Genomic DNA, 47197 nt, shown 5'->3' with positions numbered 1-47197 from the left:
CAAGCAAAAAATGGACAATGCCTATCCAAAATTGGAAATCTGCTATGAACCGCTTTAGTATCATGTTTGAAGAGCGTGTAACCAAGTATTTTTAAAACTGTATTTACACAGAATTATTTACACCCTCGTTTTGACAGCTGCATGATGGAAGGTTTTGATGAGCCTTTGGTGAATAAAATTTTAGGTTTAAATAGTCAGCAATATCCTGTGATGGTGATTGGCGCAGGTGAACGTGCTGTAGATGGTGTGTTCTTCCCGCAATATCGTTTTGACCGTGATTTATTTATTCAGAAGGTTTAATTCAAACTATATTTACGTTTAGCAGTAATATGAGACGCGGAAATGTCATCAGCAGCTGTACGAGGCAGGACTCGATTCAATAATTATCGTTTTTGCGATGTTATTCATCACATGACGGAATATAACGAGTTCTGCTGATGACAATGGTTTTGCCTACTTTTCCCGAAAGAAAAGTAGGTCGAACCGAAGGTTATTCCCAAAAGTAAAATGTCTAATAGCAAGACACCGCTACAACCTTATTCTTTTAGAACGTTATATCCACCATTTGAATAAACTCAAAAGCTGGCTCTTCATAAGGATGACTTACCTTTAAAACCCTTGCTACCGCACTTGCCTTTTCTTCAGGCACTATCGTTTCCACTCGCCATTCTGGAATTTGCTCCAAAGCGTCCAGCTCACCTATAAACGGATTTGCACCTTTTACTGGCTTAAATTGCCCTGTACCTAGCACTTGCCAAGCACAGTGTTCATAATTGCCTATACCGCCTGCCCCTGCTTCAAATACGGCAAATTTGGTAGATTCAAGATGTGATTCTGGGACGTAGTAGATCAGTTTAAGCATTATCAGTTTCTAATTTATCAAGTTTGACTTTTATAGCATATAGCTTTGAATATGCCTCTAACCCACCCATAATTTCACTTTTTTTAGTATCAAAGTCTACAACTGGTGTTTGATTACCTTTATATAATTTAATTACTTCATCATTTAATGCAATATACAAAAAATGTGGTTTATCACTATTACTAAAATCATCACCTACTTTTTTTGGTTCTTTATGAATAATGCATAATTCATTATATTGTCCAACCATTATTATATTTAGAGCTCTTGAAAGATCACTTTTTAAATCATCAATAACATCAAACTTCTCTACATCATTAACTAAATTCAAAAAATGATCAACTCTCTCATCTACTGCATTATTACTTCCGAATCCACCAGAATTGTTAATACTCTTTTCAACTAAAATTCTAAATAATACTGTTCTCGCTTCTTTCAACTCTTCTATAGTTTTCTCAGCTTCCGATCTTAATTCTTTTAATTTGACTCCATTTCCTGCAATCGAAAACTCCTGCACCTCTGCAGCGAAAGCGATAATCAGTCCAATTACAGCAAATCCAAAGCTAAAAGCAACAAATTCAGCCCCCGATATTTTCTCTAGAAAAATTAAAAGCCATAAGCCACAGGCTATTCCGAGCAAACCGACAACAAAGCCAAATACTGTATTTCCTTTTAATCTGTTATTTTTTGTTTTCAATGTTTAACTCATAAATTTTATATTTAATACATGATAACAAAAGAAAAAAAATAATTACTAATATTTAATCACATGGCTAGCGACATGAATGTCGCCTTAGACAGCGGGATAGGATGTCCCATCAGTCTAACAAAAGGGTTTTGTTACTTTTGGCCTGTCAAAATAAAAAGAATCTCAAAATAAAAAAACCGCCTCGTGGCAGTTTATATTTTAAACAATCGCTTTAGTGAAAAGCATAACCCAAAACTAAAAACACTAACTGCAAACATATAACTGCACCAAAAAGCTTCCAGCCCTTTTTACGCAGTGCAGACTTATCAACTGCCGAATAATCTACTATTTTAATCATGTCATCACCTCATCATGAGTGTTGATACTGAACTCGTTTAGTTATCCATCTTTCTTTTATTTTGCATAGTTATTGTGCATAAATTACACACTAGCATGTTTCCACAAATATAAAAGCAAAATCTAAACCAAGTTCAGCATGGGAGACTGCAAAAGTTGCAGACACAAAAAACCACCAAATAGGTGGCATAATAATGAGGCATCTTAACCAATGTTTTAATATTTTTCCATAAGGTAAAATTAAGACATTATTTTACAATATTATTTATTACATAAATTACTATTAGCCAATGTCATTACAGTTCCATCCAAAGCCTGACTAAATGCTAAATGCGCTTTAAAACGTATTTTGGTATTCATAGTAATTGCACTGATATCTTTAACAACCGTCATTGCTCTAGGTAATTCATCTGCTGGAAAACGTTCATAGATGCACCCTATCGCACGTGATTTCTCAAATGAAATATGTTTAACCTGCGCTAGGTTCTGTTTATCTACTAATAGGCTATTTTGTAATTGCACCGCATATTGGCTAACTGCCCTTTGCTGCTCTATCTGTTTAAAATTTTGAGCGATATAAAGATCAATATCATCACGGATACCATTCAGATCTGCATCCACTCCCATTAAATTGTGATCAATATCCAGCTGAAGTTGTCCACCTCTTTTTTCCACTTCATGGAGCTGTACAACATTCTGTCGCCACATATACGCGTCACAGCCATTCAGAAAAATAATACTCAGAATAACAATCAGAGGAATTTTTACTAATTTTTGTAGATTCATAAGTAATGTATTTTTTATTTTAGCAACTCATCTTAAACGAAAAGCTGAACCATTTAAAACGCTGAAGGATGATTATCCCATTGCCATAAAAAAAGCCCCTTTCGGGGCTTTTTCAAATTGTTGATTAAATCAATTAACCAATAAATTTACGGGCATTACGGAACATACGTAACCATGCACCATCTTGATCCCAATCTTCTGGTTTCCAAGAGTGCTGAATCGCACGGAAGTTACGTTCAGGGTGTGGCATCATAATCGTTGCACGGCCGTCTTTAGACGTTACACCTGAAATCGCTTCTGGCGAACCGTTCGGGTTCATTGGGTAATGCTGCGTTGGGTTGCCTTGGCTATCTACATAACGCAAGATCACTTGATCACCAGCATTCAATGCTGCAATGTTTTCTGCGCTTGTAACCACACGACCTTCACCATGTGCTACAGCGATAGGAAGAATCGAACCTTCCATACCTTCTAACAATACAGAATTTGATTTTTCAACGCGTACGTTTACAACACGCGCTTCAAACATCTCTGAAGTATTGCGGTGGAAACGTGGCCAAGCTTCTGCACCCGGAATTAATGGTGCAAGCTGAGACAGCATTTGACAGCCGTTACAAATGCCTAGAGAGAAAGTTTCATCACGGTTGAAGAATTTCTCAAATTGGTCACGAAGTTTTGGATTGAACAATACAGATTTAGCCCAACCGCCGCCTGCGCCCAATACGTCACCGTAAGAGAAACCGCCACATGCTACTAAACCTTCAAAGTCATCAAGACTGATACGGCCAGCAAGCAAGTCGCTCATGTGTACGTCTACAGTGTTGAAGCCGACTTTATCGAATGCAGCAGCCATCTCTACATGACCGTTAACACCCTGCTCACGCAGAATCACCATGTTTGGACGGCGTTCATTGATGTACGGTGCTTCGATTGGCTCGTTCAAATCAAATGTTGGTTTTGCAATTAAACCTGCATGTGATTTGTCCGCGATTAATGCATATTCTTGATCCGCAGTTTCTACGTTGTCACGCAGACGTTGGATTTGATGTGACACTTCAGTCCATGCTTGCTGTAATTCAGCACGGTCTAAGCTCAAACCATTTACAGTTAAAGTATCTGTATCGTTTACAGTACCTACAACTGCAATTGCATCTTTAAGGCTAGACGCTGCAACTTCAGCTTCTAAGGTAGCCCAATCCGCTTTGCTGATTTGTAGCACTGCACCAATTTCTTCTGCAAACAAGCTTGCAGTAGATTGATCTTCAAGCGCTGCACCTAGGCGTGAAGCGAACATCATTTCTGCAACAGTTGCCAATAGACCGCCATCACCGATGTCATGGTAAGCCTTGATTAGACCACGGTTGTTCCAGTCTTGAACCAATGCAAAGAATGCTTTGAAGTCATCGAAGCTGTCTACGTCAGGTGTTACAGAACCGATTGCTTTATAAACCTGAGCAAGGATCGAACCGCCAAGACGGAATTGACCTTTAGAAAGATCGATACGTACAAGTACAGACTCGATATTTTTAAGTTCAGGTGTCAATGTTTTACGAACATCAGTCACAGGTGCAAATGCTGTGATCACGCCTGACATTGGAGAAGTTACAGATTTATCTTCGCCTTCGTCATTCCACGTTGTACGCATAGACAATGAGTCTTTACCCACTGGAATTGCAATACCTAGTGCAGGACACATTTCCATACCGATGGCTTTAACACCTTCGAATAGCGCTTGGTCTTCACCTTGTTGACCTGCAGCAGCCATCCAGTTTGCAGACAATTTAATGTCGCTGATCTGGTCGATTTTTGCAGACATGATGTTTGAGATTGACTCTGCTACAGATAAACGTGCAGAAGCAGCAGGATTCAACAATGCAACTGGCGGACGCTCACCCATTGCCATTGCTTCACCTGTATAACCTACAAGGCTTGTCGTTGTTACTGCAGCATCTGCTACAGGCACTTGCCACTTACCGACGAACTGATCACGTGCAACCATACCTGTAATCGAACGGTCACCAATCGTGATTAAGAACGACTTAGATGCAACTGTAGGATTCTTAAGAACGCGGTAAATCGCATCTTTCAAATCTGTTACTGTTTCAGCAGTAAAGTCATCGCCTTTACGTTCAATCGTTTCGTATGAACGGCTCATACGCGGTGTACCGCCAAGCATCACTTGCATTGGCATATCCACAGCTTTGTTTTCAAACAATGGATCGTTCACAGTCAATTGACGCGCTTCAGTTGCTTCACCAAGTACGGCGAATGGGCAGCGTTCACGTGCGCACAGTGATTCAAATAATTCTAATGAGCTTGGACGGATGGCCAATACATAACGCTCTTGCGCTTCGTTCGACCAGAGCTCCATTGGAGACATGCCTTTTTCCAATGATGGAATTTTACGAAGATCAAGGATTGCACCTAACTCATGATCGTTCACAAGTTCAGGCATTGCATTTGAGATACCACCCGCACCCACGTCATGTACAGACACGATTGGGTTATGGTCTTCCATGCGCCAGCAAGCATCAATCACTTCTTGGCAACGACGTTCCATTTCTGGGTTTTCACGCTGTACAGATGCGAAGTCTAAGTTTTCACCTAACTTACCGCTGTCTACAGAAGATGCAGCACCGCCGCCTAGACCGATCAGCATGGCAGGACCGCCAAGTACGATTAAAAGATCACCCGGTTGGATTGCATCTTTTTCAACATGGTCAGGACGGATGTTACCGTAACCGCCAGCAATCATAATTGGCTTATGGAAACCTTTTACGTCGCCATTTACATTTTGTTCAAAGGTACGGAAGTAACCATTTAAAGCAGGACGGCCGAATTCGTTGTTAAACGCAGCGCCACCCAATGGGCCTTCAATCATAATTTGAAGCGGAGATGCCATACGAGACGGCTTGCCGTAGTTTTCTTCCCAAGGCTGTTCAAAGCCAGGAATGTTCAAGTTAGAAACAGTGAAACCTGTTAAACCTGCTTTTGGCTTACCGCCACGGCCTGTAGCGCCTTCATCACGGATTTCACCGCCTGAACCAGTCGCTGCGCCTGCAAAAGGTGCAATCGCTGTCGGATGGTTATGCGTTTCCACCTTCATTAAGATGTGAGCAGCTTGGCTCTTATATTTGTAAACGTGCTGACCTGTTTCTTCGTCTTTTTTCGGATAGAAACGTTGAGTGTCAAAGCCCACGATCACTGATGCGTTGTCTTTATATGCAGACAAAACGTCATCTGGAGATTCTTTATAGGTGTTCTTAATCATTTGGAACAATGACAATGGCTGAACTTCGCCATCAATTGTCCATTCTGAACCAAAGATTTTATGACGGCAGTGCTCAGAGTTTGCTTGAGCAAACATCATCAATTCGATGTCATGCGGGTTACGGCCAAGCTTGTTAAACGCTGCAACTAAATAATCAATTTCTTCGTCAGATAGTGCAAAACCAAACTCAGAGTTTGCTTTCACTAAAGCGTCTTTGCCTTGACCTAAAATATCAATTGCATTTAATGGCTTTGGTTCCGTTTCAGAGAACAGCGCAGTCGCTTCTTCAATTTGATTGAACACGCTTTCTGTCATGCGGTCATGCAATGCCAGTTTTACTTCATCAGAAACAGCATTTACGCCCTTCAAAGTAAATAAAACACCGCGTTCAAGGCGATGAACCGGTGTATTACAGTTTGCAAAAATATCCGTTGCTTTCGATGACCACGGAGAGATTGTCCCAACGCGTGGCGTCACTAATATTTGGACTTCATCACTTGCTGGCTGGCGCAATTCAAAAGATTGACCATCATTAAGCAGCTGTAAAGCAGATTGCTGTTGCTGTTCGCTTAGCGCTTGGTCAAATAGATAGACCAATTGGCTTTCAATTTCTTGAACAGAACTAATCGAAGATAGACGTGTTAATAGTTGCGTTTTCTTAAAAGAAGAGTGTGCTGGTGCACCGGCCACGATAAACATGCTGATTTTGGCTCCACGGGCTGGTCTTTTGAACCAAGCCGCAATGTGACTTGAAGAGAGCGCATATTCTACTGTGAATTAGTTAAATCAGCTAGATGCCAAAAGCAGTTTCTATCCGAGAATGACACAAGATTTTTTAAATTTTGTTTTTATATTCAGTAAGCAATATTGAATCTAGTCGCACAGATTACCATAGTTTTAATTGTAAAAATTATTAATTCTAAATAATTCTCTATCTGATGAATTTTTCAGCATATAAGCGTCTTACCGCATACAATTTACCCTAGCGCAAAGCGCTATGAATACTGACGCTTTTGATTCAAAATTCACTCAATATTCACAGCAATTAATACCAGCCTTATTCTTTCTCAGGCTTACTTCAAGTTTTGACTATCTACATAATGCAGCAAATTTAAAACCGCTTCCGAAGCCAGCTGCAATGATGCAGGATCAATCAAGTCAATGGTGTCACAAGCCTGATGATAACAAGGTGCAAACTCCAAAACGTCACCCTGCATCTGCTCATTAAATAAAATGATTGAGGCCACTGGAACTTTTCCGAGGAACGGCGCAGTATCACTCGCTGTTAAAGTCGAAATATCTTTTTTAACCGCAGCTCCTTTTTGCTTAAAAAATTTGCTTAAGACCTGCTCCAATGCTGCATCTCCTTCATGCACGGGTACGGCGCGCAGCCCATCCAGCAGCGGTTTGAATTCTGCATCTTTCATACCGCGCTCTTTCAGCATTTTCTCCATTTCATCTACAGAAGATTTCGTCGCATCTGCAATCATAATGTCTGGATTTTTTGTTCCTACCATATCAACATTAATATAAGCCAATGTGTGCTGCAGCTGAGATGGCGTCAAGTTTTTAACAAAGGCCTGTGAACCGCCTATGCCTTCTTCTTCAGAATCCCAAAAAGCAAGATAAACGGTATTGTTCGGTTTATTTTGCGGTTTTGCATAATGGTGAATCAACTCCAGCAGCAGCGCAGTGCCTGAACCATTATCGTTAATCCCTGGACCTGTTTTCACAGAATCATAATGTGCACCCACAATGACCGCGTCATCTATATTTTTACCTTTGATTTCGACAATAATATTTTGACCAACCACCTTTGCTCTATTTTCAAAGGCAATCATCTGCGCTTGGAATCCTGCTTCTTTGGCTTCATTCATAATGTATTTTGCACTTGCCAGCCCACCCGCAGTTCCTACCGCACGGTTGCCTGCATGTTTTACAGCAATATCCTGTAAAGCCTGCAAATGCTCCATCATTTTCGTGCTGCTGAGTGTAACTGCAGCGTAATGAACTTCTGCTGGCGAAATACCTGGTGTTTGAACTGAAGCGCAGCCAAATAATGAAATACTGCAGCCAATGAGCAATAACGGCGCTAAAAAATTAAATTTCATTCAATTCCCCTCATCTTTATATGCATCAATATTTAGAGAATTCTAATTCAGCATATATATGAGGATATAGGCGCTTTAAGTAAGTCACTGCCTCTTCATTTTAAATATAAAAATGGAGCAATATCTATATGCTCCATTTTTCAAAAATAGTTAAGCTGATTTATTTAAAGTAAAGCCGGCAGTAGCAAATTCAATCACGCCATTTTCTTTGACATAAACTTTCCAGTCTTCCAGAAGCTCATGCAGTTTTTCTGGATACCGCTCTGCCAAATCATCAATCTCACCAGCATCTACTGCCAAGTTATACAGCTGCCACTGATTTGGGCCATTTGGCGCAGGGATAAATAAGGCTTTCCAATCCCCTTTACGCAATGCTTTTTGCCCGAACAGCTCCCAGCCTGTAATGTGGTCTACATCATGAATATGATCTTGCTGCTGGTTTAAGTACGGCAGAATACTTTTACCGCGCAGCGGCACTAAATCACGGCCTTTATATTGTGTACCCGGATGCTGTACATCCAAAACATTTAAGAGTGTCGGCAGCCAGTCCATCACGGTAAGAAACTCGTGGCTGATTCCTTGCTGACGCCCAAAACCTGAATGTTTAATAAAAGCTGGTGTACGGATGCCGCCTTCACTGGTATGCGCCTTATACAGACGCGCTGGCGCAGTGGCTGCCTGCGCCCAATGTTCGCCATACCACACATAGGAATTGCCATTGCCGATATTGTCTAAAGCATTGTCATAATATTTGGCAATCACCGTCGAAATGTCTGGGCCAAATACAGGCAATGCTTCCAGCTGCGCGCCTTCTGCGCCATTATCAGACAGGAATATAATAACCGTATTGTCGTATTGCCCTGTTTTCTTTAAATGATCAATCACACGGCCAACGTTTTGATCCAGCCTATCCACCATCGCAGCATAAACTTCCATGGTGCGCGCAGATTGCTTCCTATCTGCATCTGACAATTCATCCCAAAATTTAGTTTTCGCCAGTACTGGATGAATGGTTGCATCCGCGCCGACCAAACCCAGTTCGCGGACACGATCCAAACGTTTTTGACGTAAGACTTCAGGGCCTGCATCATATACACCCTGATATTTTGCAATATCATCACGATGAGCTTGCAGCGGCCAATGCGGCGCCGAAAATGGCAGGTAGGCAAAGAATGGACGGCCTTGGCGCTGTGTATCATCTTGCAAATAGTCCAGCAATTTATCCGTAAAATAGTCTGACGAGTAAAAATCTTCGGGCAGTGAAGTCACATATTCGTCATTTTCCGCATATAAACCGCGGGTCACTTTTAACAAACCCGGCACTTCTTCTTCAGGTATATCCGCTTCAAAGGCATAATGATTGGCCGCCCCTGGCAATAAGGTAAAAGACTTTTCAAAACCGCGTTTTGCTGGAAAACGATCCGCTGTTAATCCCAAATGCCATTTCCCAGACATCACAGTGTAATAGCCAGCATCTTGCAGCAGCTCTGGCAAGGCTGCCACCTGATCATTCAAATAGCCTTCATAGCCCGGCTGGCCCTTTTGTTCAGGACGGATCGCTTCCGCCATCGACCCTAGTCCAGCCAAATGGTGATCTGTGCCTGACAGCAGCATCGAGCGGGTTGGCGAACAAGTTGAAGCTGTATGAAAATTAGTAAATCTTAAACCTTCAACTGCAATCGCATCTAAATTCGGTGTTTGTATTTCCCCACCAAAGGCACCCAGGTCAGTAAAACCCAAATCATCTGCGACAATGAGTAAAATATTTGGCTGCTGTTGTGACATCTGTTTTTATCTGCGTTTTTATAAAAAAACTACAGTGCCTGAAAACAGGACTGAAACCCTGTCAAAGATTTGACAATCTCTAGCTAAATTTCCGCAAAGCTATGCACTGAATAGCGTAGGAAAAGTGTCAAACTATAACGCGTTGCTCTAGTGCATTTCCTGTAATTTTGGCATGATGCATACAGTAAATAACTGAATAATGATAAATGACTCACATGCGTTGGCTTGAACTGCTCTCCACAGTTCGTATCGGCAGTAAAAAACAAAGTTCTGAACAGGCGCGCAGCCCTTTTCATAAAGACTATGACCGTATTATTTTTTCGCAAAGCTTTCGCCAGCTCAACCGCAAAACCCAAGTCCATCCGCTGACACAGCATGACGGCATTCATACGCGTTTAACACACTCGCTCGAAGTGTCTTGTATCGGCCGCTCACTTGGCATGCTGGCTGCTGAAAAAATTAAAGATCAGCTTCCGGTTTGGATTTCCCCTGCAGATGTCGGCGCAATCATTCAAGCTGCCTGTCTGGCACATGACATTGGCAACCCGCCATTTGGCCATGCTGGTGAATATGCCATCCGTGAGTGGTTTGATGACGCATCACATACCGATTTTTTAAAAGACTTAAGCCCTGAGCAAGAAGCCGATGTACGCCAATTCGAAGGCAATGCACAAGGCCTGCGCTTACTGACTAAAATTGATTATCACCCCAATGACGGCGGGATGCGCTTAACTTACGCAACCTTAGGGGCTTACTTAAAGTATCCATGGCTGTCCAAAACCATTGCGTCACAAGGCAACACGCCAGCCAGTAAACGCGCAAAGTTTGGCTGCTACCAATCTGAAAAAGAAATATTGCAGCAAATTGCTGAACAGCTCGGCCTGATCCAGCTCGGTGATTTCCACTATTGCCGTCACCCGCTGACCTACTTGCTCGAAGCTGCCGATGACATGTGCTATGCCCTAATTGATTTGGAAGACGGTATTATTCTCAACATGCTGAGCTATGAAGAAGTTGAGCCTATTTTTCTGAATTTGATTGGCGACTATGGTATTCCATCTGAGCTTTCAATGAATACCACGTGGCAGCAGAAAATTGCCGCGCTGCGCGGGCGCGTCATGAAACGCCTAGTAGATGAAGTGACGACCGCTTTTGCCAAACATCATTTTGAAATTCTTTCAGGCCAGCTGCAAGGCAGTCTACTGGACTATTGCCCAAATGATATTGGTCAAGGCATTAATCGTGCTAAGGATTTAGCACGGGATAAAATTTTTGAACATCCGCAAAAAGCTGGTTTAGAAATTATTGCGCATCAAAGCTTACAAAATATTTTAGATGCGTTCATTCCGCTAACCACGCCAAATAAAACGCTGAGCTTTAAAGAGCAGCGCCTAATGTCTATTTTACAGCGTTCAGGCACACAATTTGGTGAAGATCACTATGAAAACATCATGAGGGTATTAGATATTATCTCTAAATTTTCAGACCATCAGGCCTATAATTTGTCGCAAGAACTACAAGGCAATAAAGTTGGTTTTTTTTAAACCTATTCATTAAAATTTTTTTGTAGAACAGTGAATTAGAATATAATCTTTCGATGTTAAAAATGTAAATATCATAATTAGGAGAATAACTAAATGCTTAACTGGAATGATGATAAAACTATAAATGAAATCTTATACACCTCACTAACTCTCGCCACTGCTAAAACAGACCAATCATTAATCGGCGAAGCAGATCAGGCTGCACGTAATGCAATTCATTTTTGCCAACAAACTCCCCCTGTATCAGGATCTTTTACGCAAATTAAAAATGCTTATATTTTTAAAAATGTCAAACATGATAATTTTGGTGGGGTGAATGCAGCGATCGATGGCATTGTCAAAATCACACCTTCAAATCCAATTATTCGGGAAGATCTAGAAATAACGCTTACGACCATTGAAATGAACTTAACTATTGAATATTTAGAAGGTAATGAGTTTATTCAAGGTGATAAAAATACTTGGCTCGGACGAATTACAACAACGACGGTCAAACCGCACACACAAAGTCGACTCATTAATGCACAACAAGCGAGTAAAATTAGATTGGTTAATAAATCAGATCAACTTGTTGTTTACTCCCAAACAAAAAAAAATCGCTTTGCTATGACTACATACACTTTAACTGATTTTGAATCTGCACAATATTCAACATTGGATCAAAATGAGAATAAAATTAATTGGTTATCAACCAAAGCAAAATTACATGTAAAAAATAGTCCCATTGGCACCTATGAAGTTAGCTTCGATAATCAAGAACAACCCTTTATGATGGATATCCATTTTCCTATTTCGGGACATCTTGAAATCAAAGATCAAAACTCTTCTAACCTCATTCTTATAAGTGCAGATGAAAACGCCAAAAGATTTAATTATCAAGTTTTCCATCAAGGTAAGCCTCAGGATAAAATAACTAAAGATTGGGAAAATTTCTTAGGTTGGGAATCTGAAATTTATTCATTTTTATAAAGATAATTTTTATATTCTATTTTATAAGCTGATATTCATTCGAATGAGCTTAAACAAACATTTAATTTGAGTTTGTTATTTAGGGCCAAACAAATTGTTTATAACAATGAGCAATATTATGCATAATACTGCTCACTCAATTTACACTTTTCGTTTAAGAAGATAACTACATGATCGGATGCCTGATTGGTGAAGTGCTGGCGCTTGAAGCCCCAACTGTACTTTTAAATGTAAATGGCGTTGGCTACGAAGTTGACACCCCGCTTTCAACATTTTGCCAATTGCAAAAAGGACAAAAAGTCACTTTATGGACTCACTTGGCTGTACGCGAAGATGCTCAGCTTCTTTATGGCTTTGCCAATGCGCAAGAAAAAATCATTTTCCGCACACTGATTAAAGTGAATGGTGTCGGCCCTAAAATGGCACTTGGCATACTATCTACCTTAAGTGTCGAAATGCTGATTCATACCGTTGAAAATGGCGATGTGAAAACACTTGTGAAAGTACCAGGTGTAGGCGCCAAAACAGCTGAACGTTTGATGATTGAACTGCGTGACCGTTTTAAAGCCATGTCAGCTGTATCTGTTCCAAGTAACTCGACCAGCCCGCAAATTCAATTTACGGGCAACTCCGCTGTGGCTGAGGCAGAAGCTGCTTTACAATCTTTAGGCTATAAACCTGCCGAAGCACAAAAATTAGTGAATGCGACTAAAGGTGATTTCACTGAAGCCAGCGATATTATTCGAGCGGCATTAAAGTCGATGAATAAATAACTCATTAAAAAACATATCCCGACCTATCATTTGATATGTGCTGGCGACATGGATGTCGCCGTTAAACTGTGCTACAAGAATGTAGCATCAGTTTAACAAATGGGTTTTGTCACTTTTGCCCAGTCAAAAGTGAAAATCGCCTATACAATAGGTATAAATAGTCCAAAAGTTATTTAAGGCAGTGCTCACATTGACCTTGAGTTTTAGAGATTAATTACATCAATATGCAAGACCGTCTCATCAGTGGCTCCGAAAAACCCGAAGACCACTTCGACCGCGCCATTCGCCCAACGTCCCTCGAAGACTACATCGGACAACCCGTCGTACGCGAACAAATGGAAATCTTCATCGGGGCTGCCCGTGGTCGTGCTGAAGCACTTGATCACACATTAATTTTTGGCCCACCTGGTTTAGGTAAAACCACACTGGCCAATATTATTGCCAGAGAAATGGGTGGTAACCTAAAATCGACCTCTGGGCCAGTATTAGAACGTGCAGGCGACTTAGCGGCGATGCTGACCAACCTCGAAGAAGGCGATGTACTGTTTATTGATGAAATTCACCGCCTTTCACCAGTCATTGAAGAAATTTTGTATCCTGCAATGGAAGACTACCAGCTGGATATTATGATTGGCGAAGGCCCTGCTGCCCGCTCCATCAAACTAGATTTACCTCCATTTACGCTGGTGGCGGCAACCACTCGTGCAGGCTTGCTCACCTCGCCACTGCGTGACCGTTTTGGTATTGTGCAACGCTTAGAGTTTTACTCTGTCGAAGACTTAACACATATTGTTAGCCGTTCAGCCAATCTCATGGATGTGCCCATGACCGCTGAAGGCGCTCAAGAAATTGCCCGCCGTTCACGAGGCACACCACGTATTGCCAACCGCCTATTGCGTCGTGTACGTGATTATGCACAGGTCAAAGGCACTGGCGAAGTCACTCAAGATATGGCACAGCGCGCATTGGATATGCTCAAAGTTGATAAAGATGGATTAGATACACTGGACCGTCGCTATTTATCTATGCTTCTAGAGCGTTTTGACGGTGGGCCTGCTGGCGTTGAAGCACTCGCCGCCGCTATGGCTGAAGACTCTGGCACACTTGAAGATGTCATTGAGCCATACTTAATTCAGCAAGGCTATGTGATGCGTACAGCACGCGGTCGCATCGCAACCAATATGGCTTATTTACAATTTGGAATGACTCCACCAGAACCCAAAGATAAATAAGGCCTAGACCACAAGATAAAAAGCAACTTCGGTTGCTTTTTTATCTTTCAATTGAGTGAATAATGCAGTGAAAACCTAAAAAAACACCTTCAAATTTGGGTAGAGATAAACATCCTTACAGCTCATAACATGCCATATAAATATGAGCGCTTAGTTAAAAAAGATACTTGGTTTTTTATTTTTAAAATCATAATCATAATTTATACAAATGAATAAAATCGTCTTTCTCAGTCGCAGAAATCACACTCCAACTACATTTTAAACAATAAAACAACAATTCATTCATCAAAAGATCTTGTTTAAAACATAATGCTCAGTTAATTTTATAAATGTGATTCATTTAACACTATTTTTGTAAAATGTAAGTTGAACAATAAAACAGCGGAACATAAAAATAAAATCTAAACCCGTATAGCCAGATCAAAAGAAGTACAAAAGTTTTATTGCTGTTCTATGTCAGCGTACATAGACAGCAATAAAACACTTAAATTACTTAATACTAAAGGGAAACGGTCATGAAAAATTTTATTTTATTTGCGTGCGCATCTTGCATAGCAACAGTTGCTTTAGCAGATTCGTCTTGGCAATGTGCCAATTCAATTGCTGAAATATCTTGTGCTAAACAAGGATATTGTCAAATTCCTCAAAACCTAAACAATACATTTAGCATTACCATTAAAAATAACAACCAAATTGCCGTATGTGCGCAAAATAACTGTTGGCGTGGTTCTAGCCAAGCCGTACAAAATGGCAACCAAACCACCTATGCCATTAAGCAATTTAGTTGGACTACCCTTGATCAACCCAATAGTGAATACCTACTCGCAGTAGATCAAAATACACAGCACTTATCACTACAAGGTGCAGGTAAAAAATATAATCTACAATGTGTAAATGCCTAATCCAATATATCTATCGAAATTAGAAGGAAATTATATGCACCACATCAGGCTGTGAGCGCTAGCACATCGAACAAAAAAAATACCTTGTGCTAGCGATCTTCCAGTTTCTCATGTGACTTTTATTGAACAACCAAAAAACCAACGAAGATATAAAAATTTCATGCGTGTCTATGTTATATGTGTCGCGAGCCTTTCCGACGTTTAAAACAGCAAATATCCTTATAGAAAGTTAAGTACTGATCAAATAAACCACAGCCTCATAGGCCAGTCTAGATTTGAAATCTTGTGCCATTGGACTAAGCAGTCATAGTGCTAAAATTTTCGCTCACACCGCTTGACCTTTAGCTAAGTAAAAGTCAATTTAAAGACCTCAATCTTATGCTAAATCACAGCAATCATTTTAAAATAGATCCAAAAACGGAATAAACACATGGCGAATAAATTCGAGTTCAATATTCGTGTCTATATTGAAGATACTGATGCTGGTGGCATCGTCTACCACGCCAATCATATTCGCTTTATGGAACGCACTCGCACCGAATGGCTTCGCGCATCAGGCATTAGTCATTATTGGCATCAAAAAGACTATAATTTTGTCGTACATAAAATTAGTGTGAAATATGCACGCCCTATTCTTATGGATGACTTAATTACCGTAACTGCTTCTGTGGTTTCATGTAAAGCTACGTCATTTGTATTGCAACAAAATATTTATCGTGGTGAAATTATGCTTGCATCGGGTGAGGTCGAATTGGCATGTATTAATGCAGATATGCGACCAACCCGACTTCCTGAAGAAATTCGTGATCTAATTCTAAAAGAATTGGAACAAGATTAAAAAAATTACTTGGCTTAATGTAACTATGGCAACACAACTAGAATCTTCTCTGCACGTCACTGATCTAATTTTACAGGCGAGCCCTGTTGTACAGCTGGTGATGCTTCTCCTTCTATTCGCATCACTGTATAGCTGGTATCTGATTGCCAAATTGCATTTAAGCTATAAAAAAGCCCAGACCGATGATGAACATTTCCAAAAAATCTTTTGGTCTGGTGCTGAACTAAATACGCTATATAACAATGCCCAACTCAACTCTAAGCGTGTTGGCCTCGAAGACATTTTCTATCAAGGTTTAGGCGAGTTTTTAAAACTTAAAAAGCGTCAAGCAAGTTTGCCACAAAGCATTGAAAGCACCGAACGTATTTTGCGTGTTGGTTTAAGCCGTGATCAAAGCTATTTAGAACAAGGCCTTGGTGCTTTAGCCAGCATTGGTTCTGTTGCGCCTTATGTGGGTTTATTTGGTACTGTTTGGGGCATTATGAATGCATTCATTGGTCTTGCAGATGTTGACCAAGTGACTTTGGCAACGGTTGCGCCAGGTATTGCAGAAGCCTTAATTGCAACAGCCATCGGTTTATTTGCCGCAATTCCTGCTGTACTTGCATTCAACCATTTTACTGCTAAAGGTGAAGCAATTTATTCAGATCGTGCCTTATTTTCTGAAGAAATGGTGGCTTTATTACAACGCCAATCTTTGGGTTCTGATCAGGAACAAAAATAAATGGCTATTCAACGTTCTGGACGCTTTGAGCGTATTAAAAAGCCCCTAAAAAGTGATATGAATGTGGTTCCCTACATTGATGTCATGTTGGTGCTTTTGGTTATTTTCATGGTCACTGCACCCATGATTACCACCGGTGTAAAAGTCGACTTACCACAGGCCAATAGCAGTCCTATTCAATCTGAAGACCGCCCTGCCATTGTGACTTTAGAAGCTGACGGCACAATTAAACTTGAAGATAAAACCCATAAAAATGATGTACTCAGTTTGGCTGAGCTGACTGTGGCATTAACAGATGCTCAAAGTCAGGCAAAAGCTGAGCAAAAGCAATTGAGCGTACTCATAAATGGTAGCGAATCTCGCCCTTATGGCGAAGTCATTAAACTTATGTCCGCATTACAAGATGCAGGATTATCTCAAGTTGGATTACTGACCGAGCCATTAAAATAATTTATGAAAGATTTTAAGAAGCCTCCGTTTAAGCAAAAAAAAATTGCCATTGGTTTTACGCTCGGCGTACATATAGTGGCAGTTGTTGGTTTGCTTTATCTCGGCATGAGTAAACCACCTGAACCCCCTAAACAAATTAAAACGGTTCTGATCAAACCAGAAGATTTAAAGCCTGTTACACGTGAAGAAACAGCCTTTGATGAAACTGCACATGAAAATATTGCACCTGAGATCACACAAACTGCTGAGCCGAGTCAAGAGCCTGCACCGGTTGTTCCAACAGCCCCACCACCACAAACAATACCAACACCTGTACCAACGCCTGCAGTAGACACTAAAAAGCTAGATGCTCAAAAAGCGGCGCAGCAAGCTAAGTTAGCCGAAGAAGCTGAACGCAAAGCGGCAGATGATGCGAAACGTGCAGAACAAAAACGTTTAGCTCAAGAAGCGAATCAGCAAAAAGCGAAAGCCGAGGCTAAGGCAAAAGCTGAAGCTCAAGCACAAGCCGAAGCAGATATTAAACGCAAAGCTGAATTAGAAAAGGCAGCGCAAGATGCCAAACGCCAAGCGGATTTGAATGCTAAACGTCAAGCTGAAAATGCAAAATTAAAAGCAGATGAGGCAAAACGTAAAGCTGAAGCAGACGCGAAGGCTAAAGCTAACGCGAAAGCCAAGGCAGATGCCGACGCCAGAGCGAAAGCAAATGCAGAAGCGAATAAACGTAAAGCAGATGCTGATGCCAAAGCAAGAGCCGATGCAAAAGCTAAGGCAGATGCAGACGCCAAAGCGAAAGCAAATGCGGAAGCCAATAAACGTAAAGCTGACGCGGATGCGAAAGCAAGAGCCGACGCTAAGGCCAAAGCAGATGCAGATGCCAAAGCGAAAGCAAATGCGGAGGCCAACAAGCGTAAAGCAGAAGCTGATGCGAAGGCTAAAGCCGATGCAAAAGCTAAGGCAGATGCAAAAGCCAAAGCAGATGCAGAAGCGCGTGAACGTGCTGCCGAAGAAGCCAAAGCCTCGTCTGCACGTAAAGCTGCTGAAGAAGCTGCTGAGAAAAAAGCGGAAGCGAAAAAAATTGCATCGTCTGCAAAACGTGATTTTGAAAATAAAATCCGTCGCGTATGGGACACACCTTCTGGTTCAGCAGGTAAAACTGCAACTGCACGAATTAGCTTAACCGAAAGTGGTTCAGTTCGTTCCGTGGTTGTCACAGCCAGCGATCCTGATATGAAAGCGAGTATTGAAGCTGCAGTTCGTGCCGCTGCTCCCTATCCAATGCCATCAGATCCTGATGCAAGACGCGAAGCCATGACTTTAACGTCTACGTTTAGGTCTGCAAATTAAATACAAGCTATTCAACATCTTTAAAATCCCTGCACATCTGTCAGGGATTTTTTGCAAGTGCTTCAAATAAATCACTAGACTAATATGCTCAATAAAATGCAATTAATAACCCTAAAAATTCAAAATAATTCCACATTCCGCAGTTAATTTATATGCATGGAAAATACTGTCATAAAAAATTCACTGCCTAATGAACACTGCAACACAACAAGCTGATAATATTTGGACAGTTTTTCACACTCCAATAACAGATTAATCATAATGTGATGCTTTTAATATTTTTAAAACATGCCATTATGTGACACATTCACAGTAACAAAAATTTATAGATTTAGAGTATTCAGCGAATGATGGAAATGACGCGTAAACATCTGCTTTGCTTAGCCGTTTTGACTGCATTTAGTCCTGTTTTAATCACTCAATCCCATGCACAGTTGCATTTGGAAATTACCAAAGCACCTGAAGAAGCCCCAAAGATTGCCATTATTCCTTTTGCCAATGATCAAAACATTTATCCAATTGTCGAAAATGATTTAAATCGTTCAGGCAAATTTAGCAGTGCATCAAAGAATCTTCCTGCAACAGCGGCATTAAATGCACCCAATGCAGAAGCTTGGCAAGCAGCGGGTATTCCGTATGTTGTGACAGGTAACCTAAAACAAACTGCGGACGGTTCATACGAGATTCAATATCAGCTCTATGATGTTGAAAAAAAACAGTACCTACTCAATGAACTTTTGAATGTGCCTGCTTCTCGTACACGCCAAGCAGCACACATGATTAGTGATGCAATTTACGAAGCACTCACTGGCATTAAAGGTGATTTTACTGGCCGTATTGCTTATGTATTACGTAATCCTGCTACACCAGAACAGCGTTATACCCTACAAATTGCAGATACAGATGGCGAACAACCACGTACCGTATTAACCTCGCGTGATCCTATCTTATCGCCTGCTTGGACACCAAACGCTAAAAAAATCGCTTACGTTTCATTTGAAACCAAACGACCTGCAATTTACATTCAAGATTTAGCGACTGGCAGTCGCGAAAAAATTGCAAGTTTCCGCGGTTTAAATGGAGCACCAAGTTTCTCACCTGATGGTAAAAGCATGTTGTTTACAGCATCTATGCACGGCAACCCAGAAATTTATCAAATGGACTTGGAAACCCGCCAACTACAGCGTATGACCAATGACAGTGCAATTGATACTGAAGCACGCTATGCCTCAGACGGAAAATCTTTTATTTTTACCTCTGACCGCGGCGGCTCACCGCAGATTTATCGTTATAGCTTTGCCGATGGCAGCAGTAAGCGATTAACTTTCCGTGGTGCATTTAACGCTCGTGGCACCCTGAGTGCTGATGGTAAAAAACTGGCATTGGTACATCGTCCAAGTGGTAGTAACTACAAAGTTGCAGTACAAAATATTGACTCGGGTGTAACCAATATCTTAACGCCGACCAGCTTAGATGAATCACCAAGTTTTTCTCCAAATGGACAAATGGTGGTCTACGCAACACGTGAAGCGAATCGTGGCCTTCTATCAATCATGTCACTTGATGGTCGTTTCCGTATGAACTTACCAAGTGAACAAGGTGAAGTTCGTGAACCCGCATGGGCACCAAAATAATATTTACTTTTAAAAACTTTATGGAGATATAAATATGCAAGCAATTAAACTTTTTGTTTTACCTTTATTGGCTACCGCTATTGTGATGACTGGCTGTGCAAGTCGAAAACCAGTGAATGTTGCTGAAGCAGGTCAAAATCCATCAACTTCTACAACTGTAAACACTGAAGGTCTTAGCGAAGACGCAGCTTTAAATGCGCAGAACCTTGCTGGTGCATCTTCAAAAGGTGTCACGGCTGCCAACAAAGCATTTTTAGCAAAACGCGTTGTGCACTTTGATTACGATAGCAGCGAATTAAGTAACGATGATATCCAAACATTACAAGCACATGCGCAATTTTTAATGGCCAATGCAAACTCACGTGTTGCTTTAACAGGCCATACAGATGAACGTGGTACGCGTGAATACAATATGGCACTTGGTGAACGTCGTGCAAAAGCAGTCGAAAGCTTCCTTGTAACAACAGGCGTAAATGCCAACCAACTCGAAGCAGTAAGCTACGGTAAGGAAATGCCGATTAATGCGGGCCATGATGAAAATGCATGGAAAGAAAACCGTCGCGTAGAAATCAACTACGAAGCTGTTCCTCCATTACTTAAATAAGTCGCACATTTGCTCAAGTAAATCATTTTACTCAAGCAATAAAAAAAGCCCTCCATGAATGAGGGCTTTTTTTATTGCTTAATGTTTGAAGGAGATGCTACCAGAATATGTTATTCAGCTGATTCAGCAGGCTCTTCTGAACTTTGCATAGACTCAATAAGATCATGCTTATTAAATTTTTTATATTCAGGCTTAGCGTCGTAACCACTCCAAGCTTCCTTAACCTTTTCTGCAGAAATTTCATCCAATGAAATTCCTTCTGTAGGTGATGGAGTCGCATCAAATTTTTGAATCGTCATTGTTGTGCTCCTATGTATTAAAAATCAATCCCCATTCCTTCAACATAGCATGTTCTTCTAGACTTGCAAGCGCAAAATCACGGCAAATAGTCGAGTTTAATTGTTCTTTTAACTCATTCTCATCTAAAATACGCACATATTCAATTCCGATCATTTTGACCGCTTTATTTTGGAGCCATCCAGTTATGTCACGTTTAAGCTTATCCCAATTTTTACAACAACAAAGTGGAAATTTAACGCCTGCTTTAGCTCAAGTTATTGAAACTATTGGTAATACGTGCAAAGACATCGACGTACTCCTTCAAAAAGGTGCTTTAGCTGGTGTATTAGGCAGTGCTCAACACGAAAACGTGCAAGGCGAAGAGCAAAAGAAACTCGACGTTATTTCAAATGACTATCTTATCGATGCTTTAAAAGTTCATCCACATGTTGGCGGCTTAGCTTCTGAAGAACTTGATGAGTTTACACCAGCACAAGAAAATGGTGATTACCTTGTGTTATTTGACCCACTTGATGGTTCAAGCAACATCGATATCAATATGTGTGTAGGTACAATTTTTTCAATTTTGCCAGCTAAAAATGCGGTAACGCAAGCTGAAGACTTTATGCAAGCAGGCCGTGAGCAAGCAGCTGCAGGTTATGTCCTCTATGGTCCATCGACCATGATGGCATTAACAGTCGGCGCTGGTGTTGTATTCTTTACTTTTGATCCAGAAACTAAAGAATTTTTATTAACTGCTGATGCAATTCAAGTAGCCGCAGATACCAAAGAATATGCAATCAATGCATCAAATGCACGTCATTGGGAAGCACCTGTACAACGTTATATCGATGAACTACTTGCAGGTAAAACTGGCCCACGTGAAAAAGACTTCAACATGCGTTGGGTTGCATGCATGGTTGGTGATATTCACCGCATCTTATGCCGTAGCGGTATCTTCATGTACCCATACGACTTAAAAGATCCGAAAAAAGCTGGTCGTTTACGTTTAATGTATGAAGCGAACCCAATGAGCATGCTTATGGAGCAAGCTGGTGGCGCATCAACTACAGGTCGCGTACGTATTCTTGATATTCAACCGACTGAATTACACCAACGTGTTCCTGTCATTATCGGTTCTAAAAACGAAGTTGATTTAGTCACAAGCTACCACAACTAAAACCTTATTTTTCTATAGACCCATAGTACCTTGTACTATGGGTTTTGAGTCTCCCCAATATGTCTATTGTATTTTTAGAATCTAAAGATAATGCCAAAATTAAACACTTACGTGGTTTAATTGAGCAAAGTAGCTACCGAAAAAAACAAGGTCAAACCGTACTTGAAGGTACACATCTTGGTTTAGCGTGGGTTGAACAAAAACGTCGTATCAACTCGATTTTCACCACAGAAAAGTACCTCGAACATCCAGATATCTGCGATATTTTAGATGAATATGATGGCTCAGTTTTTGTCATTGCTGAAAGCTTGTATCGAGACCTCAGCACTTTAGGTACAACATTGCCCTTCTTAGCGATTGTTGACCTGCCAAGTTCTAGCCAAGCATTACAATTTGATTTAGACACGCTTATTTTAGAAAACGTACAAGATCCTGGTAATGTTGGCACCTTGTTACGTTCAGCTGCTGCTGCGGGTATTCAACAAGTTGTATGTACTAAAGGTTCAGCATCACTTTGGTCGCCTCGCGTGCTCCGTGCAGGCATGGGTGCTCATTTTTCAATTAAAACCTTTGAAAACATTCAACTCGAAGATATTTTAGAACGCTTTGAAATTCCAGTTTATGTGACCAGCTCACACCGCTCAACCAGTTTATATGATCAAGACTTAAAACAGCCTAGCGTTTGGGTTTTAGGCAATGAAGGTCAAGGCGTAAGCGAATATGCACTTGCGCATGCAAAAGCTGTAAGCATCCCACAACCAGGTGGTCAAGAATCATTAAATGTTGCAATCGCAGGTTCTGTTTGCTTCTTTGAAATGGTTCGCCAACGTATTTAATCGTTATTTTATTTTAAATCGGCTAGCCGATTTAAAAAAATAGATTACACTAGAAAAATAACAAGTATTTTTGTCAACCAAACCATTATTTTCAACGTTATATGTAGTATGAATTTGGAAATAATGGTGGGTATCCAATGACAGGATTTTCCATCTCTATGGATTTAGCGCCTAAACAGTCAGACAGTACACCAGCTAGTGTTCTTAAGAGCACGGCTGAGTCTCGTCTAAAAAACTTCATGCATGAAGTGACTGGTCGCGCCCTTGTCATGATCGAAAGTGCAACACAAGGTCAACAAGGTATTGCAATGGACTTGGTTCAAGAAGCCTTTATTTCATTACATAAGTCCTATGCAGAAAAATCCACAGAAGAATGGTATCCATTGTTCTACACCATTTTAAATAACAAATTACAGGATTGGCGTCGTAAAGAAGCGCGTCGTGCACAGCCCTTCTCTTTTTTCAGAAAAGTTTCATTAGATGATGACGAATTTGAAGTACAAGATGTGGTTGACGAATCGACCCCAAATCCCTCTGATTTTTTAACTCAAGCAGTGACTGCAGAAGAAATTCAAGAAGCCATTGCTCAATTGCCTGTGCGTCAACAACAAGCATTTATGCTCCGCGCATGGGAAGGCTTTGACACGCATACCACTGCAGAAATTATGAATTGCACCGAAGGCAGTGTTAAAACGCATTATCACCGTGCAATTCAGGGCCTTCGCGCCTCATTAGCACATTTAAATCCCAATTTGGGAGGGTCATCCGAATGAAGCAAGATGATTTTGTAAAAAACGTGAGCCAAAAGCTTGATCGGCTTGCACAGCAACATCAACATAAAGCACAAGTGATGAATAACGTGCTTGACCAAATCCATGAGAGAGAAACATCTCGTTATGGCTTATGGAAAATGTCTAGCTTTGCACTCGCCGCAGCTATTGCTGGTTTTATTGTATTACCTAATTCAGTCACTTTGAATGAAAAACCTGATACTCAAGTTATTTCTACACCTAAACTTTCACCTCAAATGGTTGAAGATTTAGAAATGTTAATGGTTTTGGGTGAGGATAAATCTTCTCATGGTAGCTAAAAAGTTAGCATTGGCATTTTGTGCATTCAGTTTTCTGCAAACTAGCTTTGCGGGCTTTGAACGTTTTTGGATTTTTTCAAAAGATGCCAATACTCAAGTCAGTGATACCTGGGACTCTTTGTCTGATGCTGAACAACTGGCACTGATTAAACGTTATCAGTCATTGAAAGAAATTCCATCTGAGCAAAGTACCAACTTACAACAACGTATGGATTGGTTTAATCAGCTGCCTGATGCAGATAAGCAACGTATGCGCGAAACTTGGCAAAAAATGAGTACTCAAGAACGTAAAGACTTGGCTCACCGCTTACAACGTGCTGCACCTGATGATCGTGCTAGTATTCGAGAAGAATACATCAATAAATATTTAAAGGTTGAAAATCTTAGCCATTAATGATGCATGACAAGCTTAAAAAGCTCATTAAGATGCCAGCATAATCGCTGGCATTTTTGCATAAATTGCAACATTAAATCCGTAAGTACAAACTACTTTTAAATAATGCGATAAAACTTCAACATAACTACTCTGTCAAATAGGTACAAAAAAGCCAGTACATGAGTACTGGCTTTTTATATAAAGGGCTAGCCATAAAATAATACATAGCTAACCAAGACTACAGATTATGCTTTTGATTTACGACGGAATACTGCTAAGCCCATTAACGCAAATACACCCAATACTCCCATAGAGCCTCCACCACCACTCGATGAAGTATTGGTGTTTTTAGCTGCATTTTTAAGTGTAATGGTAGCTTGATTTGATTCCGTACCTTCAGAATCAAATACTGAATATTTCACAGGATAATCAAACTGACTGAGATTATTTTTCACAGAAAATTCAATATTGCCACCATAGCATGTCTCACGTGCATAAGCTTCAGGACATGGCCCACTAAATTCAGCTTTAAAGTTTAAACCTGCAGGAATCGTGTCAAATTTAATTGCTGTGTTCTGACCTAACGCATTTTGGAACCAGATTTTTTTACCAGCAGGTACTGTATTTTCTGGCCCATCTCCGTGATCGTGATCATTTTCCAACGGATTAACGCTTACCGTTAAATTATTATTACTACTAATGCTGTATTCATCAGATACAGCCACTGGCGCAATGTTGTTAAATGTAGACTTTAAAATGCCTGAAGATGTAACTGTTGGATTTTCTTTATCCGTTAGCGTATATGTGCAATAACCAATTACACCTGGAGCGCTCACCGCACCACTAGTACGATACAATACTACCTGTTTTAAACTTGAATTCCACTCACAGACTAAATCAGAATCAGCCCCAGTATTCACTACAGTTGGTATACCGCTGTTAATCACCAAATCTGTACCTAAGCCAAGTGTTTTCACACTGACGTTATAGTGATCTGCATCCAAGCGTTTAACAATTTGATTCCCAGAAGCATCCGTTGTTTTTTCACTCGCCAATGCTAACTTGAATGGATCGAAATAAATCGCACGATATTTCAAATTCGCTTTTAAGCTATTTAAATATGGCTCCATTTCAGATAAATCATCTTGGTTCGCAATTTTGTATTGTTTAAAGTTTGGATCTTCAATGTCTTTTTTCAGTTGATCAACAATTTTTTCATAGCTATCAACCAAGGTCACCAAAGATGTATTTTTTAAGTCTTGTACATCTGCAGCGGTTAAGTTCATTACTTCAACTGAACCAATTTCACACAGGTTACGTTGATCCGGTGTTAACAATAACGTCGCATCAATGACACGCTGAATCCCTCGTTGATCCGCTGAAACGGTACTAAAGGTATTACAGTTAATAGAAGAGACATCAAATAAGTCATAGCCCGTTGAATATCGCTTAGGATAATACAATGGTAAGAAAACGTTATATGCAGATGCTGGCATTAAATTCGACAAGATATTCGACATCACTGTATTACTGACATCGACATTTTTATAGTCATCTACTGCTTCATCTAATGCAGACTTTGGTAAATCACATTTTGATGCGCTCAGTTCTAAAGCATTGTTAAAAGCAATGAAGCTTAATTCATCATCAGGTTTTGCATTATTTATAAAACGACATGATTTAGAGTTTGCAATATTTTTACCATTATATGCAAAGACATTAAAGCCTAATTGCTTAGTACCATTTTTGTCATAATACAGACCCGTATATGCATCATTTTCTACAATAGTATTATTCGCAAGAACGATATTTGAGTACTGACTTAATAAGTTATTTCCTTCTGATATCGCCTTAATCACGCTACCATTGTTTGGATTTGCAATATTTTGCGCAATGGTATTAGTCGATATCGTAGCAGAGACATTTCCACAAAAGTCTAAAATACTTTGGTTATCCGTCGCGCCATTTTTAATAATACTGCTTTGCAATAAGCTAAGAACAGGCTTGCTATCACTCATATTGCTGACGCAATCCATGGCTAATACGCTACCTTTCGTAGCTTTATTGCCTTGTAATAATGTACTGTTAATCGTTAAAGTTCTTTCACCATTTTGTGCCAAAGCATAGATTGCACCACCAGCCTGTACGGCAGTTGAATCTAGAATTGCACTTCGGTTTAAAGACAAATTACCGCCAGAAAAAATTGCACCGCCCAAATCAGCTTTACCATTTTTCAATGCGACATCGGTCAAGTCTAAATTGGCAAAAGTTTGCGCTGTATTAAAGATACGATGTATTCCATCTCCAACAATAAAGGTTTTTAAATCCTCATAAGCAGGATAAGCATCTGTAAGCACATTGCGTTGATCGTAGTTATAGCGTGTCGCACCTCGAATATCGACTGCTGACTCTGGCTTTAATTCGCCACGAGTCAACTTGTATGTACCTTCCTTCAACTGAATAATATCAGCTTGTGTAGAATTGGTATCACCTGCGCTACAACCACCAAACGCGGCATTTTTATGCGCCGCAAAAATGGCTTCACGTAAAGAACAGTTATCTAAGTTTTCACCATTCTCATCTTCAAATGTGTTGACTTCAATGGTTTTTTCTTCTGCTGCCATCAATGACATCGCAGAAAGAACCATGAGCGCTAACAATCCTTTTTTATAATTTTTCATGGCAATTCCCTTCTTATTTTTTTAGACGGCGTAAACCAATCAATCCAAACAAGCCCATTAATCCATAAAGGCCAAATGCGCCACCGGAGGTTTTTACAGACTTACTATCAATATCGTTGTCTGGTTCTTGATAAATACGGACTTCCGCAGAAATATACTTATTTGCTGGGTTATAACGTGTTGAAGACGTTACGACTTGAAGCTCAAAAATATCAGCGCCATGCCAAGCACCATTTGGAATATATTCTAAATCGCCATTCAAATTGAGCGTTGTTTTTCCTTTAGATACCGTTTGAGTCTGTTTGATGACTAAGCATCCATCTTGCCAAGCTGCACCTGTTGGGTTTTTACCAACAACAGCATCACATTGTTCTTTTGGAATTAAATCGCTATCCCCCAAGTATTGAAGGATATTAAATTTAGCGGTTTGGCCTGGTTTAATGTCATCACCAATACGTGGAATACTGGTTGGAACAATAATTTCAATTGCACCACGGTCGCACCACAAATTATTTGTTTCACGACTCTTATCACGCTGGTCCGTACTTTCACACGCTACGAATTGCTTATTTCCATTCGCTTCAGTTTGGCCTTTATTCAAGATAGGGCCAGAAAAAATATCGGCAAAGCTCACTAAAATACGTGGACGCAAATAACCCAAAAATGCATTGTTAGGAACGCTATATGGACACAATAATGAAGTTGTATCATCATTTAGATTCTTACAAACACCTTCGTCTTCACCCGCAATTAAATCATTTTTTGCCCATACCGTATTATTATTTTCAACAGCCGCCGTTGGACATTCAGCAGTCAGTAAGTTGTTATAAATAACGCTTTTATCGGTACTTTGATCTACAACTTTACAGTTCATTGAGCCACTGGCAGTACCATTGCCCAACAAGATACTATTTGCAAGATATCCCTGTCCGTCTTGAACATCTAGCAAAACACCACCACCATTTTTAATAATAGTGAGGTTATTTAAACCAATGCCATCTTTAAGATTCAGTGCAAAACCTGAATTTTTAAAAAATGTTGAATTGGTAATTAAATGATCACGTGCTGGAAAAACTAATGAACTTGCATTCGCCAATGGATTTTCGGTATAAATCGTCACATCGCCCGTATTTCCTTTAAATACAGAAGAAGCGATCCAGAAATTTGGCGCAACACTATAAATCGCCGCTCCGTTATTGGCTTGGTTATTTTCGAAGAGCACATTATAAGTTTGAACGACGCTGCCTAAAGAGGCACTTTCACTTGAAAAACCAACATTATAAATAGCACCGCCTTTATCTGCACGGCCACCTTTTAATGCACTACTTTGCAGTGTTAATTTCTCATTATTATAAATAATACCGCCTAAACTTGCACAAGCACTGTTTCCACAACCTTGAAAAGAAACTTCTTGGAAGTTGACTGTAATCAAAGCTTTATTGCCATCATCAATATGGAAAATTTGATCTTGGCCATCCATTTGAATCGTGGCATTGTTTAAGCCAACCGCGACTGATTGATTTTCAGTACTATCATAGGTGGTTTTAAGGGTCAAACCTGCTTTTATATCAATACGGCTTTTTAATTTATATGTTGCTTGTTTTTCAAGCAAAATAATTGAGACGGCACTCTCGCCACCACAGCCGTGATAGCCTTCTTTTGGCATGCCTGCATTAATATATTGAATTGCTTCACGTAGAGAACAAACACTATCATCTACATCATTATCATCAGTCGTTGTTACTGCAATTTCAGCACTATAGGCGTGCCCTGCAAAACACAGTAAACCCATGACTATGCTCCGTTTGAGCATCACATTCTCCTTGATTTTTTTTTATCTTTTTATATTTCGCTGTTCGTTCCTGACAGCTACATACTATTTTTGTGTACTTTGTCACAGCTAGAGCAATTACTCAAGTTTTTTATCGATTAACGGTATTCATCAATCAGTGCATAAATTTGACGTAAATTTGCATGGCTAATTTTCAGCTTTTCACCTTTAAGTAGTTGAATTAACTGCTCAAGCGTTTGTAATAATACCGAGGTTTGATGCGGGCCATGTAAAAGTAAATAATCTATGATTTGCGGATCAATATGTATGCCTCGACGGTTCAACACTGAAGTGACCAAAGCCTGTCGATCTGCATATAAACTACCATTTGGCACCTTTACACTCACCGCTTGTGTTAAACGTGACTGTAAATCAGGTAATTCTAGTTTGAGCTCAATGGGTGCAAAGCGGGATGAAAACACCAACTGCCCACCGCCTTCATTATTATAATTGATTAAATGAAATACTGCTTTTTGCCAATGTGGTACACCGCTAATCGCTTCAATGTCATCTAGTGCCACCAGATCATAACGATCGAGTGATGTAATCGCTTCTGTCGGGGCATCTAAAAGTTCTAACAACGAAACTTGTATCGCGGTTTTACCAATTTCCAGATATGAATCGCAAATCGCCGAGAGTAAATGACTCTTTCCAGACCCTGCTCCCCCATAAACATAAAAGCGATTCATGAGACCTGCATGTAGCTGTCGAACCGCATCAATGACATGCCCCCAGCTCGGCCCTGAAAAATCACTGATTCGGGCATCAAGTTGGGGTTCTATATCTAATTGCAATTGACGCATTTATTAAGCAGGCCTTATCTATCTTTATTTTCTGGTTTTTCAATCTTACTCGAATTTTCAGCGTCTTGCAGTGTATTTAGCGCGCTGTCTTTCAATTCAATATCAATATTGGCTTGTTCGGTTTCAATGCTAATTGAACCTGCACCATGAGTATTCACATGTGCGTTTGCACCAACATATATTGTACTACGTTCATAAGTCTCACGCGCATGGCGCAATAACACCACAATAACCGCAGCAACAGGTAATGCAATCAACATGCCCAAGAAACCAGCCAACTGTGCACCAGCCAAAACAGCAAAAACTACGGCAACAGGTGATAAGCCAATTTTATCGCCTAAAAGGAAAGGTTGTAGAATATAGCCTTCTACAGCCTGACCAATTAAAAATACAACCAGCACCAGTACCAACTGCATCCAATCCATACCAAATTGGAAGAAAGTTGCAATGACAGCAGCAATAATACCTACCGCAAAACCTAAGTAAGGAATAATACTGGCTAGGCCTGCAATCATGCCGATAATTAAACCGACTTCCAAACCAATAACTTGTAGCCCGACTGCATATACCACGCCAAGCAAAAACATCACCAAGAACTGACCTTTTACAAATGCACCTAATACACTGTGACATTCACCTACAATTGTCATGGTGCTAGCTTCATATTGGCGAGGAATTAAACGACGCATACGCTCAAGCATCGGCTCCCAATCCAGTAAAAAATAAAAAGCAATCACTGGAATAAGTACAACCGTACCGCCAATTTGGATAAAGTTCAGACCAGACTGTGCAACCTTCATCAACATCGCTTGAATGCTGTCTGCACTATAATTTGTTTGGATATATTCCATGATTGCCGCAGACATCTGCTCGGTGTCAATTTCCATTGGCACAAGATTAAATGTATGAGACAGCCATGGCAGAAAGGTATAATTAATCCAATGAATATTTGCAGGAATATTTGTTTTTGCATACATTAATTGTTGCCAAATGAGAGGTACCAAGTACCAAATGGCAATCGTTAATGCGACACCAATACCGACAAATACTACGCTGATTGATATCCAGCGAGGTAAGCCAATTCGATGTAGTTTATTCACCAAAGGACTAAACAAATAGGCGATTAAAAAAGCACCTACAAAAGGAATCACCACAGGTTTGAGTAAATAAATAACCCAAAGAATAAGTGCAATGCCAGCCAGAATAAAAATGCGGCGCAAGGTGCGATCGCCCATAAAACTCACCTTTATGTCAGTGTAATCGTTATAAAAGAGAAATATTTTAATAAAGATAGCATTTTAGCGCATAAATAACATAAGAGTTTCGTTTATTCAGGTTATAATCGCCGCGCGAATGCGGAGACTTCATTATGAGCAACTCAACTTCTACCCCAAACACTGGTTTAAGCTACAAAGATGCAGGTGTCGACATTGAAGCGGGCGACGCATTAGTCGATCGTATCAAATCAGTCGCTAAGCGCACAAAACGTCCTGAAGTAATGGGCGGTCTAGGTGGCTTTGGCGCACTTTGTAAAATTCCTAAAGGTTATGAAGAACCTGTCCTCGTATCCGGCACAGATGGTGTTGGTACTAAATTACGTTTAGCATTGAATTTGAACCGTCATGACACTATTGGTCAAGATTTGGTTGCAATGTGCGTAAACGATCTTTTGGTTTGTGGTGCTGAACCATTATTCTTCCTCGATTACTATGCAACAGGCCACTTAAATGTAGACGTTGCGGCTAATGTCGTAACAGGTATTGGCGCAGGTTGTGAACTTGCAGGCTGTGCGCTTGTAGGTGGCGAAACTGCTGAAATGCCTGGCATGTATGAAGGTGAAGATTATGACCTTGCAGGCTTCTGCGTAGGTGTAGTTGAGCAAAGCAAAATTATTGATGGCTCTAAAGTTAAAGCGGGTGACGTTTTAGTAGGTGTTGCATCAAGTGGCGCGCACTCAAACGGTTATTCACTTCTTCGTAAAATTTTAGATGTGAAAAACGTTGATATGACTCAAATCGTTGATGGTCGTCCACTTGCTGATACAGCGATGGAACCAACACGCATTTATGTCAAACCAATTCTTCAGTTATTAAAAGAAGTTGATGTACACGCAATGGCGCACATCACAGGTGGCGGTTTACCAGGTAACCTACCTCGCGTACTTCCAAATGGCGCTCAAGCTGTAGTCAATGAAGCTTCTTGGGAATGGCCAGAATTGTTCAAACTTCTTCAAAAAGAAGGTGGTGTTGAACAATTTGAAATGTACCGCACATTTAACTGTGGCGTAGGTATGGTATTGGTTGTTGATGCTGCAGATGCAGAAAAAACAGTTGAATTGCTCAATAGTCTTGGCGAAAAAGCATTCGCAATGGGTCATATTGCAGACAATGCTGAATCTGTTGAAGGCGCTGACGAAAAAATCCGTGTGATTTTTGCATAAGCACTTCCAATGATTAAAATTGCTGTTCTTGTTTCAGGAAGTGGCTCTAACCTTCAAGCCTTAATCGATGCAAATCTATCTGGGAAAATTGTTGGAGTCATTTCAAATAAACCTGAAGCATTTGCACTACAACGTGCAAAAAATGCAAACATTGCAACTGCAGTGATTGAGCATAAACAATATCCAAATCGTGAAGCCTTTGATGATGTGATGCATCAGCAACTACTCGACTGGGATGTTGATTTAGTCATTCTTGCAGGCTTCATGCGGATTTTAAGTGCCAAATTTGTGCATGCTTGGGAAGGGAAAATGATCAACATTCACCCTTCTCTATTGCCTCATTACAAAGGCATGCATACGCATCAACGTGTACTCAATACAGGTGATGCCCTACATGGTTGTACAGTTCACTACGTGACTGCAGAACTCGATGCTGGCCAAGCGCTTGCACAAGCAGTGCTTAAAGTGAATACGCATGATACTGCTGACAGCTTAGCAAACCGCGTACATGTTTTAGAACACATCATTTACCCACAAGTAGCTGAATGGATTTGCACTGGCACCATTCAACACACTGAAAATGGTGTACTGTTCCGTGGTCATCCAATGACTGAAGCAGTTCAATTCTGCAAATTTTAAGCCGTATATCAGATATAAAAAAACGCATCCTAGGATGCGTTTTTTATTATGCTGAACCTTAGTTCTGCTAATTTTTTGTTGCAAGCAACTGCTTAAGCAAATTCGCAACTTCGACAGGTTGCTCTAATGGAAACATGTGCCCGCCTTCGGTCATACGTAGTGGTATGTCAAATTTTTTGCTCACCTGTTGCGGGAACTTATGTTGCAAAAACGGACTGCCTTTAGGCACCAGCAACTGTGCAGGAACTTTGGTCTTTGACTGTGGTAGCCAATACCAAGACGGATTCGTGTTGAACATTTTGACTTCATCATATTTGCTAATGGTCAGTTCTACACCACCGCGAATATGGTCTTCAGTCAAAGCATAGTCAATATAGTGTTGAAAACACTCTGGATCGAAATCTTTATAAAAGCCTTTCGTCACTAAAGATGTAAATGCTTGCTCACGAGATTCCCAATGATCACGACGATTTTTTGACAGTCCTGCAGGTGACAACTTATCCAACATTTTAAGCTTCAAAGTTTTCACTACATGTAACATGAATGATGCAGTGCCAGTCACAAACGGCGGATCCATCAAAATAAGTTGTGAAAACAATTCTGGACGTTGCTGCGCTGCTTTAAAAGTTAGTACCGCACCTAAAGAGTGACCAAGACCAATGACTGGGCGCCCTTTGGCTTGTCTTACAATACTATCAATCAGTTGTTGTGTCAGACTCTGCCAATGATTATCAATAGGATAACGGCGATCTGGGCCAATAAGTGGCACATAAATCACGTCAAAGTCATCTTCAAGTGCTTGAAAAAACTTGGTGTACACTTGTGCAGGTACACCATTGGCATGTGCAAAATGAATAATCGGCTTCATTGTAATTTTGCACTACCTTCAGTCTGTACTTGCTGACTTAGAGACGTTGCAAAACCTTGTCCAATTGAAGCCCCCATACGACCTAAAATTGAATCGAATGGACTATATTCAACGGTATAATTCACAGTTTTATCAGTTTTTAATTCACGTTTTAAACTTTGAATACTGCCAGTACGGTCTGCAATACCCAATTTAACTGCTTGTTCACCAGTCCAGAATAAACCAGAGAAAATCGCTGGATCTGTAGATTTTAGTTTTTTACCACGACCCTGTTTAACCGCATTAATAAAGTGGTCATGGACATTATCCAATACACCTTGTACATGTGCTTTTTGTGCAGGATCTACAGGTTGAGTCATCGACAGTAAGGCTTTGTTTTCACCCGAAGTCATGGTGCGATCTTCTACACCTAACTTTTGCATCAATTGATTGACGCCATAATTTGGCATAATCACACCAATTGAGCCAACTAAACTTGATGGGTTTACAATAATTTCATCTGCTGCCGAAGCAATATAATATGCACCTGAAGCACCAGTATCACCAATCACGGCATAAAGTTTTTTATCTTTGTGCTGTTGTTTTAGATACTGAATTTCTTGCCAAATTTCGTCAGATTGAACAGGTGAACCACCTGGTGAGTTAATATTTAACACCACAGCTTTGCTCTGTTTATTTTCAAAAGCACGCTTTAATGAACGAATAGTATCTGTGCTATTTACACTTTGTTTATCCGCTGCAATCGTTCCAATAATATCCACAACCGCAATGTGTGAACTTGAAGCTGCTGCATCACTTGAAGTTGAACTTGCAGTACTACAGCCCTTACCTAAAGCAACCAATACAAAAAGGATATAAGCAAAGGTCAAAAATTTAAAGAAAATCCCCCAGCGACGTGTGCGACGTTGCTCTTCAACTGACGCTAAAACCGCTTTTTCTAAGATTTTCCATTCATTGCCAGTGGGCTGATGGACGTTATTTGTTGATGTTGTCTTCTGAATTTCACTTTCAGGCTTTGGTGGCCAATCGGACATAAAAAATCCAATATTCAATTATAATGTTGTCCCATTATATACATGTAAATGGTGAAAACTGTCTATACCACGCAATTTCGCCTATAATTAATTTAATTTTTCTCCATTTGAAATAATCCAATAAAACATGAATGATCAAAGCCCTCATAACGCCACCCACCGTGCATTGAGTTTTATCAGTCGTATGCCGATTCAGTTCTCGCGTTTTTTTGCTCGTGGATTAGCGGCATTGGTCAATACTTTCAAAATTTCAAAGACTTCTGCCACAATTCGCTTAAATTTAAATATTGCACTGCCAGAACTCGATCAGACAACACGTGAAAAAATTACAGAACAAGCGATTCGTAATGAGTTAAGTTCATATTTTGAATTTTTCAGCATTTGGGGTTCATCTGCTGAGAAAAATTTTGCGCGTATAAATAAAGTATATGGCGAAGAGTTTTTTCACGAAACTTTAGCTGAAAATAAAGGCTTAGTTTTGGTGGTCCCACATTTTGGTACTTGGGAAGTAATGAACGCTTGGTTTGCCCAACACAGCAAAATGACCATTATGTACAAACCCGTCAAAAATGAAACTGCGGACCAGTTTGTGCGTAATGCACGTAGCCGAGAGCAAGCCACACTTGTCCCTACAGATGAATCTGGTGTGCGCCAAATTTTCAAAGCGCTCAAACAAGGCGGTATGACCGTCATATTACCTGATCATACCCCTAATGTTGGCGGTGACATGATTGAGTATTTTGGCTTACCCCTGGCAACCAGCAATCTGAGTGCTAAACTGATTCAAAAAACCAAATGTGGTGCTTTATTTGCCTATGCAATGCGTAATGAAGATGGGCTTTTTGATATACACATTGAAAAATTAGATTCACATATTTATGAAGGTACGGCAAATGATGGTTCAGGTGTGATTTTCTCAGCTTTAGAAAACCTGATTCGCCGTTATCCAGAACATTATCATTGGAGTTATAAACGCTTTAAGGCCAATCCTGCTTTAGAAGATATTTATAACATAGCACCTGAACAAGCGATTGAAATTGTGCAAACATTGCGTTCAGAGACTGCACACTTAAAACACGTGGATTACACTGCGCAAAATACCGTAAAGGCATAACACTTCAACAAATTTCGAGCTCAATGATTTAACCATTGCCATTGATCTCGAAATGCGATGAGCTGTATTCGACCATCTTTGGCTTTAAATTCTATACTGCCTTTTTCGGCTGTACTCAACATCGGGATATTTAAAGCCTTCAGTCTTGCCAGAGTTTCTTTACTCGGGTGTCCATAGCGGTTCCACTTTCCAGCCGATGCAATAGCCAATTTAGGCTGATAGTGCTGTAAAAAATCAAATGATGAACTGTGTCGACTGCCATGATGGCCCAAGACCAACACATCGACTTGTAAATTTGGATAAGCTTTTAATAACTCATATTCCGTTTGCCAGCCTGCATCCCCCATCAATAAATAGGATTGATAAGGCATTGCATGGTTCATTCGAATGTACAGCACACATGAGTTTTCATTACGCTCAGCCCCTGCTCTCACCGCTTGTATATTATTGGGTGAAAGGACTTCTATCTGTACATTTTCCCATTGCCAAACTTGTCCCTGTTGACAGTATTCAAATTGTGTTGCATTAGGCACAGCTACATGCTCACTGGCATATAAGCTTTTAATTGCCAGTTGATCTTGTATAGAAAAATAGGCCCCACTATGATCTTGATCTAAATGCGTCAACACCAATTGATCTATGCTTGATAGTCCTTGCCTCGACAGAAAAGGCAAAATAATATTCTTACCAATACTAAATTTCTGCTCATCATAATAACCACCTGTATCGACCATCATGCTGTGCCGACCTTCACGCACCAAAATAGACTGACCTTGCCCTACATCTAATACCGTGAGTTGAAAAGGTTGCGGTGTATAGGACTTCAAGCAAATCGCAACTAAACCTAATAACAACCACGCTTTCGGTACAATGCCATCTGGAAGATAAAAAATAAAAATACATAGGCTCAGAAGTAAAATCGTCGCAGGATTAAAAGTAATATTTAATAATTGTGGATTAAATACATGGTCAATTACATTCAATAGGCTCAAAAGTAGCGTTAGACAAAAATCATTGAATTGAAAAATCACCGCTGCAATGCCCGGCGCAAAAAAATTAACGAACGCCGCCAGCACATCTAAAGGTACAACCACCAAACCTAAGCTTGGAATTGCCAATAAATTACTTAAAGGTGCAATCCAAGCCACCTGCTTAAAAAACAGTGCCATCATGGGAAAAAGTGCTATAAAAATTTTCCATTGTGATGTGATCAGCACATGAAGGGATAAGCGCAGTTTGACCCACCAAGCCGTATTGGCTTCAAGCGATTGCTGTTGTAGCCAAAGTGTTTGATAAATTCTGAGTAAAATAAAACATGCGCCATAAGACAACCAAAACGCTGCCGATAAAATACTAAAAGGATCAAATAACAATAAAAGCGTTGCACTATAAACCAATAACTTAAGGGCATAGACTCTTAAGCGTAAAACCAACATGCCACTGGCAACGACCGTCATAATAAAAGTTCGCATTGCAGGAATTTCAAAACCCACAAAAGCACAGTACACAAATACACAGCCCATAAATGGCCAAATTAAAATAAATTGGCGTGGTATTTTTAAATACAACCGCGGTGCAAATTTGCGTATGCAACGCGTGATGATCCAACAGATCAACATGGCAAAAATTAAGACATGGGGCCCAGATATGGCCAACAAATGACTGATGCCAAAACGTTGAAATTGATCTACGGTCGCTTCATCTAATAAGCTTTTATCTCCTGTTAATAAGGCCAGTAACAATCCTTTATGTGCTAAGGGCAAATGATAGATTTTGACTCTAAACGCCAGCCTTTGTTTTTCAGTCCACAGACGAAACTGAGGGATTAACTTTTGCTGTTGATACAAAATATCGCTATAACCCAATGCTTTAATTTGAGCTTCATTTAGCGCTATGGCACGTTTAACTCTAAAAGTGGCCTGAATATTTTGCTGGAGTAACCATTGTTCTTGATCAAATACACCAGCAGTTGCATAAGTGTGCGCAGGCTTTAACTGGCCTTCGAGTTGATAATAATGACCTAATTCCAACTCTAAATCTGAAGATGAAACCGTCTTGGTTTTAGGCAAATAAAGTAAATACTGCAAAGGTTGCCGAGCGGCATTTAACACCATAACGCGTTGTTGAATACTGTGTTCACTATATTGATTTAAAGCATGCACATAAACCAATATGCTGGTCTTTTCAGGCTGATGTACTGTGTATTGTAAACGTTGCTTAAGTTGTTGATTGGCGTACGCAAAGCCCAGATAAGAACCTAAACACAGAACCACTGCCGTACTCAATATTTTGAATACAATACCTTTTCGAGCAAAAAATTTGCTACTGATGATAATGAATACAAAGCTCAGCAAAGCCAATACTGTGCTCAACTGCGCATCAAATCCTGTTTTTCCCATCCACGCTGTGCCAAGAATCCAGCCCAAGCAAAAACAAAGCAACATATTTTTTATTCTAATATTTTATTAGTGCTGGCAATAATAAAGCCCACCGAGGTGAGCTTCAATTCATAGCGGAATATTCCAATAATATGCTTATAGACTAAGTACTCAATTGCTACTCAGTGATCGACCCAAACACCATCTTGCATGTGCAAAACAGCATCTGCGGATTTTGCCAATTGCTCATCATGCGTCACAATCAGCATCGCCATATTAAATTCTTGACGTAACTCCGAAAGTAACTCAAAAATTTTCACCGCAGTTTTACGGTCAAGGTTACCCGTTGGCTCATCTGCCATCATCAGTTTGGGTTTAGTCACTAAAGCGCGAGCCAAAGCCACACGCTGACGCTCACCACCTGATAATTCGCCTGGTTTATGGGTTAAACGATGAGACAATCCCACACGTTCAAGCAAATACTCAGCTTGTTGGTTTACTTCTTTAAAATTTGTCCCTTTGCGAAGCATCAATGGCATCGCTACATTTTCTAAAGCGCTAAATTCAGGCAATAAATGATGAAATTGATAAACAAAGCCTAAATGCTCATTACGGATATAACCGCGCTCAGCCTCACCCAAATTGTCAAAACGGCGTCCCTGTACAAATACCTGCCCCGTTGTTGGGCGATCTAGGCCACCCAAAACATGAAGCAATGTACTTTTACCTGAGCCACTCGAACCCACAATCGAAATAAACTCGCCTGTTTTAACCTGAAGCGACAAATTACGAATCACATCAACAGTTGTTTTACCATCGGTAAATGACTTACTGATATTTTGCGCATCTAAAACTACATTACTCATAACGCAATGCCTCCGCAGGTTGAATTTTAGCTGCACGCATTGCAGGGTAAATCGTTGCCAAGAAACTCAACAACAATGACAACACCACGATTAAACACACATCTTGCCATCTTAAATATGATGGTAAATAGTTAATAAAGTAGGCATCAAACATGTGTAAGCCTAATGCTGTATTTAACCAACCAACAAAACCACTAATCCCTGAAGCTGCAATAATTCCCAAAATTGCACCAGACACCGTACCAATCACCCCAATAATGGTGCCTTGAACCATAAAGATTCGTGTAATTGTCCGCGGTGAAGCACCTAAGGTACGTAAAATTGCAATATCTGATTTTTTATCCGTAACGACCATCACCAATGAAGAAACAATATTAAACGCAGCAACCAAGACAATTAGGAACAAAAGCAGACTCACCATGGCTTTTTCCATTTGAATCGCGCTAAACAAATTCCCGTGAGTATACGTCCAATCCGAAGCATAGAAGTTTGCAGGTAACTCACGCACAATTTCTTGTGAAACTTGTGGCGCCATAAAAATGTCGTCCAACTTCATTCGTATGCCTTGCGCACCATCTGGTAGGCGCAATAAAGTAGATGCGTCATTTAAGGCAATATAGCCCATCATAGAATCGACTTCGGCACCAATACTAAAAATCCCCACCACTTTAAAACGCTTAAAGCGAGGTACAACCCCTGCAGGCGACGGGGTTGCTTCAGGCAATACCAAGGTAATACTGTCATTTAAGCCCAAACCTAAAGCGTCAGTCATTTGCTTACCCAGCACAATACCAAACTCACCTTGCTTAAGGTTATCTAGGCTACCAGCGATCATGTGATCTTGGATAATTGAGACTTTTTTCTCATACTTTGGTTCAATACCATTGACCATAATACCAGCAACTTGGCCTTGTGCTGTCAGCATTCCCTGCAATTGTGTAAAAGGTGCAACACCTTGAACATGGGAATGATGCTCAATTTTCTTTGCAAGATCGGGCCAATTTGTTAAAATTTGTGTTGATGAAACAGTGGCTTGAGGTATCATTCCCAAAACACGGTTTTTCAACTCACGGTCAAACCCATTCATTACGGAAAGGACCGTAATGAGCACAGCCACACCTAACGTGAGGCCGATCATAGAAACCAAAGCAATAAAAGAAATGAAGTGGTTACTGCGCCGTGCGCGAGTGTACCTCAACCCAATATATAGCGAGATCGGTTTAAACATAACCATCTAGTCCGAGGTAATTTAATTATGGAAAATGTACAGCATCAAAGCGGTTTAACGGAACGTCGCGTAATGTCTCGTATCGATGCTGCCTTGCGCATTAACTATCAGATCATTTCTGATGAGGTTGCGCTAAATGATCCTTACGATCCTAATTTTATCTTGCCGCGCTATTTTCTACTACTTGCAGAGTTAGATCAATTTGATCATGCGCTCAACTACGAATTAGAACAATTAGCTGAAAAAGATCAACAAATTTCTCGAATATTATCCTTATTCAACCAAAAGTTAAACCTGATTACGGGCTCTTTATACGACGCAATTGTACAAAGCATGTTACCAGTACCTGAGCATGTGAATTTTTCAGAAACAGGTTTAAGCTTTTTTAGCGACCGTCCAATCATGGAAGGCACCTATTTACACATGACGCTTAGTCATCCTGAAAATTTCTTTCATATTGCAGCGACAGCGCATGTAGTTTATAGCCGTCAGGAAGAAAATGGGAAATATCGTACGGGTGCATACTTTATTACTTTACACCCGCAAGACCGTGTAAAAATTGCAGAATGTGTAGAACTCACACAAAGTAAAAACTGAGGTCTTTATTTTTTCAGGTTGTGGGCGAGCGTTCGATTCGCCCTAAAATCTTTATAAAAATAAACACATAACCCAAAAAGTAAAACTGCAGTACCGCACAATACCAACAATGTTAATTTTTCATGGTTGAATACTGCCCCCACCACAATCGCTAACATGGGCGTCATCACTGTGGTTAAAGACAATGTTGTCGCTTTAATATTTTGCACCAATTTAAAATAGCAGAACATTGCAATCAGCGACGCCATAATCACAGCATATAACAAGGCCAACACTGACTTAGTGGAAGGCATCTGAGTGGGTAAATCTACCCAAATAAAAGGCACCATACATAATGCAATGAGCGAAGAAATTAAAATAGAGCCCGTTGCTTGGGCTATTGGATTCAGAGGCGCATTGACTTTTTTTACCCAAAATATAGATGCACAATAAATCAGCACACTCATAAGCATGAGTAATATACCTATAGGCTGTACATGCTGACCACTACCACCCATACAGATAATTCCAAGGCCACATACTGCAATACACATACCTAACCATTGCAGACGATGCAAATGCATACGAAAAACAAAATGACCAATCAACCCAGTAATAATGGGAGCTAAACCAAACATTAAGGCAATAATGCCTGAGCTTAAATAACTGGTTGCCATATACGTAAAAATTTGCGAGCCAATAAAACTACATGAACCAGCAATATAACTATGTATGGACTGTGCGTCATAAGGCAATGCTTGGCGCATAAGGAGCAATAACACACCAGCTAAAGGCAAAGCTAAGAAAAAACGTAGTGCTAAAGCCCAATATAGGTTGATATCTTCCACACTCCATACAATCGCCAAGGGCGTTGTGGCCCAAATGATGATCAATAGCACATACGTGGACATGAGATTGAGTTTTGAAGGCATGGGGCTTATACCGAGGTCTTACGTTTTTGTTTCATAATGGTCTGGTCTAAACTACTTGAAAACTCACGCTTATCTCGCTCTGAAATCGGTGGTGGCCCACCTGTTTGTACCCCTGCACCACGTAAGGTGTCCATAAAATCACGCAGATGAAGGCGGGCTTTCACATTGGCTATTGTGTAAATTTCACCACGTGGATGAATAGCAATCCCGCCTTTTTCAATCACTTGCGCTGCCAGTGGAATATCTTGCGTCATCACAATGTCGTTTTCTTTCATCCGATCGATAATTTCTTTATCGGCCGCATCCGCACCACTCATGACCTGAATAGAATTAATCCGTACCGATGGTGTAATGCCCACGTTTTGATTGGCAACAAAAGTGACTTCGAGTTGATAACGGTCTGATGCGCGAATAATGACATCTCTAAGAATGCGAGGTAATGCATCGGCATCTACCCAAAGTTTAAATGGCAACAAAAAAACGCTTCCAACACAAAATACAAAGAACTAGTGTAGCAAAGAAGCATGACAACTCGATGCCAAAGCTCTACGATTTACCACATAGAATTCAAATCAATCTACTTATTTACATATATAAAATGAATGAAAGAATCTACAAAATGGCAGTTATTGCCAATCCTTTGCGCCATAGTTGAGAGGTTTTTTGGCATATTCTTAAAAATTTGCACTATTTCATTGCGATTTTTTCATGACTTGACTTGAAAATTGAAAATAACCCTCGATTTAATATATAGATAACAACCCAGCATCAATTGTGTATATGAAAAATCAAAATAGACCAGAAATTATCACCATTGAAGACCAAAACTTCGGTAGTCATATTGAACATTGGTCCCTGCTGACAGATCAACCTGCCTCAGACGTACCAAAATGGTTAGGCCAAGCGCTTGATCAACCCATTATGCCTATGGGGCTTTGTACTGCTGAATGTGATATGGATGCGACGACATGGCTCATTCAAGGGCCAAATAAAGCATCTGTGCAACTCTCCCAAGTGATTGCTGTAGAAAACAATAAACCGAAAGCAGTAAAAACCGCATTTCCGTGCTTTGATAGCCCGTATAAAGTTACGGCCAAAGTCGAACGGATTATTCGTTGCACAACCAACACACAAGCGGTCTTACAACTCAATGTTGGTGGCAATAGCGTGGTCTATGCTTTTGATAATTTATATAGCGTAAATTCTGCACACTATGACAAAGCACAAAATTATGCAGTACAGTTAAATGCATGGGCATATCAATTAGAAGCCGTTGCTGAACAAGAGCAATTGGTGGTTGATGATCCTGCTTCAATTAAACATCACCGTGCTTTAAATGACATTTTGGCACAGCATAATGGTGTGGCGCCAGAAAACTTACAAGACTTGCTCGATGCTTGGGAGCCTCAATCTGAAGATGACAAAGCGCCTGTTACTGTTAACTTTTCTAAAATGGTTGCTTACCTATACGGCGAAACACTCGGTCAAGAAGATGAAGCATGGTTCCAAGGCAGTATTGTAGGTAAAACTGAAATGCAATTTATGCAACAAAGCTATACGCTCTATGATGTTACGCTCATTCATGAGGAAAACCAGCCTGCAGTATTGATGCGTATTGCCACCCGTGATGCGAATTTTAAAGATTTTCAAATTGGTCAATTTATTCGTGGTAACGTTTGGCTACAAGCGAATATTTATAGCAAAGCTTAGTCCTCAGCAACGACTTCGCTTCAAAAGCAAAAAACAATCATCCCTGCACATGCAGGGATTTTTATTTAATTAAAATCAATTATTTAAAGATATTCCATTGATTTTATTTCATTAATATTTGAGCAACATGCTGATCATAAAACTTTAATTAAATAGAATTACCCACAGTTTTAGACTTATTAATGCTTTTTAAATTCATTTTAAAATACACTTATCCACAATTTTAAATTCAAAAACTATCTTAAATAAATCACAAAAAATATACCGATATAATCATAAAATGCCTGCAAGAAATAGAAATAGCCTTAAAAATACGTTGCTTAATGTAGATGCTCATCCTTGGACTAATAAAATAAAAGCATTGTGTTATTTAATTGAGATTAGTACTTTATTTAATCAATTATTTGTGCTAAAAATGCAATCTTGAAATAGGAATTAACGATAAATAGATCGGAAAATAAATATCTATGAAAATCGTGCAAGAAGAAAATATTCAGAGCGTCGAACACCAACTGAATTCTCGATACCAAGTCGATGGAATGTCATGTCTATTTTTTGCATTAGGCATGTTGATGTGCGCATATATTTTGCATACATTTATTCTTTAATTTCCAAACAAATACAAAAAAAGCCCATCAATTTGATGGGCTTTTTTCGCTACAGAAATTATGCATTACGTTTTGCAAAATCATCCATAAAGTCAACCAAAGCTTGTACGCCTTCAAGCGGTACAGCATTGTAAATGCTCGCACGCATACCACCTACTGAACGGTGACCCGCCAAATTAAGTAAGTGATGTTCTTCAGCTTCTTTCAAGAACTGTTTTTCAAGCTCAGGCTTAGCCAAAGTAAATGGTACATTCATAATTGAACGGTTTTCTTTAGCAATTGGATTTGCATAAAAGTCGCTTGAATCAATATAGCTATAAAGCAGTTCAGCTTTTGCAAGATTGGCTTTATGAATGGCTTCTACACCACCTTGTGCAAGTAACCATTCAAAAACTAAACCTGATAAGTACCATGCATAAGTTGATGGCGTATTCACCATAGAATCATTTTTTGCTTGTGCAGAATATTTCAAAATACTTGGAATTTCAGCTTTTGCTTGATCTAACAAATCATCACGAACAATAACGATTGTTAAGCCAGCTGGGCCAATATTCTTTTGCGCACCAGCGTAAATTAGACCGAACTTGCTGACATCAATTGGTGCAGACAAAATACTTGAAGATAAATCCGCAACCAAAGGTTTATCAGTTTCTGGAATATTCGCGAATTGAATACCACCAATCGTTTCATTGTCTGCATAGTGTACATAAGCAGCATCTGCAGATAAATTCCATTCACTTTGGTCTTTAATTGCAAGCTTACCGTCTACAGTTGTACCCGCTTCAACAACATTAATGTCGCCATAGCGCTGTGCTTCTTTGAGTGCTTTTTCAGACCAAATCCCTGTATGGATATAATCAGCTTTGCTGTTTTTACCCAATAGATTCAGTGGAATTGCAGAAAACTGCAATGATGCACCACCTTGTAAGAACAATACTTTGTAGTTCTCTGGAATATTCATGAGCTTGCGTAAGTCTGCTTCTGCTTTTTCAGCAACAGCAACATAGTCCGCACTACGGTGGCTCATTTCCATGATCGAAAGACCCTTGCCTTGCCAATCGAGCATCTCAGCTTGAGCTTTTTCTAAAACGGCAGTAGGTAATGCAGCAGGACCAGCACAGAAGTTGTACGCGCGCATGATTTTTCCTTTCAAAGTGAAACACAATAAAATGATGGCATTTAACCACAGATAGCCTGTGCTTGCAGTAAATTAAGTTGAAAAAATTTCAATGCTGTCGGACATTTAAAGCTAAAACTTCAATAAGGCGCTGATCTTTTTGTGAGTTTTACTAATAATATTTCCTAACCTACACATACAAGATCATTCAATTTTTTTGCTGGATTGAATTTCATTCGATCTATTACCTAAATGCCTACCCCAATTTAAACCGACTGAGATCACCTTCATGTGTGAGCTATGCCTTTTCAATTGCGCAAAATTTTCCTTAAGCTTCATACTGTTTTGCGTCCAATTTTCAGCTTATACTCAAGCTAAATAAAGTATATATTTCAAACAGAATTAAAAAATTGATATGCATGCGGTGCGAATTAAGCTGTTCTTTGTTTTATACTGCAGTTGAAAATACGGAGAATCGATTGAATGTTAAAATATTTCGTACATTTCAATAGTGCAGATTTATGCCTCAATACAATGATAAAAATGAATAGCGCAACAAAATGTACAATGCTAGTTTGCACGTTGCTGGCAAGTCCATTCTGCACAGCACAAAGTATGAGTTTTCAACAAGCCGAGATTGATTTACTCAACAACTCCTACAGTAATCAAGCCAATTTAGCATTACAACAAGCCTCACAACTAGAAGCTGAAGCCATTAAAGGCATTGGCTTACCCCGCGTGGATCTTAACGTACGTGCATACGCTTTTCATAATGAATTAGACGTGCCTTTAGGGGCCGTTAAAAATAACCTTGAGCAGTCGCTCACGAATGGTTTAAATGCCAAAATTGATGAGTTTAATTTAGGTGCAATTGCAGACCCACTCAAAGAAAGCTTAAAACAACCTATCCATGACGGTGTTGGTTTAATTCCAGATTCGTCACAGGTTGTATTGGATGATCAAGTGATTCGTCCTTCTGTCTCTGTCATGATGCCTCTTTACACAGGTGGCTTAACCCAGAGTGCCAAAGACGTTGCTAAAATCAAAGCACAGCGCAGTGAATTAACCACGCAGCAACAACAAGACACACAGCGTTTTGAGTTAATCCAAGCCTATTTTAATGCTCAACTACAAAAACAATTATTGGCCAGTAGCCAATCCAATCTCAGCGCGATGCAACTCCACTACCAAAATGCACTTAAATTAGAACGCCAAGGCTTTATTAGTAAAGGTCAGCGCATGCAATTTGAAGTGGCTCAAAATAATGCAACACGTTCTGTCAATAATAGCCAAGCACAGTACCAAGCCAGCTTATTTAAGCTAAATAATCTTTTACACCATAGCCAAATTAACGATTTAACCACGCCACTGTTTATTAACACCCAACCACAACGTGCGCTACAACAGTGGCTAGACAGTTTTGAGAATGAATCCACACTCATTCAAAAAATGCAGATGGACACAGCACTGGCCAATGCCAATGTAAAAGTTCAACAGGCAAGCAAAAAGCCGAATGTATTTGCCTTTGGTGAATACAGCCTAGACAGCAATCAAAACTGGATTGTGGGTGTCGGTGCCAAATACAATCTATTTTCAGGTATCGATAAAAACAAAAATGTGCAAGCTGCCGAGTTACAACGCTATGCCTCTGAACTTTTAACTGCACGCACCAAGCAAGAAATTGAAAATACAATTTTTAGCGCATTTAGCGAGGCACAAACTGCACAGCAAAGTGAT

General features: G+C 40.0%; 43 protein-coding genes and 1 pseudogene (1 of these 44 running past the window's edge). 23 read left to right on the top strand and 21 right to left on the bottom strand.

From position 1 onward, the window contains the following. Positions 1–129: 129 nt before the first annotated feature. Positions 130–300: pseudogene (locus tag HYG93_RS06775) on the top strand (nitroreductase family protein); the annotation flags it as partial. 244 nt (positions 301–544) lie between these two features. Here the strand turns inward: HYG93_RS06775 and HYG93_RS06770 are convergent. From HYG93_RS06770 to HYG93_RS06745, 7 genes are all read right to left on the bottom strand, one after another. Next, positions 545–862, bottom strand: coding sequence for an NGG1p interacting factor NIF3 (locus tag HYG93_RS06770; protein ID WP_121531202.1), 318 nt, complete (start codon positions 860–862; stop codon positions 545–547). Further along, positions 855–1559: a hypothetical protein gene (locus HYG93_RS06765; RefSeq protein WP_121531200.1), complete on the bottom strand. Its 705-nt coding sequence runs from the start codon at positions 1557–1559 to the stop codon at positions 855–857. The genes HYG93_RS06770 and HYG93_RS06765 overlap by 8 nt, the downstream gene beginning before the upstream one ends. 223 nt (positions 1560–1782) lie before the next feature. After that, positions 1783–1908 carry a KGW motif small protein gene (locus HYG93_RS19345; protein WP_252149951.1) on the bottom strand — a complete coding sequence of 42 codons (126 nt, stop codon included), beginning with the start codon at positions 1906–1908 and terminating at the stop codon, positions 1783–1785. 260 nt (positions 1909–2168) lie between these two features. Then, on the bottom strand, positions 2169–2693 hold the full coding sequence (locus HYG93_RS06760; protein ID WP_178962099.1) for a hypothetical protein: 525 nt from the start codon (positions 2691–2693) through the stop codon (positions 2169–2171). Positions 2694–2826: 133 nt separating this feature from the next. Further along, positions 2827–6663 carry a phosphoribosylformylglycinamidine synthase gene (gene purL, locus HYG93_RS06755; RefSeq protein WP_178962097.1) on the bottom strand — a complete coding sequence of 1279 codons (3837 nt, stop codon included), beginning with the start codon at positions 6661–6663 and terminating at the stop codon, positions 2827–2829. Between the two features lie 374 nt (positions 6664–7037). Continuing rightward, on the bottom strand, positions 7038–8075 hold the full coding sequence (locus HYG93_RS06750; protein WP_178962095.1) for a M20/M25/M40 family metallo-hydrolase: 1038 nt from the start codon (positions 8073–8075) through the stop codon (positions 7038–7040). Between the two features lie 150 nt (positions 8076–8225). Further along, positions 8226–9860, bottom strand: coding sequence for an arylsulfatase (locus HYG93_RS06745; protein ID WP_106985642.1), 1635 nt, complete (start codon positions 9858–9860; stop codon positions 8226–8228). 206 nt (positions 9861–10066) lie between these two features. On the opposite strand from HYG93_RS06745, the gene HYG93_RS06740 reads away from it, so the two are divergent. The 11 genes from HYG93_RS06740 to pal all read left to right on the top strand — a co-directional run bounded on the left by HYG93_RS06740 (position 10067) and on the right by pal (position 20874). Next, the gene (locus tag HYG93_RS06740; protein ID WP_106985643.1) at positions 10067–11404 is read left to right on the top strand and encodes a deoxyguanosinetriphosphate triphosphohydrolase; all 1338 of its coding nucleotides are present in this window, start codon (positions 10067–10069) and stop codon (positions 11402–11404) included. 93 nt (positions 11405–11497) lie between these two features. Continuing rightward, positions 11498–12373: a hypothetical protein gene (locus HYG93_RS06735; protein ID WP_106985644.1), complete on the top strand. Its 876-nt coding sequence runs from the start codon at positions 11498–11500 to the stop codon at positions 12371–12373. A gap of 170 nt (positions 12374–12543) precedes the next feature. After that, positions 12544–13146: a Holliday junction branch migration protein RuvA gene (ruvA, locus tag HYG93_RS06730; protein WP_106985645.1), complete on the top strand. Its 603-nt coding sequence runs from the start codon at positions 12544–12546 to the stop codon at positions 13144–13146. A gap of 224 nt (positions 13147–13370) precedes the next feature. Then, positions 13371–14378: a Holliday junction branch migration DNA helicase RuvB gene (ruvB, locus tag HYG93_RS06725; protein ID WP_106985646.1), complete on the top strand. Its 1008-nt coding sequence runs from the start codon at positions 13371–13373 to the stop codon at positions 14376–14378. A gap of 515 nt (positions 14379–14893) precedes the next feature. Next, the gene (locus HYG93_RS06720; protein WP_106985647.1) at positions 14894–15280 is read left to right on the top strand and encodes a hypothetical protein; all 387 of its coding nucleotides are present in this window, start codon (positions 14894–14896) and stop codon (positions 15278–15280) included. Positions 15281–15710: 430 nt separating this feature from the next. Continuing rightward, positions 15711–16118, top strand: a complete 408-nt coding sequence (gene ybgC / locus HYG93_RS06715) for a tol-pal system-associated acyl-CoA thioesterase (RefSeq protein ID WP_106985648.1) — start codon at positions 15711–15713, stop codon at positions 16116–16118. A 25-nt stretch (positions 16119–16143) separates the two neighbouring features. Further along, entirely contained in the window at positions 16144–16842 is a 699-nt protein-coding gene (gene tolQ, locus HYG93_RS06710) for a protein TolQ (RefSeq protein WP_106985649.1), read from the top strand. Then, positions 16843–17292 (top strand): protein TolR, encoded by a 450-nt coding sequence (gene tolR / locus HYG93_RS06705; protein ID WP_106985650.1) that lies wholly within the window; start codon positions 16843–16845, stop codon positions 17290–17292. Positions 17293–17295: 3 nt separating this feature from the next. Continuing rightward, complete coding sequence (gene tolA / locus HYG93_RS06700) at positions 17296–18636, top strand: cell envelope integrity protein TolA (RefSeq protein ID WP_178962093.1); 1341 nt, start codon at positions 17296–17298, stop codon at positions 18634–18636. 350 nt (positions 18637–18986) lie between these two features. Continuing rightward, positions 18987–20270 carry a Tol-Pal system beta propeller repeat protein TolB gene (tolB, locus tag HYG93_RS06695; protein WP_171406334.1) on the top strand — a complete coding sequence of 428 codons (1284 nt, stop codon included), beginning with the start codon at positions 18987–18989 and terminating at the stop codon, positions 20268–20270. 34 nt (positions 20271–20304) lie between these two features. After that, the gene (gene pal / locus HYG93_RS06690) at positions 20305–20874 is read left to right on the top strand and encodes a peptidoglycan-associated lipoprotein Pal (RefSeq protein ID WP_120365686.1); all 570 of its coding nucleotides are present in this window, start codon (positions 20305–20307) and stop codon (positions 20872–20874) included. Positions 20875–20984: 110 nt separating this feature from the next. Here the strand turns inward: pal and HYG93_RS06685 are convergent, their stop codons facing one another. Beyond that, complete coding sequence (locus HYG93_RS06685) at positions 20985–21173, bottom strand: NF038105 family protein (protein ID WP_106985654.1); 189 nt, start codon at positions 21171–21173, stop codon at positions 20985–20987. A 10-nt stretch (positions 21174–21183) separates the two neighbouring features. Beyond that, positions 21184–21327: a hypothetical protein gene (locus HYG93_RS06680; protein ID WP_165382490.1), complete on the bottom strand. Its 144-nt coding sequence runs from the start codon at positions 21325–21327 to the stop codon at positions 21184–21186. A 31-nt stretch (positions 21328–21358) separates the two neighbouring features. On the opposite strand from HYG93_RS06680, the gene HYG93_RS06675 reads away from it, so the two are divergent. The 5 genes from HYG93_RS06675 to HYG93_RS06655 all read left to right on the top strand — a co-directional run bounded on the left by HYG93_RS06675 (position 21359) and on the right by HYG93_RS06655 (position 24653). After that, entirely contained in the window at positions 21359–22333 is a 975-nt protein-coding gene (locus tag HYG93_RS06675; protein ID WP_106985655.1) for a class 1 fructose-bisphosphatase, read from the top strand. A gap of 59 nt (positions 22334–22392) precedes the next feature. Beyond that, on the top strand, positions 22393–23169 hold the full coding sequence (locus HYG93_RS06670) for an RNA methyltransferase (RefSeq protein ID WP_106985656.1): 777 nt from the start codon (positions 22393–22395) through the stop codon (positions 23167–23169). 158 nt (positions 23170–23327) lie between these two features. After that, on the top strand, positions 23328–23942 hold the full coding sequence (locus tag HYG93_RS06665) for an RNA polymerase sigma factor (RefSeq protein WP_106985657.1): 615 nt from the start codon (positions 23328–23330) through the stop codon (positions 23940–23942). Then, on the top strand, positions 23939–24259 hold the full coding sequence (locus tag HYG93_RS06660; protein WP_106985658.1) for a hypothetical protein: 321 nt from the start codon (positions 23939–23941) through the stop codon (positions 24257–24259). Before HYG93_RS06665 ends, HYG93_RS06660 begins: the two co-directional genes overlap by 4 nt. After that, entirely contained in the window at positions 24249–24653 is a 405-nt protein-coding gene (locus HYG93_RS06655) for a DUF3106 domain-containing protein (RefSeq protein WP_106985659.1), read from the top strand. The genes HYG93_RS06660 and HYG93_RS06655 overlap by 11 nt, the downstream gene beginning before the upstream one ends. A gap of 227 nt (positions 24654–24880) precedes the next feature. Here HYG93_RS06655 and HYG93_RS06650 read toward each other — a convergent pair whose 3' ends face one another. The 4 genes from HYG93_RS06650 to cxpE form a co-directional block, all read right to left on the bottom strand. After that, positions 24881–27316, bottom strand: a complete 2436-nt coding sequence (locus HYG93_RS06650) for a CSLREA domain-containing protein (protein WP_178962091.1) — start codon at positions 27314–27316, stop codon at positions 24881–24883. Between the two features lie 13 nt (positions 27317–27329). Next, on the bottom strand, positions 27330–29129 hold the full coding sequence (gene rbtA / locus HYG93_RS06645; protein WP_117007491.1) for a rhombotarget A: 1800 nt from the start codon (positions 29127–29129) through the stop codon (positions 27330–27332). A 116-nt stretch (positions 29130–29245) separates the two neighbouring features. After that, positions 29246–29950 (bottom strand): DnaA regulatory inactivator Hda, encoded by a 705-nt coding sequence (gene hda / locus HYG93_RS06640; RefSeq protein ID WP_106985661.1) that lies wholly within the window; start codon positions 29948–29950, stop codon positions 29246–29248. 14 nt (positions 29951–29964) lie between these two features. Further along, positions 29965–31185: a chloramphenicol efflux transporter CxpE gene (gene cxpE / locus HYG93_RS06635; protein WP_120365690.1), complete on the bottom strand. Its 1221-nt coding sequence runs from the start codon at positions 31183–31185 to the stop codon at positions 29965–29967. A gap of 134 nt (positions 31186–31319) precedes the next feature. Between cxpE and purM the strand changes: the two genes are divergently transcribed. Both purM and purN read left to right on the top strand, forming a co-directional pair. Next, positions 31320–32390, top strand: coding sequence for a phosphoribosylformylglycinamidine cyclo-ligase (gene purM, locus HYG93_RS06630; protein WP_106985663.1), 1071 nt, complete (start codon positions 31320–31322; stop codon positions 32388–32390). A gap of 9 nt (positions 32391–32399) precedes the next feature. Continuing rightward, the gene (purN, locus tag HYG93_RS06625) at positions 32400–33029 is read left to right on the top strand and encodes a phosphoribosylglycinamide formyltransferase (RefSeq protein WP_106985664.1); all 630 of its coding nucleotides are present in this window, start codon (positions 32400–32402) and stop codon (positions 33027–33029) included. A gap of 67 nt (positions 33030–33096) precedes the next feature. Here the strand turns inward: purN and HYG93_RS06620 are convergent, their stop codons facing one another. Further along, positions 33097–33897 (bottom strand): alpha/beta fold hydrolase, encoded by an 801-nt coding sequence (locus HYG93_RS06620; protein WP_106985665.1) that lies wholly within the window; start codon positions 33895–33897, stop codon positions 33097–33099. Further along, positions 33894–34931, bottom strand: a complete 1038-nt coding sequence (gene sppA / locus HYG93_RS06615; RefSeq protein ID WP_106985666.1) for a signal peptide peptidase SppA — start codon at positions 34929–34931, stop codon at positions 33894–33896. Before sppA ends, HYG93_RS06620 begins: the two co-directional genes overlap by 4 nt. A gap of 127 nt (positions 34932–35058) precedes the next feature. Here sppA and HYG93_RS06610 point away from each other — a divergent pair, with 127 nt between their 5' ends. Beyond that, positions 35059–36045 (top strand): lysophospholipid acyltransferase family protein, encoded by a 987-nt coding sequence (locus tag HYG93_RS06610; protein WP_178962089.1) that lies wholly within the window; start codon positions 35059–35061, stop codon positions 36043–36045. 20 nt (positions 36046–36065) lie between these two features. On the opposite strand, the gene HYG93_RS06605 is transcribed toward HYG93_RS06610, so the two are convergent. From HYG93_RS06605 to HYG93_RS06595, 3 genes are all read right to left on the bottom strand, one after another. Further along, complete coding sequence (locus HYG93_RS06605; RefSeq protein WP_178962088.1) at positions 36066–38489, bottom strand: DNA internalization-related competence protein ComEC/Rec2; 2424 nt, start codon at positions 38487–38489, stop codon at positions 36066–36068. A 116-nt stretch (positions 38490–38605) separates the two neighbouring features. Further along, on the bottom strand, positions 38606–39289 hold the full coding sequence (lolD, locus tag HYG93_RS06600) for a lipoprotein-releasing ABC transporter ATP-binding protein LolD (protein WP_106985669.1): 684 nt from the start codon (positions 39287–39289) through the stop codon (positions 38606–38608). Then, on the bottom strand, positions 39282–40517 hold the full coding sequence (locus HYG93_RS06595) for a lipoprotein-releasing ABC transporter permease subunit (protein WP_117007485.1): 1236 nt from the start codon (positions 40515–40517) through the stop codon (positions 39282–39284). Before HYG93_RS06595 ends, lolD begins: the two co-directional genes overlap by 8 nt. Positions 40518–40544: 27 nt before the next feature. On the opposite strand from HYG93_RS06595, the gene HYG93_RS06590 reads away from it, so the two are divergent. After that, complete coding sequence (locus HYG93_RS06590; RefSeq protein ID WP_106985671.1) at positions 40545–41114, top strand: PilZ domain-containing protein; 570 nt, start codon at positions 40545–40547, stop codon at positions 41112–41114. Positions 41115–41119: 5 nt separating this feature from the next. Here HYG93_RS06590 and HYG93_RS06585 read toward each other — a convergent pair whose 3' ends face one another. After that, positions 41120–42025, bottom strand: coding sequence for a DMT family transporter (locus HYG93_RS06585; protein WP_117007484.1), 906 nt, complete (start codon positions 42023–42025; stop codon positions 41120–41122). 5 nt (positions 42026–42030) lie between these two features. Continuing rightward, positions 42031–42501: a YaiI/YqxD family protein gene (locus HYG93_RS06580; protein ID WP_106985673.1), complete on the bottom strand. Its 471-nt coding sequence runs from the start codon at positions 42499–42501 to the stop codon at positions 42031–42033. A gap of 304 nt (positions 42502–42805) precedes the next feature. Between HYG93_RS06580 and HYG93_RS06575 the strand changes: the two genes are divergently transcribed. After that, a complete protein-coding gene (locus HYG93_RS06575; RefSeq protein ID WP_106985674.1) occupies positions 42806–43735 on the top strand; it encodes a hypothetical protein in 930 nt (309 codons plus the stop codon). A gap of 666 nt (positions 43736–44401) precedes the next feature. Here the strand turns inward: HYG93_RS06575 and serC are convergent. Further along, positions 44402–45481 carry a 3-phosphoserine/phosphohydroxythreonine transaminase gene (gene serC / locus HYG93_RS06570; RefSeq protein ID WP_106985675.1) on the bottom strand — a complete coding sequence of 360 codons (1080 nt, stop codon included), beginning with the start codon at positions 45479–45481 and terminating at the stop codon, positions 44402–44404. A 546-nt stretch (positions 45482–46027) separates the two neighbouring features. Between serC and HYG93_RS06565 the strand changes: the two genes are divergently transcribed. After that, positions 46028–47197, top strand: the 5' portion of a protein-coding gene (locus HYG93_RS06565; protein WP_256733393.1) for a TolC family protein. It continues 249 nt past the right edge of the window; 1170 of the gene's 1419 nt are visible here — the first part of the coding sequence; its start codon is at positions 46028–46030; its stop codon lies beyond the right edge, outside the window.

Origin of the sequence: Acinetobacter sp. SwsAc6, from assembly GCF_013391565.1 — a bacterium.
Lineage (GTDB): Bacteria > Pseudomonadota > Gammaproteobacteria > Pseudomonadales > Moraxellaceae > Acinetobacter > Acinetobacter cumulans.
Note: the sequence above shows the minus strand (reverse complement) of the source record. Positions and strands in the feature narration are given on the sequence as shown.

Bases quoted from the DNA above. Each gene is read 5' to 3' on its own strand.
- HYG93_RS06770 (WP_121531202.1), bottom strand. From the start codon at position 862: ATGCTTAAACTGATCTACTACGTCCCAGAATCACATCTTGAATCTACC.
- HYG93_RS19345 (WP_252149951.1), bottom strand. From the start codon at position 1,908: ATGATTAAAATAGTAGATTATTCGGCAGTTGATAAGTCTGCACTGCGT.
- HYG93_RS06760 (WP_178962099.1), bottom strand. From the start codon at position 2,693: ATGAATCTACAAAAATTAGTAAAAATTCCTCTGATTGTTATTCTGAGT.
- purL (WP_178962097.1), bottom strand. From the start codon at position 6,663: ATGTTTATCGTGGCCGGTGCACCAGCACACTCTTCTTTTAAGAAAACG.
- HYG93_RS06750 (WP_178962095.1), bottom strand. From the start codon at position 8,075: ATGAAATTTAATTTTTTAGCGCCGTTATTGCTCATTGGCTGCAGTATT.
- HYG93_RS06745 (WP_106985642.1), bottom strand. From the start codon at position 9,860: ATGTCACAACAGCAGCCAAATATTTTACTCATTGTCGCAGATGATTTG.
- HYG93_RS06740 (WP_106985643.1), top strand. From the start codon at position 10,067: ATGACTCACATGCGTTGGCTTGAACTGCTCTCCACAGTTCGTATCGGC.
- HYG93_RS06735 (WP_106985644.1), top strand. From the start codon at position 11,498: ATGCTTAACTGGAATGATGATAAAACTATAAATGAAATCTTATACACC.
- ruvA (WP_106985645.1), top strand. From the start codon at position 12,544: ATGATCGGATGCCTGATTGGTGAAGTGCTGGCGCTTGAAGCCCCAACT.
- ruvB (WP_106985646.1), top strand. From the start codon at position 13,371: ATGCAAGACCGTCTCATCAGTGGCTCCGAAAAACCCGAAGACCACTTC.
- HYG93_RS06720 (WP_106985647.1), top strand. From the start codon at position 14,894: ATGAAAAATTTTATTTTATTTGCGTGCGCATCTTGCATAGCAACAGTT.
- ybgC (WP_106985648.1), top strand. From the start codon at position 15,711: ATGGCGAATAAATTCGAGTTCAATATTCGTGTCTATATTGAAGATACT.
- tolQ (WP_106985649.1), top strand. From the start codon at position 16,144: ATGGCAACACAACTAGAATCTTCTCTGCACGTCACTGATCTAATTTTA.
- tolR (WP_106985650.1), top strand. From the start codon at position 16,843: ATGGCTATTCAACGTTCTGGACGCTTTGAGCGTATTAAAAAGCCCCTA.
- tolA (WP_178962093.1), top strand. From the start codon at position 17,296: ATGAAAGATTTTAAGAAGCCTCCGTTTAAGCAAAAAAAAATTGCCATT.
- tolB (WP_171406334.1), top strand. From the start codon at position 18,987: ATGGAAATGACGCGTAAACATCTGCTTTGCTTAGCCGTTTTGACTGCA.
- pal (WP_120365686.1), top strand. From the start codon at position 20,305: ATGCAAGCAATTAAACTTTTTGTTTTACCTTTATTGGCTACCGCTATT.
- HYG93_RS06685 (WP_106985654.1), bottom strand. From the start codon at position 21,173: ATGACGATTCAAAAATTTGATGCGACTCCATCACCTACAGAAGGAATT.
- HYG93_RS06680 (WP_165382490.1), bottom strand. From the start codon at position 21,327: ATGATCGGAATTGAATATGTGCGTATTTTAGATGAGAATGAGTTAAAA.
- HYG93_RS06675 (WP_106985655.1), top strand. From the start codon at position 21,359: ATGTCACGTTTAAGCTTATCCCAATTTTTACAACAACAAAGTGGAAAT.
- HYG93_RS06670 (WP_106985656.1), top strand. From the start codon at position 22,393: ATGTCTATTGTATTTTTAGAATCTAAAGATAATGCCAAAATTAAACAC.
- HYG93_RS06665 (WP_106985657.1), top strand. From the start codon at position 23,328: ATGGATTTAGCGCCTAAACAGTCAGACAGTACACCAGCTAGTGTTCTT.
- HYG93_RS06660 (WP_106985658.1), top strand. From the start codon at position 23,939: ATGAAGCAAGATGATTTTGTAAAAAACGTGAGCCAAAAGCTTGATCGG.
- HYG93_RS06655 (WP_106985659.1), top strand. From the start codon at position 24,249: ATGGTAGCTAAAAAGTTAGCATTGGCATTTTGTGCATTCAGTTTTCTG.
- HYG93_RS06650 (WP_178962091.1), bottom strand. From the start codon at position 27,316: ATGAAAAATTATAAAAAAGGATTGTTAGCGCTCATGGTTCTTTCTGCG.
- rbtA (WP_117007491.1), bottom strand. From the start codon at position 29,129: ATGCTCAAACGGAGCATAGTCATGGGTTTACTGTGTTTTGCAGGGCAC.
- hda (WP_106985661.1), bottom strand. From the start codon at position 29,950: ATGCGTCAATTGCAATTAGATATAGAACCCCAACTTGATGCCCGAATC.
- cxpE (WP_120365690.1), bottom strand. From the start codon at position 31,185: ATGGGCGATCGCACCTTGCGCCGCATTTTTATTCTGGCTGGCATTGCA.
- purM (WP_106985663.1), top strand. From the start codon at position 31,320: ATGAGCAACTCAACTTCTACCCCAAACACTGGTTTAAGCTACAAAGAT.
- purN (WP_106985664.1), top strand. From the start codon at position 32,400: ATGATTAAAATTGCTGTTCTTGTTTCAGGAAGTGGCTCTAACCTTCAA.
- HYG93_RS06620 (WP_106985665.1), bottom strand. From the start codon at position 33,897: ATGAAGCCGATTATTCATTTTGCACATGCCAATGGTGTACCTGCACAA.
- sppA (WP_106985666.1), bottom strand. From the start codon at position 34,931: ATGTCCGATTGGCCACCAAAGCCTGAAAGTGAAATTCAGAAGACAACA.
- HYG93_RS06610 (WP_178962089.1), top strand. From the start codon at position 35,059: ATGAATGATCAAAGCCCTCATAACGCCACCCACCGTGCATTGAGTTTT.
- HYG93_RS06605 (WP_178962088.1), bottom strand. From the start codon at position 38,489: ATGTTGCTTTGTTTTTGCTTGGGCTGGATTCTTGGCACAGCGTGGATG.
- lolD (WP_106985669.1), bottom strand. From the start codon at position 39,289: ATGAGTAATGTAGTTTTAGATGCGCAAAATATCAGTAAGTCATTTACC.
- HYG93_RS06595 (WP_117007485.1), bottom strand. From the start codon at position 40,517: ATGTTTAAACCGATCTCGCTATATATTGGGTTGAGGTACACTCGCGCA.
- HYG93_RS06590 (WP_106985671.1), top strand. From the start codon at position 40,545: ATGGAAAATGTACAGCATCAAAGCGGTTTAACGGAACGTCGCGTAATG.
- HYG93_RS06585 (WP_117007484.1), bottom strand. From the start codon at position 42,025: ATGCCTTCAAAACTCAATCTCATGTCCACGTATGTGCTATTGATCATC.
- HYG93_RS06575 (WP_106985674.1), top strand. From the start codon at position 42,806: ATGAAAAATCAAAATAGACCAGAAATTATCACCATTGAAGACCAAAAC.
- serC (WP_106985675.1), bottom strand. From the start codon at position 45,481: ATGCGCGCGTACAACTTCTGTGCTGGTCCTGCTGCATTACCTACTGCC.